Origin of the sequence: Mesorhizobium sp. WSM3224, assembly GCF_000427725.1 — a bacterium.
Lineage (GTDB): Bacteria > Pseudomonadota > Alphaproteobacteria > Rhizobiales > Rhizobiaceae > Mesorhizobium.
The window spans coordinates 1-57,671 of the sequence record NZ_ATYO01000016.1 but is presented as its reverse complement, the minus strand read 5'-3'; the positions used below and the strand labels follow the sequence as shown (position 1 = coordinate 57,671).

Below are 57,671 nucleotides of genomic sequence, written 5' to 3'. Positions count from 1 at the left end.
TTCGCCGTAATTCATCAGCTCGAACAGCTCATCGAGCGTTGCGATTTCGTCTTCGATACCGGCGATGCTCTCTTCCTGCATGATGCGGGCGCACACCTGGCGCATCGCTGAGATCGCGGCGCGCATGTTATGGTTGGCCCAGATGACCGTGGAAATGCCGGCCGCCCGGTAGTCGGCCACGGGCGTGCGGTAGTATTTGGTCGGTACGATCATGACCGGCAGCTTGTTTTTCCATTCTTTGGTGAAAGCGAGGATTTCGTCCGGAACGCCCTTACGGGAATGGATAAGGATCGCGTCGGCGCCGGCTCTCGCATATGCGTGCGCCCGCACCAGCGCCTCATCGAGACCGCGGCCAGCGATCAAGGCTTCAATGCGGGCGACCAAGACGAAATCGGGACCGGTGGTGTCCTTGACTGCCTTAAGGCGACCGGCGAATTCGTCGATATCAGCCAGCGGCTGCTTGTCGCCAACGAACGAGTTCATTTTCGGGAAACCCTTGTCCTCCAGGCAGATGCCGGAGGCTCCACGCTGCTTCAACTTCCTCGCGATGATGCGGGCATTGTTGAAGTTGCCGAAGCCGCCGTCGCCGTCTACGAGGACGGGAACGTTCGTGGCTTCGACTATTCGCTCGACGACATCGCCGACTTGCGTCCAGCTTGCCTCATTGGCATCGCGGTAGCCGAGCGCAGAGGAGATCGAAAGACCTGACGCCCAAAGTGCCTTGAAGCCTGCCCGCGAGGCGATAGCGGCCGAAAGGCCGTCATGCGCTTCCATTAAAAATGTCAGATCATTGGAAATAATGAGCTCGCGAAGGGTCGTCGATGATGTCGTCACCGGCAAGACTTCGGCGCTCATCGGAAATGAAATCGCCTTGTTCATTGTCATGCGTCCTTAACAACATCATGTCCGATGGCCTCGCCAGGTGCGAGCGCACTTTGGGAGGTGGTGGACTTGCCGACTCCGCCTGCCCATTCGAGTGCCATCTGATGCAGATCTGACATGTCGTTTGGTTCCTTTGTTTCATCCGTCGCTGCTAACCGCGCCATCAATGCCGGTCGATAGTTGCTGCCGCCATCCAACGAAGGGAACAAAACTCGTGCCAATTTGGCTGGTCGAGCTGAAGAACGGACTTTGTGATTGCCTCTCAGCTATTTAGCCGGGGAAAAAAAGAGCTGCTAAAAACAAAGGATGTGTCACGGACCCCACAAAGTCGACAGAATGCGTATCTAGGAAACGGCCGAACTGACAAAACGTCCGTCCGGACGCTCGAGATCATCGACCTGCACGATTTCCGTGCGTCATCCTGCATGATGCGTTCCGGACAGTTCTCCGGGAAGCCGAGATGTCGCCTGGGTCTCGGTCAGATGCTCGACCTGAACTGCGGCCGTTTCGACGCCTTCAATACTGATGCCCTCGCGAGATACGATGGCAAGTCTGCCGCCATTCGTCATGCCCTGTGGAAGACGAAACGGACCCTTCCGCCGCCTCGTGCTGCAGCCTAATCCAAGGTCCAACACCCGAAGCCTTCCAGCGACGCGTTCTTGCCAGGGCGCCTGCGCGGATGGGCAACCTGGGGGCGTTTAGCTGGCACGCTCGATCCCGACCTTGCCCTGTCCTCTGGAGAGCCGATGGATAACAAAAGGTGCGCACGTCCTGTTTAATGAGGCGACGAGAAAACAGCCAAAAGGTGGTATGGCGCTCGTCGCCTATCTGCAACTCCTTTGTCCCAAAGAAGCCATGAAGGCGTCGTCCGACGAGAAAGGCCAAGCCTTCGCGCAGGCATCCCTTGCAACAAGCATGAAACAGACCGGTCCAAAAGTCACCGCTTTACAACGTGCGCTACCAGATTTGCTATTGCCTCATGTCGACTGACTGAATGGGCAACAACAAATCTGAGATAAGCTTCGGCCAGCTCTGGGTCGAGACCTGCGCTAAGAGCGAGGTCCCGCAAACGCGTGGTCTGCGCGGTCTCACGCGTCTTGTCTTGGGGCAAGTATCCATATTGGGCTTTGAGGAAGCCGACCTCCTCCGTACAGCGAAATCGCTCAGCGAGCATGTGGATGATCGCGGCATCGATATTGTCGATTGTGTTCCGATGCTCTGCCAAGCGAACTTCCTGCTTAAGATCTTTCTTCATCCATTCTCCTGAGCTGACAGCAAAAAGCCATGGATAACCCTGCGCGAGAACTCGGGCTTTCAGCAGATTTCCCACCGCCATCGCCGCCGGATTCTGGCAATGACGAACGTCCGCTGCGGCACTAGCTCGATCCCGCGTGTTCAGCCAGGCGCAACGTCTATTGTCGGTGACGATACCCTCGCAATCTGTCCATATCCTGTCGGAACGCGCAATCGGAATATGTCTGCGCGCGAGCTTCCGGAGGCGGGTTTGAGGCTGCACAACTTGTGTGCGCAGCCGCTGCGATTAGCGGGGGGACTCTTCATCCATTGTCCAAACCGAAGGCACTCACGGCTATCAGCGAGAGGGCCGCAATAGCCTTTGTCTCTAGGTCATGAAAGGGCGCGGTTCCGAAATGAGGTCTGGTCGGTGCTACCTGTAATGAAATACCGGCCACCGGTATCGGCCCCGACCGCCGCGGCCACATCAGGCCACGACGGGCTCGAAATTTCATGCCGAATTGGATCGGCGCTGCGAACATGAGCCCGTATCGATGCTAATGACGAATTTCATTGCGCCTATCGCCGGGAGCTGGAATTTCGAGCTGGCGATCCTCTGCCTAAGACATCGCCCACCGTTATTCTTGTGCGATTCGGTCATCGAGCCTCTCCCTGACTCTGATCGCACGTTTGCGCACTCGGTCGCTTCAATCGCCAGAAACGCGGCAAGCCCCTTCGTCGCCTGCCGGTAGGGGCATCATGCCTCCCAGTCGCACGTCAGACCAAGCAGTTTAGCTATGCCCAAGACAACAGCCCCGAAAGCAATTAGATGCCTGAACGCGGTTCACGCCTCGCCCGGCGTCGGGTTCACTTACGGCGGTTTTTCCGCGCGTTGTCTCCATGACGGACGGCAGCGGCACGACGCAGTACACCTGTGCTCCCTTCAACCAGGGGCGCTCCAACTGTAGCAGGAAGGCGGCCCGCTTGCCAGCAGCGTCGGGAGGAGCGTTCAACAAGACCGGTTATTTAATGATCTCAATCCATGGTCGCCGGCTTGTTCGGCTGCACGACTATCCCGCTTTCGTTGGGCTGTTCTGGGCTCCCGTCATTCGTCACGATTGATGAGCTGGAGCGGCGCTTTTCCGACCAGTCCGCGACTCCAATGAGAAGCCATCCAGAAGATACGCGACTACCAGCTGGGTGTCGTCCAGGCGCAGTAGATCCCTCACCTCAGTCGAGGTCAGGTTCATCCCGAAATCTCAAGCTATTTTGGAACTTTGCAGTCGGGTCGTCGGAATCCCATCATCGGCTGATATCGCCAGCCACCGGGCCGGAACCGGCCGGATGGGCATTGACGTAGATGGCGTACAGCGAGGTCTGCGCGGTGATGTAGAGGCGGTTGCGCTTGGGACCGCCGAAACAAACATTCGAGACGAGCTCAGGAACCAGCACTCGGCCGATCAGTGCCCCGTCGGGCGCGTAAACCCGCACTGAATCCGCGCTCGATGCCCAGATGTTGCCGTCGCGATCGACACGAAAACCATCGAACATGCCGGCCGCGCATTCGGCAAAGACGCCGCGCGCCCGCACCGAGGAGCCACTATCGGCGAGTTCATACGCATGGATCGCGCACGGCAGGCCCGGCACATGGCTGGCGCCGGTGTCCGAGACATAGAGGATTGTCTCGTCTGGTGAGAAGGCGAGGCCGTTCGGCTGCACCCTGTCAGTGATGATAGTGCTCACCTCACCGGAGGCTTCGTCGAACCGGTACACGTGGGAGCCGTCGACCTCCGACCTGGCGATCTTGCCCTCATAATGGCTTTCGATGCCGTAGGTCGGGTCGCTAAACCAGACCGTGCCGTCGGACTTGACCACCACATCGTTGGGTGAGTTGAACCGCTTGCCACCAATGTTTTCGACAAGGGCCTGCCAGCCCCCGTCATGCTCGAGCCGGGAGATGCGGCGCCCGCCATGCTCACAGGCGACGACGCGACCTTCACGATCGAGCGCGTGGCCATTGTGGTTGTTACACGGCGTCTCGAAGACACCGACCGAACCGTCGGTTTCGTCGTAGCGCAGCAATCGGTCGTTAGGGATGTCCGACCACAGCAAATGCTTTGCCGAGGGAACGTAGACGGGACCTTCCGCCCAGCGGCTCCCGGTCCATAGCCGTTCGAGCTTGGCGTGTCCGATGATCAGCTTGCCGAAACGGTCGTCCAGGATCTCGTAGTCATTCATGCTGTCATTCCGAATTCGCGGCACCAAAGCTTCATCTGTCCGTGTGGCAGCGGACATCATTTTGAGACGAACGAACCCTTCCGCCACTCGTTTACTGCAGCCTGATCCAAGGTCCAACACCCGAAGGCTTCCTTGCCAGGACGCTCCTCCTATGTGGTCCGATGGAACCGCGGACACCACTCGACGACGAACAAGCGGCGATCCTTGCGACCACGCATCGATCTGTGGCGCACTGATCGACCATCTCAACCAAAGATCTTCAGTCGCCGGCGCGAGAGGGCCCGTCACATCTAACCCCATTACAGAGTCAGCACGATGCCCGAAAGCCGTCCGAGTTCAACGAGGCGATCGAGCAGATCTGGCGCGCTGGCGAAATCATCAGAACTAAGGACGTCGATTGAGGCCTCATCGACGCGTGTCCCGAATAAAATCAGGCATTTTTCCTCGTCGAAGCGTCGCGATGTCCAAATCATGCCGTCAAGCGCCGGATCGGCATCGTGGATCGCTTGTGCCCAGGCCCTGGTCGAGAGGTATGACGAGGGCGGGGTATCGATCAAAGACTGGCGCGTGATGCCCCATTTGTTGAGATCGGGTTCGAAGAGGCGCGCCAGCTTCAAGTCGCGGTCGATCGCGATGCGCGAGCCAGTGAGTTCCCCGACCTTGCTCATTGGGACGGTCTTGAAGGCTGCGGAAGGGTCGATATCGTGGAAAACCGACTCATAGGCGGCGCATCCGAAAGCAGTCGCGGCATACATTGTGGGAACCTGTTGGCCCGCACTCGTGAAGGGAGCGAACCTTGAGGAGCCGAAGCCAGGATTGAACTCGTGCGCACGCCGGCCTTTGGAGTGCACACGATGCAACTCTGTCCCGGCGGGAAGCATAACGACGTTGCAATCCGGGGATGGGAGCGGGGCCGGGACGAAGGTCAATCCGCCGCTTCCTCCCCCAGCTTACGCGCGGCATCGACGATCAAGGCCACCCGGTCGAGATTTTCTGAAGGAACTTTTCCGTCTAACCACGGGTTCGACGAAACGAACCAGAAGGCGATCTGCCATCGACTCATTTGTGGCAGAGCCCGCAGCACCTGCGCGACCGCGGGGTCAGGCTTGCCCTCCCTGAACTGGAAGGCAGGAAACAATTCGCGGCCCCCCAACTGCACGGAGAATACCTTCTTCTCTACCTTCCATCTTGATCCTGTCGCGCTCTTGTTGCGGGCGCTATGGCCCGCAAGTTCAGCCAAGTCGGCGCTCGTGAAGCAAGGGATGTTTTCCACGAAGCTCACGCGCGCCCGGGCATTGTCAGCCTCGATCTTCGAGCGGACTGCCGACATCGGATCGTTGGCGGGAAGCATGGCTTCCACCAAGAGTTCCATGTTTCGCTCTGACAGCTCGGTTCTCTTTGTGGCAACGATCACGCTAAGTGGCTCGAGCAACCGCATGGCAGCGGGATCCAGGTTTCCGGTATGCGCCACGCCGTCGAAGACATCTCGCACAGCCTTTCTCACTATGGCCTTGAATTTAGCAGTGTTGAACTTCCGGCTTCGGAGTACTTTCTTCCCAGCAATGTCTTTCTGTCCCGACGCACCATGCGGGCCCAGCCTTTCCATCAGCGTGTCCGCCATCAGCCGTTCGACGTCGGCCTCCTTGAACATGTTCGACAGTGCATTCGGCATTGGAATCTCCAATAGGTGAGATCAGTGATGATCCACGCAACTTACTTATATCACGTACTGGCATTCTTCAACAGGAGGCTGGCGATGACCATTCCAGCGCAACCTCACTAGACCGGCCGCGGGGACCGGAGCGCTTACGCCACGGGGTATGATCGACGGCACAAGGCACTCAATAAGTCTGCCGTGCATTCCACATTTCGGTTGAGGGCTGGTGTACGTGTGCGGCCTTTTTCCAATCAGTCCATCTGCGTTGGTAGAGAGCCCGTTTCTAAAAAAGGCTATAAAAACCGATCCATTGTCGGCCGCGCAACGCCGAATGTCGGACAGTTGCGCGAGGCTCAGCAGCAATCATTGACCGGTGCAATTCATCGCAGCCCTTCAACGAGGGCCGGCCGTCGACTTTTAATGCAAGCCTTCAGGACCCTATCTCCACGTTGCGACCGAGTTGCAAACGTCCCCATGCGCGATACGGTGCGGACATCATCGTGATGCGCAGCCGGCCAGTCACCTGATCCCTTGTAGCCAATTTGCCATTTCTGTGACTGAGAGGGGCCTTCACCGTCGTTACCGTCAGCGTTTCGTCGGACAACCCATAGCAGTGCGCGTGGATCAGCAGCGAGTGAACCTCGCCCATTCTATGAAATAGGAGCAACCGCCAGCTTAGACGCGGACATCAGGCGCCTTCTCAAAGCCGGCAACCAGAGTCTTGTTAATCACGCCGCTGTCGAGTTTACCAATGCGGCGGTGCCGAGCCAGGCGGTATTGTCGCTCGTGGAACGCAATGACCGTACCACAACAAAAACCGAGAAAAAGAATTTCCGACCGAACTCAAACATGAAATCATCTTTCTCTATAGATTTTGTATAATTACCTAGTCTGATCCTGTCTCGAGAAAGCAGCCCGCATTCAACAGAGAAGGGCCGGACCATGACCACCGCCGCAATTGTCGGATTTTCCGGCAGCTACAACGCTCGCTCCCGCACCCGCATTCTGGTCGAAGAGATCGTCAGGCGAACCGCGCTCCGATATGACAAGACCTCCGAAGTCCTAGACATCGGCCAGTTCATTCCTAATCTGGGCGCCGCAGTCCGTCTTTCCGACCTCAATCAGACCGCAAGGAGGCTCGTTGACCGCCTGCTTCAAGCCGACGCATTGGTTGTCGCCAGTCCGGTCTACAAAGGCAGTTACACCGGGCTCTTCAAGCACCTGATCGATCTGCTGGAGCCGACTGCGTTCAGTGGCAAGCCAGTCCTGCTCGCCGCGACCGGCGGCGGCGATCGCCATGCGCTGGTGATCGAGCATCAGTTGCGGCCACTCTTCGGTTTCTTCGAGGCGCGAACGCTTGCGACCGGGATCTATGCCTCGGAGCGGGATTTTGCCGATCCGACATCCATTTCCCCTGCCTTGGCAGAGCGACTCGATCGCGCGATCGAACAGTTCGCGCCTTATCTCGAACCGCGGATTCCAAATGAATTGTCCATGCAGGCCAGTGTGCTCCGAGCGAACGGTGCGACGAGCCAAGCGCATGGGCGCTCCTTGAGCCGAGTTCCTCTCGCCAGCTTGGAGTGAGGAATGGTTCACGCCCCCTCGAAGGCTGGAGAACCTCAGATTTCTCCCATCCAGCAGTTCACTTAACGACGGAGACCATCATGACCAAGCCAGTTCTCGTTGACGCTTCGATCCCGGAAACCGACGTCGCCCCGCTTACAATGCGTGTTGGTGCGGAAATTCGCAACGTCCGCCTCTCCGGCGATCTGCCGCACCCGGTTGTGGCCGGCATCAACGACCTCCTGCTGCGCCACAAGGTGGTGTTCTTCCGCGACCAGGGCCACCTCGACGATGCCGAACAGGAGCGCTTTGCTCGCCGGCTCGGCGAGCTGGTGCCACATCCAACGCAAGGTCCCGTGGCCGGGACGGCCTCGATCCTCGAACTCGATTCGAGCCGCGGCGGCGGGCGAGCTGACCAGTGGCACACCGACGTCACGTTCGTCGATGCCTACCCAAAGTTCTCGGTTCTGCGCGGCGTCGTCATTCCGCCGGCGGGTGGCGACACGATCTGGGCCAACACCACCGCTGCCTATGAGAGCCTGCTGACGGCGCTAAAACTCCTCGCCGACAATCTTTGGGCGCTGCACTCCAATGCATACGACTACGCCGCCGTTCGACCGCGAGCGAGCAATGCGGAGAAAAAGCATTTCGAAGAGGTGTTCACCTCGACGATCTACGAAACCGAGCACCCGGTCGTGCGGGTTCATCCCGAAACTGGCGAACGCACCCTGCTTCTCGGCAACTTCGTGCAGCGCTTTGTTGGCCTCTCCAAGAACGAATCCCAAAAACTTTACGAGCTGTTCCAATCCTACGTCACGGCACCCGAAAACACCGTCCGCTGGCATTGGCGGGCCGGAGACGTGGCGATCTGGGACAACCGCGCCACCCAGCACTACGCCGTCAACGACTATGGAGACCGCCATCGGGTTGTCCGCCGCGCGACCGTCGATGGCGACGTGCCAGTTGGCATCGATGGACGTCGTAGCGCCACCAGGACCAAGATAGCCAAACCGGCGACGGCGAAAGCGGCCTGAATCCAGCCCATTTTCCTCGAGTCAGCCATATCCCTCAAGTCAGCAATGAGAGGAACCGAGATGTCCAGAAAGATCAGACTTGGCGCATTCCTGCCCGGCGGCGGACAGCATATCGCCGCTTGGCGTCATCCCGACGCGCCGGCCGACGGCGCGACAAATTTCGAGTTCCACAAGCAGCTCGCGCTGACCGCCGAGCGCGGCCTGTTCGACGCCTATTTCCTCGCCGACAATCTGACCGTCGGCCTAGGCGCGCGAGAAGGCGGCAACGCCAAGATCGCCGGCTTCGAGCCGGTGACGCTGTTTGCGGCACTGGCGCCACTGACCACGCATCTCGGCTTCATCGCCACGGCATCCACCACCTATGAGGAGCCCTATACGCTGGCCCGCAAGTTCGCCTCGCTCGACCTCTTGTCGAATGGTCGGGCCGGCTGGAATGTGGTGACCTCGGCCGGCGACGAGACCGCCAAGAATTTCAACCGCGACAAGCAGCCTGATCACGCCGATCGTTATGCAAGGGCGCACGAGCATGTCGAGACGGTCAAGGCGCTGTGGGACAGCTGGGAGGATGACGCCTTCATCCGCGACAAGCAGTCGGGCCGCTTCTACGACAAGGATAAACTGCACGACATCGACCACAAGGGCGCACATTTCAGCGTCAAGGGCCCGCTCAACGTGCCACGCCCGGTGCAGGGCCACCCGGTGGTCGTGCAGGCTGGCCAGTCAGAGGACGGCCGTGGGCTTGCCGCGCATTCGGCCGAGGTGATCTTCACCGCCCATCAGAAGCTTGAGACGGCGCAGGAATTCTATCGCGACATCAAGACGCGCGTCGCTGCCGCTGGCCGCGACCCCGACCAGGTGCTGATCATGCCGGGCGTCGCGCCCTTCGTCGGCCGCACCAAGGAAGAGGCTCAGGCCAAGTACCAGCAGCTCAACGATTTGATCCTGCCCGAGGATGGCGTCGCCCTGCTCAACGGCCTCGCCGGCCAGACCCTCGACATCAGAGGCTATCCGCTCGACGGACCGCTGCCGCCGAGTGAGGAAACCGAGGGCATGAAGAGCCGTCAGGCGCTGATCCGCCAGATCGCCGACGAGCACAAGTTTAACATCCGCCAGCTCTACCAATGGGTCGCGACAGCGCGTGGCCACCATACGGTGATCGGCAGCGCCACGGACGTCGCTGACCAACTGGAAGAGTGGTTCACCAGCGAGGCCGCCGACGGCTTCAACATCCTGCCGCCCTGGCTGCCCGGCGGGCTCGACGATTTCGTCGACCTGGTCATCCCGGAGCTGCAGCGACGCGGCCTGTTCCGCACCGCTTACGAAGGCAGGACCTTGCGCGAAAACCTCGGCCTTAGGCGGCCGGTGAACCCGTGGACCGCGACCCGCGCCGTCCGTTCCAGCGTGCTGGCCGCAGAGTAATCCACCACAGGAGGACGTTGTCATGAGCCTAGAGGCGATTGGGCGAGGGGTCATTGTCGGCCACGACAGTGACGGCTCGCGATCGGGCGCAGATGTCCTGCGCCGGGGCGCAAAGGCGCTAATCTGGTTCCTTTCGCGGTACGGTCTGCTGCTCGGGTTTCTTATCCTCTGGCAGGCAGCCAGCCGCGCGCGATGGCTGAACCCGGCCGTGTTTCCGCCACCAGACCTGATCCTTGCCGCACTGTGGAACGGCCTTTCCAGCGGCGCCTTGTTCGGTGATATCGCCATCAGCCTGCAACGCGCCGGTCTTGCCTTTGTCGCGGCCGTCGCCATCGCCATCCCCCTTGGCCTGTTCATGGGCCAGATACGGCCGGTCGAGCGGCTTCTCGATCCAATCCTTCAGCTCTTCCGGCAGACCTCGGCCCTTGCCCTCTACCCCGTCTTCATCCTGCTTCTGGGACTTGGTGAAGCCTCCAAGATTTTCGTCATCTTCTGGGCCACTCTCTTCCCGCTGCTCCTGAACACGATCAGCGGCGTCAAGGAACTTGATCCCAAGCTCATCGAGATGGCGCGTGTGTATGGCGCCGCAAGGCTCACCATCTTTCGCCGCGTGGTGCTGCCGGGAACCGTGCCTTCGATTTTCGTGGGGCTTCGGCTCTCGGCGACCACGGCACTGCTTCTTCTGATCGCCTCAGAGATGATCGGCGCCAACAGCGGCATCGGCTTCCAAGTGATGAATGCCCAATACAACTTCCAGATCCCGCTGATGTTCGCCGCGATCTTTATCCTGGCCGGGCTCGGGCTCGTATCCAACTACGCGCTCGTCCTACTCGAACGACGGCTCTGCCGCTGGAACGGCGCCGCCACCTGAACGTCCCCCGAACCGCACCGCTTCTCAATCAAGCCAACCCGCGAGGAACGACCATGAACGCTTTTTTCCAATACCTCGGCCTCAGCGGCATTGCCGCCGGTCTCTCGTTTGCCCTGATTGGCTTGGCTTCCGCGCAGGCTACTGATCCGGTGACGCTGCGCTATCTTGCCGGCCAGGGAAACATCTCCCCCCATGAGCTTGCCGAGGCACTCGGCTATTTCAAGAACACTCGCATCCAGCTCCAGAACGTCGGCTACGCGCCAGGAGGCCCGGCCTCGCTGTTCGCACTTGCTTCGGGAAGCGTGGATATCGGCTCGGCCGCGACTTCAGCCGTCATCAATTCGATCGCCAGCGGCAACGACTTCGTGGCCGCCTATCCGACCAATGGCATCAACCAACAGGTTCAGAGCGTTTTTTATGTACTGGACGACAGCCCGGTGCACTCGATTGCCGACATTTCCGGCAAGACGATCGCCGTCAATACGCTCGGCGCCCATCTCGACTATACCGTGCGCGAGGCGCTGCACGGCGCAGGGCTTGCCGAAAATGCCGCCAAGCTCGTGGTTGTTCCAGGGCCGCAGCTCGAACAGACCTTGCGCTCCCATCAGGTCGACATAGCCGCCGTCGGCTATTGGCAGGCGACGTTCAAGGGCGCCCTGCTCGCCAACGGCGGCGTGCGTGCGATATTCGGCGATTCCGATGTGCTCGGCGACATAGCGGGCGGCTTTGCCGTGCTGCGCCGCGATTTCGTCGGGGCGCATCCCGAAGCCGCGCGACAGTTCATCGAACAGTCGGCGCGCGCCGCCGATTGGGCGCGCGAGCATCCCGATGAGGCGCGTGCCGTCTTGGCCAAGATCCTTAATGAGCGTGGCGAGAACGGCGATCTCGCAAAATACTGGACGGGCTTCGGCCTGCGCCAAGGCGCGCGCGCGACGGATCGCGACATCGATTTCTGGACCGGCGTGCTGGAGCGCGACGGAGCCCTGCCCAAGGGGAAGTTCAGCGCCCGGAACATCCTGTTCCACCCGGACGTCGCGAGCTCGAACTGACGGTCATGAATGCGATGGAACCCCCCCGAGGCGGACGCGTCGTCATACGCGACCTTTCCAAGTCCTTTGCCATTAACGGGCGCGTGCTGCCCGTCCTGAGGGGCCTGCATCTCGACATCAGTCCCGGCGAATGCCTGGTCATTGTTGGCGCCAGCGGATCAGGCAAGACCACCTTGCTGCGCGTGCTCGCCGGATTGGAAAGCGCTGACAGCGGCAAGGTCCTGGTAGACGGCGAGCCCATCGGCGGGGTCGGAACGGAGCGCGCGGTGATCTTTCAGGAGCCGCGCCTGCTCCCTTGGCTCAACGTGCTGGGCAACGTCGCCTTCGGTCTGGAAGTACGCGGCGCATCCCGGGCTCAAGCCCGGGAGCACGCCCGCGAGTACATCGATCTGGTCGGCCTCGGCGAGTTCGCCGACGCTTACCCCAGGCAGATTTCCGGTGGCATGGCGCAGCGTGTCGGCATCGCCCGCGCCTTAACCGTGCAGCCTGAGATCCTGCTCCTTGACGAGCCGCTCGGCGCGCTCGACGCCATGACCAAACTCATCATGCAAGAGGAACTTACCCGTATCTGGCGTGAAGAGGGCGTCACCATGATCATGGTCACCCACGATCTGGAGGAGGCGGTCTATCTTGCGGATCGAGTACTGGTCCTGCCTAGGGAAAAGAGCGGCGCCGTGCGGCTGATCGACATCGATCTGCCACGCCCTCGCGACCGCAGCGAAAACCGCTTTGTCCGCTACCGCGAGGAGCTTCTGCGTGAGTTCGGTCTGAACTGAAGGCGAGAACAGAAGAGGGACCGGTGAATCCTATGCCCTGCTTGTACAGCCGCCCTCTTTCTATCCGGCTGATATCGGGACAAGAGGCGGCTCTCGAGCTGCTGGCGGCGCGGGCTAGGAAATCCACCGACGTGTTCTGCCTGTTGGTAAAAGCTGGCCCAAAACGTGGGCGATCGGCTCGGGACCTCCAACACGCCGCCGAGAAGTGGCCGCAAAGCGATGATCGGCGCCGATGCAATCGCAGCCGGCAAACCAAAAGCCCGGATAAGCGGGCGTAAGGTCGCATGTAGCTTCAGGCTCGAGACCCCGTTCCGCACGTGGCGTTCACGGTCAAGGTGGAGCTGATATTTGTCCTGCGGAAGGAGGTATGCATCACCAAACGTGCGTCGCTTGTTCCGGATCGTGCGGGCAATTTGTGGTGACCAAGGAAGTAGTCGCATCTTGGTCTGACTGCTGCCCCATGACGCGTTCACGCCGGCCGTTACGATTCGGACCGCCCTGCTGTACCGTGCCGTCGGCGGCGTTCGAGCCTCGCGATGCCGTCTTGCCCGGACGGCTTCCTTTACTGACAAGGGTGCAGCAGAATCCTGTTCAATCGGGGGAGAAAGAGGGTGGACGTCATCGACAAGCATGAGCCCTACGCAATCATGACCATTTGACACAAACGCGTCGTCCGACTGAGATTATCCTGGCGAATGCATAGTGCGTTCGCCAGGCTATCCGAGACGATCATGAGCAAATACAGAGACCATCGTAAGCAGCATCACCGTCGAGGTGATGACGAGCTCGCTTTTTCAGAACGTGCATCCGAGCCAAGCTATTTCCAGCGGCCGCAATCGGCGATCATGGGTCCCATGGCCGCCGAAGTGAAGTGGTTCGACGCCACCAAAGGATTTGGTTTCGTCAAACTCGCGGACGGCGCCGACGCCTATCTGCATATCCGAGTTTTAGAGGCAGCACGAGCCCACAGTGTCTCGGAGGGCGCGCGCCTCAAAGTCACCGTCGAAGAAGGGCCAAAGGGTCGTCAGGTCGGGCAAATCCTGGAGATCGGGGAGGAGCTCGCGAAAGCATCGGCACACACGCAAAAACCTGTCCCCGAACCGCATGAACACATCGCGAGCGCGGGCACGGTCAAGTGGTACAACCCTGAAAAGGGCTTCGGCTTCATTGCGCCTGAAAGCGGCGAGAAGGACGTCTTCGTTCACGTGTCCGCACTGGCCCGCTCTGGGCTCACCGTGTTGGTAGAGGGGCAAAAGGTGCTTGTCGAGTGCGGGCGAGGCAAGAAAGGCCTGGAAGTCCAGAGCATTCGCCTCGCATCAGACTCCAACAGCTGAGCTATGACGTCCCTCGAGCCAAGAACAGCCCGCTGCCAGAGGAGCGGCAGCGGGCCAAATCGAAGACAGCGCGGGAGGAGGTGCGCTGCATTCAACGCCGGCTCCGCATCCGGGAGGAGTAGATGGCCGGCAGCGCGACCATACCCACAGCTCGGCATATTGCAATGCACAAAATACATACCGCAACTGCGCAGGCTCGTTCAGATTCCCACTCCACGAGAAAAGCCGCGTGACATCAAGGGAGATCGCATCCCCGTATGTGGTGTAGCTCGGCGGCAGCAAAAGCTGCTCGCGAGCGCGCCCTCATCGGCGCCTTCCGAATAGGTCTAACTTAGACAACAAGCCATTGACCGCCACAGGCGATCACCCCGCCGGCAAAAATCGCCGCCGGCGCCAAGAATGTTCAGGCTAATTCGGAGGCCTATTGGCGACGACCTCTCGCATGTCGAGGACGCGACGGGTCGCGGCGGAAAACACCAAGGCCGATGGTCATCTCGGTCGCTGCTAGTTCGCACAGGAAATGACGCGGCCGTGGGCCACAGCTTCCGCCGCATCTCGGCCTTGCTCAGATATTTTAGTTGGCTCTTCCTCTGCTATGACGAACGCCCGCGCCAAGGCCAGATAGATCCGGCTTCCGAACGCGTACGCGGCTCAGTCCCGGCTGTTTTAGCATCCATCCGCTTTGTCGACCTCTGCCTTCAGAATGGCCGCGGGAGCTTCCGCGTCGCGCCTCGGCAGCAAGCGGAGCCATGCTGAGCACACCAAGCGCCGGTCCGCGCGGGATCCTTGAAGGCTGTAGTCGGGCAAAATGCCACGACCCGTTTCACGGGTGGGCGGCGCCCCCGGTCGGCCGTTCCGTCAGTTCAACGTCAGGTAAGACGAATATAAGCGGCCAATCGGCGCGTAGTCGAATTCCTGAGGGCCGGCGGCAATGTCGCCTCACATCGGAGTTGAACCGTGAGAAACGTTGACGACCGGGGAAAGCTGCCCATTTCTAAATCTGATGCCAGCGAGACGGAGGGCGTTGGCGGCTCTCGCGCTCAGGCTCCCAAGGCCGGCGAACAGGAACAATTGTTCGATTCGGCCGTAGATCGGATGCGCTCTGACTCTCAGGGTTCCGGCGCTTCTTCTTCCCCTATTCCCCCCCGCGCCAGCGGGGGCCCGCCGGATCGGATCGCCGGTCCTCGCGGTGGCGCAAATCGGCTCCTTGGCGCTGCGATGCAAGGCGCCGTTGGTGGGAATCGCCGTCGCTTCCGCCCCGGGCCGGGAACTAGCTCATCGCCTTCTGATGAAAATCTCTGGCCGGACGACTTTGAAAGCTCGAGAACCAGCGCGCACCCGGAGGTAGAATTCGAGCCCGGCCGCGGTGGCCGGCCGGGAAGGTGGCGTGATCATGATGGTTCTGAGCAATTCCAAGGCTCAGGCTCGCAGCGACCTTTTGGAGGTCAGGGCGGCGGACAAAATCGCGACGCGGGCTCACGTTCGGACGGCGTTTCGTGGCGCGCCGGTCGAACAGCTGGGGGCTTGGAAAGGGGCGCGCTCCCGCCCGATAGGTTGGCCGCATCCGAGCCGAGTGGAAGAGCAGGATGGCGCGCTGGCGACGTGCCTGCGCAACCACCTCGGCGTGAAAACCTGAACTGGCCTAATGAACCTTACCGTGGCTCAGCAACTCAGGAAGCAAGGCCGTCGCGTTCTGATGCCGAACGCTGGCGCGCCGATCCAAGGCTCGAAGGCATGCAAGCAGGCACGATCCCGCCGCGTGCGCAAACCGTGCCCGACTGGCGTGGCGCAGCAGGACGACCTCATATCGGCGATGCATCCACGTCGACCCAGCGTGAAAACGTACAACAGTCTCATAGACCGTACGGCGGTGCAGCAAATCAACCAACCGGCCTATCGCGTTCTCAGGGCGAACGCTGGCAAGCTCACCAAGCTGCCGAAAATCTGCAAAGACACGCACCTCCGCCACGTGGCCAATCGGTCTCCGGTCCAGGTGAGCGATTGGGACGGGTGCGTGTTGAAAATTCAGCCCCACAGAACCTCCAGGGTGTAGGTTCGGAACGATCTTCAATAGGCTCGGAAAGACTTAATGCAGCGCTAGCTGACATTTGCCGTGCTCGAGACGTCGCCGTTTTCTCCAGTGCAGTAGGGCGCAATGCCAAGCGGCTGCAGAGGCAGGATCTCTCAGGATTCCTGAATGCGGCAGCCGCCGAGTTCACGCACCGATTTCTCCCACATTTACAAGAAGACATTCTCGCAAGGCGATCATGGCCTTACGCTTTGGTTTGCAACGACCTGAGCCGGCAGGCCGGAGGGCAGGCTGGTGTGGAAGCCTGCAGGCGCTTGGCGGCTGGGGTTTCGCGGCTTGGAGACGCGGTTAGGAACAGAATCGAAGGCAAAGCCCTTTCGCTTTTAGCATCATCGTTCGGCCGGCATCCAAAGGAATGCCGTGATGGAATTGTCAGAGTCGCTGAGTTTTGCCGTGATGAAAGCGAAATACTTCAGGAACTGAGCGGTCAAAATCTCTCGTTGCTAATGAGCGGCTTGAGCAAGTGGCCTGAAGAGCAGGCTTGCGGCCAAGCCGCTGCAGCGATCTCTCATGCGGTGCTGGAGGGCGGACAAATCCATCGTTTCGATGCGCAGGCCTTGGCGATCCTGGTCAATGGATTCAGCAAGTGGCCGGAGCAAATGACTTGCCGCCACGCCGCAGTCGAAACAGCAGGGTTCATTGACGTCAACAGGCTCGGTGATTTTGAGCCACAGCACCTCGCGAATCTGGTCAACGGCTTCAGCAAATGGCCAGACCAGCCGGCCTGTCAGCAGGCGATCGTCAATGTCGCTCATGAGCTCGTGCGCTGCCGCGCCAGCAAGCTCTCTCACTTCAGTGAGCAGCACTTGGCTAATCTCATGAACGGTTTCAGCAAATGGCCGGATCTGGCAGTCCATCGCAACGCCGCAGTTTTGATCGCTGGTGAGCTCTGTAGCCGCGCTGCACGCCCGCCCGGGCTTGGTGGCTTTACTCCGCAGGGACTGGCAAACGTGATGAACGGCTTCACCAAGTTGTCTGACTCGCGAGCCGCGGTGGCGATAGCCGGAGATGTCTGTCGGCGCGGCAAGCGCCCAGCCCAGCTCGCCGATTTTATTCCGCAAGACCTGGCAAGCTTGGTCAACGGCATCAGCAAATGGCCTGGCGAGCCCAACTCAAGGGAAGCCGCAGAGACAATCGCACGGGAAGTCTTGGGTCGTGCTCATGACGCCCCACTCTCTGGGTTTTCGTCGCAAGACATGGCCAATCTGGTGAACGGTTTCAGCAAGTTTCCGCATTCGAACGACTGTTCCCGCGCGTCCATCGCCATAGCGCGCAATATCGACCCGGCGCGCGTGTTTAGTTTCGCTCCGCAGCACCTGACGAACTTGGTGAACGGATTCAGCAAGTGGCCGGGTGCGCCCGAGTGTCGCCAAGCATCCGTGGAAATCGGTCGTGAAGTCCGAGACCGCGCGACCTCTGGTCGGCTCTCCGAGTTCACTCGCGGGGAGCTGGCGAGCTTAGTGAATGGTCTCAGCAAGTGGCCTGGCGAAATCGCCTGTCGCCAAGCTGCCCTCGCGGTGGCAGCTAACATCGACCGATTCCCCCACTCTGGTCACGACTATCGAGACTTGGCAAACTTGGTGAACGGTTTCAGCAAATGGCCGCTAGAGCTGGATTCAGTCAAGGCGACACTTGCGATCGCTCGGGTCGTCGTTGATATCGCTGATGAGCTCCCTCGATTTGACCAGCAGCAGCTGGCGAATCTGATGAACGGTTTCAGCAAATGGCCGCTGGAGAATGATTGTCAGCACGCTGCGCGCTTGATCGCTGCGGAAGTCGGCGGTCGCGCTGATCGGGATGAGCACCTCGCTGATGTCACTCGGCAAGGGCTGGCGAATTTGGCGAACGCGTTCGGCAAATGGCCGCAGGAAGATTTCGGCAAAGCCATGGTTGCGGTCGCCCGGGCCCTCTGTAGCCGTGCCGATCAACTTTCTGTCTTTACTCGGCAGGAACTGGCGAATCTGGTGAACGGGTTCAGTAAGGTCCCGGAAGAGGAGAGCTGTCTGCAGGGCGCGCGCTTAATCGCCGCCGAACTCTGCCGGCGCGCCGCTCACGAAGGCGGCCTTCCCGATTTTGCTCCGCAGGGACTGGCGAGTCTGGCCAACGGCCTAAGCAAGTGGCCGCAGGAGGAGGCCGGTAGAAAGGCAACCGTCCAAGTCGCTGCGGAACTGTGCCACCGCGCCACGCTCGCAGACGGGCTCTCTCGTTTTACGTCGCAAGAGTTGGCGAACCTGGTGAACGGTTTCAGCAAGTGGCTGACAGGGGATGACACAGGTCGAGCCACAGAAGCGATCGCGCGCGAAGTCCATGAACGGTCACTCGCCAACTTTACCTCTCAGGAGTTGGCGAACCTGGTGAACGGTTTCAGCAAGTGCCTGGACCAGGAGGCATCTCGGCAGGCCGTGTTCTACATCGCGCGCGCCCTTGGCGCTGGAGCACATCGGTTCGGCGCTCTCACGATGCCTGAACTCAGCATGGTCGCCAATGCTCTTGGGCGATGCTTCACGGCGTCGGAGGACAGTGGAGAGATAACGCACACCACGCTGCTGACAGATCGGTTGAGCAAGCTCGCCCACCACCTGCACTATGCCAATGATCGCCTCATGCAGGCGGACGTCCGGAGCATCGCCAACATTTTCAAAGCCCTGGGCAAGGCTCGGCTGGTTGACGATCTCGGCTTGCTCGCACGAGCGGGGATGGATCGGATCGAGGAATTGCGTCAGGGGCCAGATTTTGCCGCCGCCAATGACCTGGAGACCATGGGTAATCTCAGTGTTGCCGTGCTGCCGCTGGCGCGCAGCTCGCAAAAACAGCTGCGCTGGCACCGAAGGCAGGCGCTCCATTTGCTGAACGACATCCAAAACGTCGTGAAAGACAAGATTACGGCGCATCTGGCCGCCCGCGACGCGGAGCGGATCCAAGGTCCACACGCCAGCCGTTGCCCGGCCTTGTCGATGTATCAGGTCCTCAAGGCCCGTGCAGTCCTCGAGACATTATACCGGCGCCCCTATATCGAGGGCAAGGTGACTGATCTCAGGGCGAGGCAGCAGGAGCTGCAGCGCGAGACCAGGGATATCCTGCACCGCACGCGGGAGCTGATCGAACGCGACCTGTCCAACATGAGTTGGAATCTGATCGCTGATATCGAGAGCGACAGGCCGCTCGAGGCGCTGGATTCGTTCCTGGCAGCAAATGCGGTATCGGTCCAGGCAAACCGTCCTGCCTCCCAGTTCAACGTGCATCAGGTGTTGCGGGAGATGGACCACGAGCCGAGACCGCCGCAAGGGGAGGCGGGACTGATGCGGCTTTCGGTCGTCGACCTGCAGGGGCGGCCCATCGCAACGGAGCCAGAGACACGATATTCGGTGTTCCATCGCATGACGCGGGGCCAGGTCCCTGTGGTCGCGGTGCAACTGCCGGCACGACCGAGTGCCTTCATGCTGGCGCGAACGCTCACCGTCGAGGGGGTACCCTACCGCATGGATCTGTTCGGCGGCAGCAAGTTGAAGCCGCCCAGATCGACGCTGGCGCAGATCGCCGCGCGGGTGCCCGGCGCGCCCAGCGTCGAGCCGCCCGGAGGAAAGCTTTTGGCCATTCCCTATGCCGAAACGGCCGGCGGAACCGACTTCGAGCGGCTGTCACGGGCCTGGGCTCCGTTCAAGGAGGCCTACTTCTATACGCAGCGCAGGGGCTTTGCAGCACCACCGGCGGTCAAAGGTCTTGGGCCCCAGGACTCTGCGCTTGAGGGCACGTTCAGACTGGCACTGCTGCCGGACCGCCCGGCCGGCGAGGCCCATCCTTTCAGGCTCGGCGGAGAGCACGGCGGCATCGCGCTGCGCCCGCATGACGGCTGCGGCTTCATCAAGACCTCGCTTGCTACGCGCATGCCGGCGGTTCGGCGCGCCGGCGACCAGGACGGTCCGGATAGGGTGCCGGCCTTTGGCGAGGGACGCCGAGCATCGCTGCCTGCCTCCGCCCTGCAACATTATCCGCGCAGTGAAGAGGTGGCCGCGGAGGCGCGCAAGATGGCCAGCAGCTGGCTCGAGGGCCGGGAAGGAGAGGAGCTGAACTCTGAAGACCTCTACCGCACAGTGACTGGTGGACACATCGATGGCCCCGGCGCGGTGGCAGTGCCCTCTAGCGACGGCCGCCTTCACGTGCCGACGCTCAAGAGCGAGTCCATGGCGGGGACGCAAGGCGTGCTGATCGGGCGCTCGCCATATGACAAGCCCAACCTGCGCCCCTTCGCGACCGCACAGGTCGGCTCGAGCACTGATCGTGACCCGACCGCAATGTTCCTCGATCAGTGCGTCGCCATACAGTACAGCTTCAATGTGGCCCAAAAATCCAGCGCCGAGCTGGCGGCTGACGATCCGATGTTGTTTGCCAAGGGCATTTTGATCGTGGTGCCCGACGAGATGTGGCCGGCTGCGTTCGCTGATCGAGGGTTGGTCCTGTCTGCCGAGGACGTCAAATGTCATTCGCATTGGGCGAGTGCCAAGGACCGCGCCAAGGCGGACACCTTGTTCGACTGCGTCGGCATCTTGCAGGCGACCGAGGTGTTCGCTCCGGGCTCGTTGGTTGCAGTCCCGCCGGTTGAGCAAAAAAAGCTCGATGGAGACTTCGACGGCGACGCCGTCATTATCGTCGCCGACCGGCCCCAGCTTTATGAGCATGTCAGGCAATTCGACCAGGCCGAGCAGGCGCGCGGCGTGCACTCGCTCAAACCGCCCAAATCGCACACCCCGGCGATCGAAGGCGAGTCCTACCAGTTCAGCCGCGCCAGCCAGATCCTGGCCGCGACGCAAAATGTCCTGGAGACCTACACGGGCCTGCAGCGAGACTTTCTGGCGCAATCTCAAGAGGCAAGGCGCTGGTTTGCCGAGCGCGCTATCTTCGGCATCTACGAGGGCATCCATCACGAACTCAGGCGCGAGCTTCAAGTGCTGCTGACCGAAGGCGAGGTGAGCCTGGAGCAGATCGAGCACGGGCTCGAGAAGGCGGGGCGCGAGTTCGAGGTCGCAGATCATCCGGTGGCCCGCGAGGTGGCCGAGCTGCTCATGGCCGATCTCGAGGCGTGGGCGGCGCAATCGCGCGGTCTACCCGCAACGGCCGAGGGCGGCAACGACGCGCGGCGGGCGGTGAGCGCAGATCTCTGCGAGCTGTTGCCGGACCTGGGGGAGGCCTATCCTGCCACGGCTCAGCCAAGAGAGCGCATCCAGCTGATTGTCGATAACTATCCAGCACGCATTCATCCGCGACCCGATGGTTACGTTGCCGATGACCACGTGCAAAGTGCCAATAACCTGCTGAGTCTCGGCATCAAGGTCGGAACGGACGCCTATAAATCTGATACGGGCGCCCGCTTGTTTGCGGCCAAGAGCCGTCAGCTTCTGAACTTGCTGCACAAGGCCCCGGGACTGAACCCGGTGCCTTACACGAAGGGTATTGCGGCGCGCCTGAAACAGGGCCGGCTTGATGTCGATGCGACACTGGCGGATCTGAAGGACAATCCGACACTGACGGCGTCGATCATGGAGGCTTCTATCAAGCTCGCGGCGGAACGAGGTATTCTGTCCGCACCGTCGGACTGGCGGGTTGCCAGCGCGGATACCGCCACGATGCTGACCGGCGAGCAAGCTATTGAGCGCGCCCACATCGAGGCTGAAAACGCCAAGGTCGAAGAGAAGGCTATCACAGCGACCTTGGGCGAGGTGGCCGAACGCCTGCGCACATTCAACATCGATGTGAGCTTGCCCCATCACGATCGCCGTTTGAGGTCAGAAGCTTCGATGCGAGACCAGCTGACGGGCATGAGGCTGCCGTCCGCTCAGGCGTCGCAGCTGATCAGCAACGCCGTCCGCCATGTCGTCGAAATCCCCGACAGGGACTTTACTGCCACCTTCAGGAAGGCCGTGCTGCTGTTCGAAGAGCACGGTTACACCGAGGTCAGCACAACCAACTGGTTCAAAAAGCTCAATCCAACCTTTACCGGCATCGCAACCGTCTTCGCCACGCCGCGAGGTTACCGCTTCGAAGTGGAGTTCCATACCCCCAGCAGCTATGAGGCCAAGATTGCCAATCATCATGTCTACAAGATGCTGCAGCGTGTCCCTACAGGGACCTCCGATCAATCGCAGGCCGAGCAACTCCTGCAACGCGCGCGCACGAACTGCAAGGACGTCGCAGTCCCCGATGGCGTCACAGATATCCCCAACTGGGACATTGAGGGGGGGAGCACGGCTGGCGGCATGGCCTCTGCCACCCGAGCTGCCTTGCCAAGAATGCCCAAACGGTCGCCGATGGTCGGACAAATTGTTGCCGCGCTGGGTGAGAAATCGGTCGTACTCGTCGGCATGATGGGTGCCGGGAAATCCCAGATTGGCAAGAAGCTCTCTAATCTTCTGGGCCTGAAGTTCTTCGACTCGGACCATGTGATCAAGGACAAGACAGGCGCAAAATCCATCAATGAAATCTGGGCGAATCATGGCGAGCGTTACTTCAGGGATCTTGAGGAGAAGGAGATCCCGCAACTGCTCGCGCAAGGCCCCATGGTGCTCGCAACCGGTGGTGGGTCCTTCATGAACGACAAGACCCGCAACTGCATCGCCCAGAACGCGATCTCGATCTGGGTTGATACCGATCTGGACATGATCATGAGGCACCTGGCGAACGATACGAGCCGTCCGCTGCTGCAAACTGAAGATCCAAAAGGAACGATAGAAAAACTGATGAACCAGCGCCAAGACATCTATGCGCAGGCCGAGCTCAGAATTTCCCCGACCAGGCGGGAAATCAATAAGAGCGCGGCCGAGTGCCTGAACAAGCTTCACGACAAGCTCTGCGCTGGCGTTAGCGAACCAGGCGCGCCTGGGGCCGAGGATCGGCACGAGGAAGCGCGCGTCGGCGCTTCGGGCAAGTGAAGTAGGCCCCGCGAGACGAGAAGTTTAGTTGGAGGAGACTGATCCTATAGAGCCCTCGCTGATTGGGGTCGTTGAGGTCAAGGTGCTGATGAACTTTTCCTCGGACCGTTCCGCGGGTCACTTGCTTCTCTTCGCGGTCGGGCCTTGGGCCGCCGTATGACGGGGCGAGGAGAGCGAGGCACCTCAATCTGTTTCAGGACCTTGCCGAGTTTTGGCGGTAGGTTCGGGACTGTTAACGAGATCGCCTTGCCCATCAATCCACGGAATGATCTGGGACGTCGCCCCCATTCAGGCGAAAGCCTTGCTTTTGCTGCTTCCGGGTTCGTCGCGGCTGACGCCGCCAGTGCGGTGGTTCCTTTCGAAAGCGGGAATCGGTCATGTCGCCCCACATGCGATCCAGGATAACCGCCAGCTTGCGGGCAACGGCCATGCCGCCGGGCGCCCAGGCTCGACTATTTCCTGCTTCGCGAGGCGGGCTAATGCCCTCAGCATGATGCTCAGATCGCGAGCAGTGGCTCGACATCGCCATCACCTGGCGTCGGCGCCGGCTGGCGAGCGCATGGGGCGGGCAAAGGGCGGTCCGCGATGGCGTGCCGAGTTCGGCGTCGGCCTCGGGCAGGATCGCACGCACCACATTCTTGATGCGGCGCCTCTCGTTCAGCACCGCACGACGGGCAACCAGCAGCGACCGCCACAGCCGGCATTGCCGGCTTTGACGTGCACCCGCCGATGCCAGCCGGTGCGTATGAGCTGCGCCAGCGCGCGGCTTCGTTGCGATCGATCTTGTTCGGCATCGTCTTGATCGCGCTTGGCAGCCCGCGTTTCGATACAGTTCGCACGGCCGACCTTCGGCGTGCAATCCGTCGTGAAGTCAGGTCGTCAGCGAGCGCTTTCCAAGGCTGATGCGCTCCAGCGGAAGCCGGCTTCGCGCAGGGTCTTGCTCAACGCCTCTGGCGCGCTCGCCGCGCGCGTTTCCCCGAGGACCCGGTTGGTCTTGTCGACCACGCAGATCGCGGTCTCCTCCAAAGACGCGTCCAGTCCGCAAGTCCTTCATGGCTGCTCCTGATGTTTGTGGCGACTCAAGATCGACCACGTACTCACATCCCGACAGAGCAGCCGCCCCTCTTTTGGGTTCGGCCAAGACCCCAATCACTCCAGCTGATTTGCGACCGCTTCCGACATGCGTCGCGTCTGGTACATTGCACAGCTATTGCGAAGGTCACAACGCGCTCGGTTCGGACTTCCCGCCAGAGGCCAGGGACAGGTCGAGATTGTGTTGCAACATCTGATTCCCTGGCTCGGCCTTGAGAGCTTTCAGATATAGCGCTTGTGCCGCCTCATGCTGCCCCTGACTGTCCAAGACAGCTCCTTTCGCATTCAATGCACGCAAATTATCCGGGTCCGCAACTAAGACTCTGTCGAGTACTTGGAGCGCCTCTTGTTGGCGTTTCTGCGCCAGCAAGAGTTTCGTAACACTGATTGCGGCATCGACATTAGCCGGATCCTGCTTCAAATCGCGCAAAGCACGCTCTTGAGAATCCTGACCGACTGCGCGCAAAATGCGTTCGCGCATGGCCGGATCGATGTGATCGGCGCCGAGCAACGCTGGAGGCGCCGTCTCCTTGACGGAAAGATCTGGCTTATTCCAGCTGGCGCAACCGCCCAGAGGCAGGATGGCGAGCGCGGCGAAGAGAACCGGGTTCAAACGGAATGAAAGCAATGGCGCAGCAATTGTATTTTCACGCAAATTCATGTTCGGTTCTCACCTTCATCAAGTGCTCTGGCTAACAGCTGGCGGCGACGCGGATATCGCGAGATTCTCCTGACGATCCCCTATTGGGTCCAGGCTGAGCTTGACGGATCCGGCCGGTTGTATCGTGAAGTCCGACGCGAGGTCCTGATAAGACAGCACAGCAAGATCAATCGCGTTTCGCGTTAGGAAACCGCGAACGAAGCGCCGGACATCCATCGACGTTAATACGACAGGGCGGGCCTGATCCGGCGCGGTACTGGAGGCGATGTGACGCATCTGGTTTACCAGCGCTTCGCTCTGCCTATCATTTAATGCGAGGTGGGGGCCCGCAGCCGAATCCCGAGCCGCACTGCGCAACACATCCTCGGTCTGACGTTCGATAATGAAGGCGGAAACGATTCCGTCTCCGTTCGCATAGCGGTGACAGATTTGCCGCTTCATACCGGAGCGAACGTGTTCGGTCAGAAGGGCGACATTTTGCTCACGTTCGCTCCATTCGGCCAATGCCTCAAAGACGAGGCGGGTGTTGCGGATCGGGATCCCTTCATCAAGCAGGCGGCGCAGGACATCGGCAATCCTGGGGATCGGCGTCGTGCGCAACACCTCTTTCACCAGGTCAGCATATTCCTGTTCCATCCGGCTCAACAATTGGCTGGTCTCCTGGATTCCGACCAAGCGCGGTGCATAGCGGGTCAGCGTCGTTTGGACACGCAACGCGACGCGTTCGCTGGGACGGTGATGCCCCACACCGGCGGCCTTGAGAGCCGGTGCGTGGCCTTGTCCGACCCAGACTGTGTTCGTTTCCGGATCGTGCCGGAATGGGATGCCGGTCGGTTCGATGCTTGCCAGACCGTCTTTTATCGCCAGTTGTGTCGGATCAAGCAGGTCCTGTGCAACCGGCACGCCCTCGATGTCTATCCTGAATTGCGATTCGGGCAGTTGCTGATCGACCGTGATAGGAATGCGGGGAACGATGAGGCCGAGATCGGCTGAGACCAGTTGCGAAACGCGCGAAAAGTGCTGTTGTAATTCGACCTGGTCGATCGCCTGCATCAGGTTGGGCGCTTGGAAGAAGGCAATCGGACACGCCTCTGCAGGCATGGTTTGGTTTTGCTCCACTGGGGCTGCGGCTGTAGCAGCGACATTGTCGGCGCCTAGTCCCTTGACAGTGCTTGCCGCCGCGAAGATCGCGGCCAAGATAAGAAAGACGGGCAGGGGGAAACCAGGAACGAACCCCATGGCAACCAAGACCGAGGCCGCCAGCCGCAATGCTCGCCTACTGGCCGTGAGTTGAGTGACTATGTCGGTCCCAAGATTGAGGCTCCCAGCCCCGGTCACACGAGTGACGATGGTCGCCGCGGTAATGGAGAGCAGCAGGGCCGGAATCTGCGAGATGAGCGCATCACCTATCGTAAGCAGGGTATAGTGACGCAGCACCTCGCCGATCGGCATACCTTTTGAAAGCAGGCCGATCGAAATCCCACCCAACATGTTGATGAAGATAACAAGCAGCCCGGCGATGGCGTCGCCCTTCACGAATTTCATTGCGCCATCCATAGCGCCGTAAAGTTGGCTTTCCTTCTCCAATGCGCCGCGCCGCCTGCGCGACTCGTCGGCGTCGATGTGGCCGTTCCGTAACTCTGCGTCGACCGCCATTTGCTTTCCCGGCAAAGCGTCGAGCGCGAAGCGCGCCGCCACTTCTGCTACGCGCTCGGCGCCCTTGGCGAGGACCATGAACTGCACCATGGTCACGACCAGAAATATGACGATCCCGACGGCGATATTGCCTGAGATCACGAATTCACCAAACGTGTGGATGATGCTACCTGCCTCCCCTTCGGCCAGGATCAGCCGCGTCGTTGCGATGGTGAGCGCCAGACGGAACACCGTGGAAATCAGGATGACGCCGGGCAAAGAGGAAAATTCAAGTGGCGTGCTGATATACAAAGCAACCATCAGCAGCAGTATGGCCAATCCCATGTTGAATCCGATTAGTGCGTCGATTACGACGACGGGCACCGGCATCACCATCATCGTTATGGCCAGAAGCAGCATAAGCGCGACCATCAGGTCCGGGTTGGCCGGCGCGCGCTCGATGAGATTACGCATGATGTTGGCCATTGAGACCCCCTTGTGATCGTCTGAGAAGAGCTCTGCTGCGATGCAGCTTTCGAAGGCTCGCCTGCGCCTGGCTTCGCTTGAGACTGAGAGGCCGCGAAAACGGCTGGTGACCGGGTGCATCCGGTCTGCCCAGGATCGTCAGGATCTTGCCGCCGAAGCCGTCCGAGATGAGCGCAGACGCTCGAAGCCGCGACAGTTCATCCCGAAACTCAGCGGTAGCGTTGCGCAGCAGGGGCAAGGTTCGGGCGCGCTGCGCGGATGCAAGGCGGACGCAGGTAAGGGCGCCGAGCAAACCGCGCTGCCGCTTGGGGCTAAGCACGACATCACCGGTTTGGTAAACGTGGTCGGTCACATGCGTGGTGCTGCGTCCTGTCCCGCCATCGGCTTGCCTTCGACCAAGCCGCTTTCGGTTCTGTCCGAGTAGAAGCACCCGCCGGAACTGATTCCGCAGGACGACAACACCTTCACGCACCGCCCAACAACCGAGGGCGACAGGGTAGGTGTGGCGGCTCCATCGGAGTTCTCCTTTGATCCGCCCTGCGAACCTGGAAGTTTCAATACGGGAGAGAAGCGAGACGGCCATTTCGATTCAGCAGCACGCGGCTGTCCTCTATCCGATCGACTGTCCATCCATCGTCCAAAAGGGCTCCAACGAAATACTTCTCGCCATTGATGACAACATAGGGGGAGGGCCCACGCCAAACCGCCTCAACCGCGATTGCGGATGGCGCCTTCTCGTCTTTGGTGATCACTCCATTGACCAGTGTTAGAGCGCCCTTCGTGTGATGATCGAACCACTGCTGGACCTGCTGCCAACTGGTGGCCGATGCAGACGTGACGGTGCCTTCAGCGGTAACAACACCCTTTGCGGAGCCGATCTTAATGTTGAGCAGGCCTGCTCTATCGACTTCCTGTTGCAGGTCTTCGGCCGCGGCCATGGTAGTCTCACTGTCAGCGAGGTTGTGGGTCGGTTTGGATGCAAGTTTGGCATCAGGTGAATTGGCGCTCGATGCACCGGCGCTGTCGTAGTAGGAGAAAATCGCTGAGAGCGCGCCGATCCCGACCGAGCCCAGCAACAGGAAGGCTAGTACAGGGGCCGAGAGGCGTGGGGTACTGCTTGACCCAGCTGGCGCTGCACCCGGTGCCGACCAGAGAATGGACATGGCGCCTAGGTCAATGACGACCGGAAGAGGAACAACAATACGCTCGCCTACGGGAACATTCCCGCTGCCCTTCACGTTGAGGTCGGCGGCAAGGGCCTCGACCTCCATCGAATTGGCAAGAAGAGTGATACGAAGATGATACGGCGCGAGTCCCTGCTCGACGAAGATGACATCGGCATCGAGCCCACTACCGATCACGTTCGCTTCCGCAGCCAGCTTACCGGTCAGTCCGCAATACAGGCCCGATAGAACTTCGAAATGAAGGCAACCCGTGTCATCCAAGGATAATCGTCCAAACAAGGAGAGAAGCCGCACGGCAATTGCCGTGCGGCTCATTTCAGTTCCACATCGCACCACCAAAGGGCGCGAACGAGGGGTATCTGAGCCCCACCTCAGGCATTACTGAACGCGTTCGTCGGCCACCTTCTTGACTGACGTGAGCTGCGTCGAAATAGTGCGCAGCTCCATACTCCTAGCCGTCGCCTCCGCGGTAACGGCTGCAAGCTCCGCGATTTGAGCCTGGAACGCAGCACCTCCAGCGGCTTTGGCCGCTACGTTTCCAGCAGTCGCAGCTGCGGTACCAGCGCCGCTAGCAATGGGACCCAATTTCGACATAAAATTTCCCTTTCGTTGAATTGTGCCGTTATCAGCGGCCACTATTCCCTGACGAGGACCATCCAGCGTCAGGTATCCTCTTCAGTGTCTGCCATGGCTTCCTCGTTATCGGCCATCACATCGTTCATCATAGTGAAAGCAACGGCACTGAGAGCCATTTGGAAAGCTTCTTGGTCAGACGCACCTTGCGAGCCGTCGCCAGAACTGGGCGGCATGTCCGGCCGATCGCGCCCCCTGACCGGCCTGTTAGGATCAGCCGGCTTATTAGGATCAGCCGGCTTTTTAGGATCAGAAGACCCGTGAGATGCGTGCGGCGGTTGTCCCTTCGAAGGTCCATGCCCCCCTGCACGGACCAAGGAAGAACCGAAGCTGCCAAAACTTCCAATTGCTGCGACCATCAGGTACTCCGGCGTTTATCTTCATTCGTCGACGGGCGGCGATGCCGTGTAGGCATCCACCTTCTCAAGCTAAAGACGCCAGCTTTCGACAAGCTGACGAGCGTTGAAAAAAACAGCGCTGCCCAAATCACATCTACGGGTGATATGGCCCGGGTGTTGAGGCAGATTCTATCCAGCATTCTCACGGCGCGCGGTGCTTCTACTGCAGGCACCGGGTCTACGTGTCCTGATAGGAAAGCTCCGAAAGACGGCCGACTCAAATCGGATTCGATGCCGGCCCATCGGATCAAATCTATGAGGCACATGCTGCAAACGGGACTGGCAGTGCGCCTGCTGAAGACGCGGCATGCGCGATGCTTTCAAGGGAGGGCGGTGGAGGCGGATCGCAATGGCGCGTGTATGATCGCGCAACTGAGGCGACTTGGCTGGTTCCTGCCGGTGCATTGCAAGTCGTTGGCCGCGCAAGCGGCGCGCGGCGCTGACGGCGCGCAAGCTCATGAAGCACGAAGCCGCAAACATGAGCGAATTGTCCGACTCAGGGAATCGAACGCGCCTCCCCAATTTTAGAACCGGGTTTCCAATGGCGAGTTCGCTACCCCTCATTGTGGGGGGCAAGTCCGGGCCACTGGATAGGGTCTGGCGGGCTGCTTTGCCAGGCTTTCCTATCGAGGCCATTTTGGGGCTCTTGTCCCTGGACGAGTTCCTGCCGGCGGCGGTCATCTGGCGGCGTTCAAAGTCACTGATCCTGATTGCCCGCCACCGCTGGGCAAATCGGATCATAGCGCCGGACATGAGCTTGAGAACGGGCCTCTCGCTGCAGGCATTGGGAATGATCTCTTAGAGAGCTGCAAACCCGGTACCGTCATCGATGCTGCTGCGGTGCGATCACCCGGATACACATCGACGGGGCCGCGCCCGCAGCGAATGACCTCGGCCTGACCAACGCGGTGCCAGCCCGCATCGCCGTTCACGCCGACGCGCGCTTCGCGCAGGGCGACTCGGCATCCCTTGTGGCCCACGCCGGCCGGCCAGGGCTGCGAATCCAGGTTAACGGGGAAGTTGACCGAGGATTGAGGCGAGGTAGTCGGGGCTCCATCCGGCCTTTTTGCGCCTCAGTTTGATCGACTGCCTGTCGTTGATTGCCCGGACGAGGTTGAGGGCAAAATGGCGGACGATGGCCATGTTGTGGGCGCCATGGCCCTTTCTGAGCCGCGACTGGTCGTCCTTGAAGACGACATCAAGGGTCCAGTGCAGGGCATTCTCGATCAGCCAGTGGCCGCGCACGGCGTGGGCGGCCCGTTCGGCGGTGAGGTCGGCGGAGGCGATGAAGTAGCGGGTATCGAAGCGGCTCCTGTCCTTCAGTCCGGTGCGTGAAGTGACGCGGACGATGGCCTTGACCTCAGGCAGGCGCAGTTCGCCGGGGAAACGGCGCTGGCCTGCGAGCCATCCAGTCTCGCGGCTGACGGTGACGACGCGTTCCTCGATGCGGCCATGGCCCTTGTCGAGGTCGGTGAAGCTGTCGAGGCTGTCTTGCGGCGCGTCGTCGAAGTAGCGCTCGATCTCGGCGCGCAATGTCGGCTGATTGGCCTTGACTGCGAGCAGATAGTCGGCGCCGTGAGCGCGGATTGCGGTTGCGATGGCGGCATTTGTGGCAATGGCGTCAATGGAGACGAGCGCGCCCAGGAGGCCGCCATTGGCGCCGAGGCGCTCCAGAAGCACGGGAATGGCCGTTGTCTCGTTGCTCTTGTCGGCCACGGCCTCCTGGCCGAGCACCAGCCGTGCGGTGGTGGCGAAGGCGGAAACCAGATGCAGCGGCGCCTTGCCTGCGCTCTTGTCGTGGCTGCGCCGCGAGGTCTTGCCGTCGATGGCAACGAAGTCGGGCTTGTCCGGCCACGTCTCGCGCACCCACGCGGTGAAGGCGCCGGCAAACAGCGCCGGATCGATGCGGTTCATGAGCAAAGTCAGCCAGCGGCCGCCCGGCACGCCGTGATGGTAGGGCAGATAGCGGCGCAGGAAGTCAAGATGGGCATTTCCCCACGCTGCTATCAGGTCGTAATCCTCGCAGTCGCAGATCGTGCCGCAGACGACCAGAAGCAGCACCTCGGGCAGCGGATGGGCAACCCGCCACGGCTCACGCGGGTCTTCGATCTCGCCAAAATGCTCGAGAAGCGACCTCAGGCGCGACTTTTCGAATCCTTCAAGGGCGACAGTGGTCATGGCCAGGCTCCGAATCATGGGACCCCCATGGAATCAGATCAGCCGCAATCCCCAAAGCGCGTTAACCCGAGTTCGCAGCCCTGGCCGGCCGGCAGACTCTATCGTGTACGCCCGGCTATCTATTCATCGCCCGCGCTCTGTATGGATTTGCCTCGCTGGCTGTCCGGTAGTCCTCCAAATTGCCACCCAGAAACAAGCGCTCGGTCTCTCGGGTCGGCGTTCTACCCAGCGAGCACATCAGATCCACATCCGCATCGATGTTGTCCTGATCTTCGACATTCATTCCGAGCCCAATACTGCGCAGCACGTCGTCTGGCGTCCAGACTGCAGACTTCGGGATCATGTAGGAATGCAGGGTGTTCGTATTGTTGCCGATCGCTCTCGCCCAAGGGTCGAGCGAAACGGCCAGTTTTGAGGGGTCCTCTACCAACGACACGAAAGGAGAGACTGCTGTCTTACCGCGCATATGCCAACCAGCCTGGCGCGCCCGATCCATGGGATATCGCTCCAGAGGATCTCCTACAGAAGAATGATCCCGCGCCGTGTTGCGGGCATGGGATATTGCGGTCGTGTTGGCTTCCGTACGCGGCTTGCAATCGGCGTCCTGGTTCTGAAAGCGATGCAGCTTTACGTATGACGACCCCGCAACGTCGTCGAAAATGCGATCCCGGTCGACAGGGCCCTCGGGAGCTGCAATGGCTGGTGACCACCGCGTTGTTTGCTGCGCGGCCAGATCAATCTCGTTTTTGAGCGCCCCCAGAGTTGCACCCGTCAACGTTGCGGCAAGCTGGGCGCGTGCTCTCGCAAATGATGCGGCCGGGTAGCGTTCGGTTTCCCATGGCGCCTCGTTCAGCGCAGCCGATGACGTGCGAATTTCGGAATCTGCGGGAGCAGGAGCAGAATCCGAAGTTCGCTTGGCCGACTGCAAGTCCTGTAGCTGCCGTTCGAAATTCGCTTGATCCGCGGACAGGTGTTCCGATGAGGTCGTTCGTGTGCTCATCTCAACCGGCCGTTTGTCCGCCCGGTGCGTCTGCGGTGCGAGTTCGCGTGCTGTCGTCGACGTTTCCGCGGCATTCCGTGCAGCGATATTCATTCTTTTCCTCCTCGAGATCCTGATGTGTGTACACTTTTGCAGAGGCAGCTTTCGAGAAGCTGACGAACCAAAAAGAGGGCGTTTTGGTTCGCTGGGGGCCGGCCTGCCCTTGTTGCAGCGGCTCGCGGCTGGACCGAGGACATCACGAGACGCTGGAGATGTCGCGCCGCTTCAAGAGGATCGAAGCGATGCGAGAGAAATTTACCTGCTTGCCAAGCGATCAGCCAGGCGTCTGGCGCAATGAATTGTTCCACGACCGCTCCTCCGTCGCAAAGTTATCGTTTACGTTCGGAGAGCCACGGCGCCGGGTTGGCTGAGGAGCACCATCCGTCCCCCGCATTTGGAGGCAAATTAATCCCTGGCGAAGACGAGGCAAGCTCATCAGACATGTAGCCGAAGTTCCCCTGGCATCTTTGGTGGGGAGGCCTCTTCGTCACCGACGATCAGCCGGGGCTTCCTCGTGCGGCGGTCGCTTCGCTTAGTCGGTTTTGCAGCGCCTGCCGATCGGCGATGAGGCCGTCGAGGTGCAGCGGCTCGTGGTCCGGGCGTTGCCCATCCACCAATTGTTTAACCAGCGCCCGCGTGCCGTCCACCACAAAGACGCCGCAATCATAATCGTTCGGCTGTCGAGGTATGCGGGCCGGCGCCAAGGTGGCACCAAGCCGTCGTGCCAACTGTGTTGCAGGCGCGTTGTTGTATTGCCCCCGCTGGAGGGAATCGTAGTGATAGGCGACCGGTCTTTCCGGGTTGCGGCGATCGACCAGCAGCAGCGACCAATGGGTGCCGGCGTGAGTAGGTGTGCCATTGTTCACGGGCAGGAACAGGAAGTCGGCTGGGGCGTCGTTTCGATTACAGATGGACTGCAACGTGTCTCGCGCGTCTTGCAGCTCCATGTGGCGCAGGAGATGGGATACCGACGGTTCCACCAGCCGTGTCCCGGCGGCGAGCGTTGGATCGATCCCCCGCAGTTGCTCCTCCAGGAGACCGTAATCCCTCAAGATATGGCCGTCGCTCAGCCACTCGGTGGCCCCGAGCACCGACCCCACCGGGACATTGGACGAGGCGGACCTGCCGATCTGAGCATCGGAGGAGCTGGTCGTAAAAGTCGGCACAGAATGGCTATTGTCGCCCAGTGGGGCGTCCGACCGGCCGCGGTCCGTATCGGCCAGGCACAGGTACGCGTGCAGCGCCTTCAAACATGGATCTGCGTTTCTTCGATCGTTTTTGTGGGGTGGGACAAACCTGAGGTTCGCTTGTTGATAGAGCGGCCCGCGCTCACTCATCAGCTGGGCGAGTTTGCGATCCGGATCGGAGACTTGCAGCAACGGGCGCTTGGCGTCTCTCTTCGTTCGAGCTTTGATCACGTCGAGGTCGGTATCAAACCAGATCGAGACCCCTTTGTTGCCGATCAGGTGGCGAGTCTGCTCGTCTAAAACCGCGCCGCCGCCTGTCGCGACCACCTTGGGGCCGGTCTCAAGGAAGTGAGCGATTTCGCGTGCCTCGAGCCTTCTGAAATGATGCTCGCCGTGATCTTTGAAAATCTCCGATATCGATGTGCCGACTTTCTGCTCGATTATTTTGTCCGTATCGACGAAGCGCAGCCCCAGCCGACGCGCCAGAAGTGGGCCAATGGTGGATTTCCCAGCGCCCGGCATGCCGACGAGCACGATCGGGCGATCGCCGAGGGCACCGACAATCTCCTTTGCCTCGGGTGACCTGGCGATCTCCGGCTGTGTCGACCGCCCGACAGCTCGCAATCCAGGTGCCGGGGCGGTGCTACGCTTACCATCTCTCCAGGGTGCTATGCTCAGCACGTCATCGGGTCTGTCGACCGCATTGCAGCGTTCTCTTACCTTCTGCTCAAGGTTCTCCACCGCCTTCAGGGCATCCAAGCCCTTCAGCTCCTGGAGCTCTTTATAAGCCTTATGATTGTCAATTTTGGCGCTGTAGCTGGCTGGCGTATGGAATTCCACCTGGAAGCGATAGCCTCCTGCTGTGGCGAGCACCGCGTGGATGCCTAGATAAGTCGGACGCTCGAATTTGAACCAGTTGGTCACATCCATCTCGGTGTAGTCCTGCTCCTCGAAAGCCAGGATTGCTGCCTTGAAGGCACGTGTAAAATTCTTGTCGTCAATTTCGAACACGTGGCGTACGGCGCTGCTGATCAACTGTCCGGTTGTGCCGGATGAGATGCTCGCGCCGGTAAGCTGCTCTGTTATGGAGCCTTCCGACCTCAGCCGGCGCTCCAGATGAGGCATTTTCACCTGAATGCCCATGTTCCTGAGGCTTGCGGCAACGCTGAGTGCCGCCGCAGTGATTTTCCCTTCTTCTTTTGCAGCGCGGCCAATCTCAATCTGGGCGCGCTCCGAGGCTTGCTCGCGACTGAGCGTGATCGACTCGTCCGAGGCCGCTGAGGCGGGCCCCCCGGGCTCAGGCAAAATGCGCTGCTCCACAGCGAGCCCGATCGCGCTTTGCATGACTGATGCCGTCAGCGTGGGGTTGTCCTCCAGGTCCTTCATCGCTGCGCTGGGGTCAAACGTCCCATGGTTGAGAGACGCTGCCAGGCCCTTGACGTAAGGCACGGACCTCAAGCCAGGCGTGGTATGCAGCAGCCGCTGAAGGTTCTGGCTCTTCCTCAAATAGAGCCGAGTGCCAGTGTCGGATTTGTAGGCGTCCGTGCCGACCTTGATGCCGAGGCTCAGCAGGTTGTTTGTGCTCTGTACGAGGTCGTCTGGATTGTAACCGTCAGGGCGAGGATCGATCCGCGCAGGATAGTTGTCGATCAGAGCCCGGATTCGCGCTCGTGCCTGAGAAGTTGACGGATACGCCTCAGCCAGATCCGGCAAAAGCTCTGAGACTGCCGCACTCAGCGTTGCGCTTTTTGCGTCGTTCGCGTTTTCTGTTTCGGGCTGGTCTTCCACATCAGGCCTCTGTGCCCATGCCTCAAGGTCAGTAACGAGCAACTCGGCCATTTCGCGAGCAACCGGATGTTCGGCGACCTCGATCTCGCGCCTCGCTCTCGCAAACATCGTCTGGATATCCTGTCCACTCACCTCATCCCGGGCCAACAACTGACCGATGTCTCGCCTAAGCTCGTGGGAAATGCCCTCGTAGGTGCCAAAGACGGCACGCGCGGCGAACCAGCGTCGTGCTTCACGGGATTGAGCCAGAAAGTTTCGCTGCAGACCGCTATAGGTCTCCAGGACATTTTGCGTCGCGGCCAGAATCTGGCGGGCGCGACCAAACTGGTAGTTGTCACCATCAAGTGCCGGGGTATGCGACTTTGGGGGCTTCAGCGACGGAAGTCCGAGAGCTTGTTCCTTTTCGTCGAACTCGCGCACATGCTCATAAAGTTGCGGCCTGTCGCCGATGATGATGACATTGTCGCCGTCGAAGTCACCATCAAGCTTTTTCTGTTCACCGGTCGGGACGGCAACCAGCGAACCGGGCGCAAACACCTCGGTGGCCTGCAGGATGCCCAGACAGTCGAGCGTCGTGTCTTCTTTGACGCGGTCCTTGACTGTGGTCCAGTGTGAATGGGACTTGACGTCCTCGGCAGACAAAACCAGCCCACGGTCGGCGCAGGCGGCCGGCCACATCTCATCGGGCACGACGATTAGAATGCCTTTGGCAAAGAAAGTCGGATCGTCGGCAGCGAGTTCTTCCCCCGACTTCTGGGCGACATTAAAGCTGTATTGCATAGCCACACACGTGTCCAGGAACGCTGCCGTCGGGTCTCCACCAATCGCTGACCTGACCAGGTCAGCGGGGAATGGGCGCAGATTGGGCTTGTCGTACGGCGAGCGGCCGACCAGCACGCCTCTCGTCCCCGCCAAAGTCTCGCTCTTGAGCGTCGGCACATGGAGACACTCATCACCGGCAGGTACCGCGATTGCGCCAGGACCGTCGATATGTCCCCCAGTCACCGTCCGAAATAGCTCCTCGATCGTCAGCGTTTGCCCCGGTCGCTTCTCAAGCCAGGTCTTGGCTTTCTCCTGCGCCTCATCCGCCACCGCCTGGCTGCGGGGATAATGTTGCAGCGCCGTGGCAGGCAGGGACGATCTCCTTCCCTCACCAAAAGCAGGCACCCGATCAGGACCTTCCTGCACGCCGGCCCGGCGAACGGCTGTCATACGCTTGGCCAGCGAAGCTTTGATGAAGCCGCAGCCGTCATGCGGTCGCAAGGCAATCGGGCCTTCCGGCCCAGTCAGCTCGAAGGGATGTTTCTCGCCAACAGGGCGGTCCGGCAACAGCGACAATTTGAAGGCGCCTTCCAGCGCATAGTCGTGAGGACCTAGGTCCTCGAGAGCCGGCGGCGCGGCAAAACCCCGGCGCTGCGTATAGTAATATGCCTCTTTGAACGGTGCCCAAGCGCGCGACAGCCTTTCAAAGGCGGTGCCCGGTGCGGTTTCGGCATAGGGAATCGCCAGCAGCTTCCCGCCGGAAGTCTCTGCTTCTGCCCGACCTGGAACGCGGGCGGCCATCTGGGAAAGGGTCTTTTGCGGCGCCTTCAACTTGCTTCCGCCGAACAGATCCATGCGGTACGGCACGCCCTCGACGGTCAACGTGCGCGCCAGCATGAACGGGCTCGGCTTTCCTGGCAGCTGCACCGCGACCATCTTCACTGACCCCGAGGTCAGGCGATGAAAGATCGAATAGCGCGTCTCGGCCTCCGTGGCCAGTTGCCGGCCCTGCATGTCGACCACCGGCAACCGCATCAATCCCGCCTCACCCTGCGGGGGTCTGGGCTCGTGGTCCATAGCTCGCAAAATCTGGTGGACGTCGAAGACGGACGCAGGATGTTGGGCCTGAACTGTCGCAGTATTCTGCGCCATGAAGGTGTCCAGCGCATCGGTCGGAGCCTCTGCCTCGATCTGCGCGATCAGGTTCCAGCTCATATTCGAAAGGTCGCTCTCGATGAGCTCGCGCGTGCTGTACAGGATTTCCCTGGTTTTGGATTGCAGGTCGTCGCGCCTCGCCCGCAAATCGGACTTGTTGCCCTCGACATACGGCCGCCGCAGCAACGCCGCCAGGTTCGCACGGGCCTTGAGCACGTTGTAAATCGACAGGGCCGGACGGCGGGTCGAGTTCGGCCCACGGCTCCGCTCAGCATCGCTTGCCTTGAGATGGGCCTCGATCTTATGCTCCACGATCGGTTGGATATCGTTCAGCAGGTTTAGAGCCTGCCGCCGGTGCCAAAGCATCTGCTTGCGGGGGCTGCGAGCCAGCGGCAGCAGGGCAGCGCACAGATTGCCCATGGTTTCGAGATTGTGCTCAAGCGCAAAGCTAGGGGCACGATGCAATTGCGCCAGCCGATTTATTCCAGCGGCAGCAAGTAAATTGAGATCGTCATGCAACTGAGCCTTGGCCAACGCCTTCAAGATGCTCGCCACTGCCACCGCGTCGGCCCCCTCCAGACGATCACTGGCATAATGAAGATAATGAGCGAGTTTCTGGAGCCGATCCCTCAGCAGAGCTGCCTCTGCAATGTCGCCGTCGTCCTCGCTCCTCACAGCCCCTCGCGCCAAACTATTGGCGATACTGGAGAGCCCGGGCGTCGTAAAATGACGGAATGGTTGACCCGCCGGGCCGAGTCTGCGCGCGATCTCCAAAACCGCTTGGCTGCACGCCTGTTCTTGCGGCCATCTGCCGAACCCGTTGATCAGATTTGCCAGGTCCTGCGGACTAAACGCGGAAAGCCGCTCGGCACTGCGAAGCACTGAGTCGGCGATCACAGCGGTAGCCTGACGCGCTTTCTCCTCCTGCGGCCACTTGCTGAAGCCGTTCACCAGGTTCGCGAGATGCTGCGATGAAAAATCGGCGAGGCGGTTAGCGCTGCGAATCACCTCACCAGCAATCACAACGGTGGCCTGACGTGATTTCTCCTCTTTCGGCCACTTGCTCAGGCCGTTCACCAGGTTCGCCAGGGCCTGCGGGGCGAAACCAGGGAGCGGCTCGCCGGGGTTCCCGCGGCCAGCCACCTCCCCAGCGATGGCAACGATGGCCTCGCCGCAACCCGCTTCGCCAGGACACTTGCTTAAACCGTTGGCCAGGATCGCCAGGGCCTGCCCATTGAATCCCGACAGCCGGCCGGCGCGGCGAGGGATCTCATGGGCGATCGCAACGATAGCCTCGCGACAATCCTCGGGACACTTGCTAAAACCGTTCACCAGGTTTGCCAAGTGCTGCGGATCGAAACCAGAAAGCCCGGCCTTGGGGTGGCCGGCGCGATGATCAATTTCACCGGCGATCGCAACGATAGCCGCGCGGCAGTCCTCAGGCCACTTGCTGAAACCGTTCACCATTGTGGCAAGCTCTTGCGGCTCAAAGCCATGGAGCTGCCCGGCGCGGCTAAGTACCTCGCCGGCAATCGCAAACGTGGCTTGGCGTGAGTTTTCCCATCGCGGCCACCTGCTGAAGCCGTTCACAAGCATCGCCAGGTGCTGCCGATCAAACCCAGGCAGCTGGTCGGCGCGGCGCAGCACTTCGCCGGCAACCACATTGGCGGCCTGACCCAAATTCTCGTCTTGCGGCCATTTGCTGAAGCCGTTCACCAGGTTCGACAAGTGCTGCGCATCAAAATCAGAAAGCCAGACGTTCCGACGGCTGGCGCGGTGACAGACCTCACCGGCGATTGCAACGGTCGCGCGTGAGCACTCCGCCGCCTGCAATTTGCTGAAGCCGTTCACCAGATTTGCCAAGTGCTGTGGATCGAAACCAGTAAGCCCGGCCTTGGGGCGGCCGGCGCGATGATCGACTTCACCGGCGATCGCAATTATAGCGCTGCGGCAGTCTTCGGGCCACTTGCTGAACCCGTTCACCAGGTTGGCCAACGTCTGCGGATTAAACACAGGCAGCTGGTCGGCCCAGCCAGCGACCCGGCGCGCGATCGCAACGGCGGCTGCGCGGCAGTCCTCAGGCCACTTGCTGAACCCGTTCACCAAGTTCGCCAAAGCCTGTGGATGAAACCCAGACAGGCCGGTTGTTTCATCGGCGAGGCGACAGACCTCATCGGCTATGACAATGGTTGCGTGACGCGAGTTGCCCAGTTCCGGCGCTTTGCTGAAGCCGTTCACCAAGTTTGCCAAGGCCTGCGCATTAAAGCCAGACAGGCCGGCTCCTTCAATGGCGCGCTCACAGACCTCACGGGCGATTGCCTCAACAACGCCGTAACACTCCTCCTCATCCGGCCATTTGCTCAACCCATTGACAACGTTAGCCAGGTTCTGCGGGCCAAAATCAGAGAGATCGGCCGGGCGGCTGCGAATCTCGGCGGCAACTGCTATTATGGCCTGACGAGAGTTCTCCTGTTGCGGCCACTTGCTGAAGCCGTTCACCAGCAGCGCCAGACCTTGACCATTGAGCTCCGAAAGCCCTCCGCGTTGCTCACAAAAGACCTTGGCGATTCGGATCATGCCATCGCGACATTCCGCTACTCGAGGGTGTCGACTGAACGACAACACCAACAGAGAAAGGGTTTTGCTTTCAACGTCGTTCAGCGCCTTGCCGAGCCTCGACACCTGAGCTGCCATGGCCCTGCAAGCGTCCACGCCTGCCTGACCTCCGGGCTCCCGGCTCATCGCGTTGCATGAGGTGGCGTACCCCCAGGTATTACGGGCGCGGACATCTTCCTCCCACCTAGGAACAAATTGATGAATGAACTCGGAAGCGGCCTTCTGTAGGAATGTTGCCTGGTGCGGCTGGCCTTGCAGCCGCTTGTCGTGAGCCACCACAGCGCGCGAGAATTCAGCGATGTCGTGAGCGAAGGAAATGTCACGTAATGCGTCATTAAGGGGTACGTCGTTGAGGCTCTGTGCGGTTACATGTTCAGAACGCCGCCGCCCCGCTCCGGCACCCGGTCTGGACGCGCCTTGCTCATGAGGTCGCAGCGTGTCGGGTTGCGCGCTGCTCGGTTCTTGATCGCCGAGCCAGGACCTCTCATCAAGACGCAATGAGCCTTCTTCCCTAGCCATGGCTTCGCCATGCCGACCTTGGCCTTGGCGCGGCCTACCGGCTGCACGCTGCCAAGCCCTGAGGCCTCGCCGGGGCTCCATGGAGGGACCGCCAAATCCGCCGTCTAGGGCTCCGTCGGCACTTGACCCGATGCGAGCGGAGGACATCCTTCTATCTTGAGGCCCAGAGTGCAACTGCTCCACGCCGGATTCGATCGGTTGGCCGCCATGCCCAGCCGAATGACTCGATTGTGGGCGCGAACTGCTCGATCCAGCCTCCCCAATTCCCACAATTTGCGCATAAGACGGGCGCGCGTCTGGTTGCGATGCACTGGCTCTCTGGTCAGCGGGCCGGAGTCCGGCTTCAGAACTCAGAGAGCTTTCTTCTCGAACTGGCGCTCCACCAGCTGGATGAAGACCGCGCTGCCCCGCAATCTCTCCATGTCGCGCGGCGGCTGCTCGTGTGGCAGCGTCCAACGTTCGATGTGATCCAACGGAGGGAGCCGACGACCTGTTGCCTGGGGAGAGCGTCTCGGCAGCCGTCGCCGTGTCGCCGTCGTCCGCAGCGACTTGCGGCGCCGGCCGGCCAGCCGCCGAACTCCCTGCGCCTGCGCCTGCGCCTGCGCCTGCGCCAGCGGCCGGCTTGCGCTTGCCTTTCCCTTTCCTTCGCGTTGTCGTATTTTCGGCCGCTGCGGCCGCTGCGGCCGCTTCGGTGGCAGCCTTCCCAGCAGCATCGGTAGCATTCGCAGCTGCGGCCGGCGGTTCGCTGACAGGTGGCATCCTCGGCTGCAGGTCCAAGAGGCGCAACACCTCGTCCGCAGTGATCCGCGCGCTCTCAGCTATCTGGCCGAACAATTCCAATTGGAGGTCAGCACCTGTTCGGTCGTCGCTTAGCCTGGCAAGAAAGTCGGGCAATGCCGACGAAAACTCCAAGAGCTTCCCCGTGACTCCTTCCAGAACGGAACGGTCCCCTGGGCCAAGTGGGCGCCCTGCCTTGTTTTGAAGAGCATCGCGCGTCCGGTGCAATGCCTCCAAAACCTCGGTGCTGAGGGCTTGCAGCAGACGCACCCGCCCATTCTCCCCGATAAGCCTGTCCCTCAGGGCTGCTGGGAAACTGCTCGCCCGCGGCTCAATCATCAACTGAGCCAGATCGATCTGTGATCGCAGAGCCATGAACCTCGAACTCAGAACCGAGCCAGTCTGCAGCCGCAAATTGGCCTCTTCGGCCTGCTGAATCTCGAGCTTTGTATTTGGTAGATTCGCAGCGACGGCACAGACCAATTGGATGCGTTCCCCGCGCCATATCTTCTGTTTCCAAAATTCAACGCAGGCCACATAGTGCCTTGCTACACTGGAAATTGCTTGGCTCAGCCGGGCGGGGTTGGGGTTGGATCGGAGGATCTGGTCGAGCACGCCGCGTGCCTTTCCACGCGTCTCTAGCAACAGCATGCCATCCGCAGCCAGTTGCATGCACTCGAATGCCGCATCGAGCACGAGATCGCAGGTTCGACGAGCCTGATCATTGGACAGAATGCCAGGCGTCCCTGGGACCAGACTCGCGTGGTATTCCAGGAGTGTTGAGCCCGCATCGAGGATTCGATCGAGCGCTTCTTGCTTCTCCCGCAGGGTAGGGCTTCGTGTGGCCGCTAGGCTAGCCTCAAGGCGGTGAGATTCAAATTCGTCGAGCAGGCCTTTTGTCTGTTGATCTGTTGCCTTGGTTTGTCCGCCTGTCAGACAAAGCGGCGCTGCCGCGCCCGAAGTTAGGGGCTGGTCAGCAACCGGAGCAGGGGCTTCGCCGTCCGGGACGGCGGGAAGACGACGCCGCCGCGCGGTGCCTGCTCGTTTCAAGGCGGCTGCTCGTACAACGGCGTCCAGCACTCGCCGTGTGCCCACAGAAGGGCCGGACGACCTCTCGCGAAGGGCTTCGTCGTCACCGGTCCCAGAGGGTGCGCTGGGCATCATTGTGTCTTGAGGCCCAGAGTGCATCCGCTCCACGACTGAAACGAACGATTGGCTACCCGCTAGGGCCGGGCTTGTTTGCGAGCGCGAACTGTTTGATCCTGGCCTGTCGCCGGCCCCAGCATTCCCAGTGCACGAGTTCCCAAGTCGGCCAAAGCCCGTCATATTCCATCTCCGATATAGCTAAAATGCGGTGCCTATCGTGTTGCGAGCTGAGGTCGCCCAGTCGACAAGGCTGTGGCTAATATGTGCAATTGCCTGGGTGGCCCCCGGCAACTCATCGCCAATGTCCTCACGATCCCACCTGAGCCGCCGCAGGCCACACGCCTCATGAAACGAGTTCTGCCGCCGGCGCGGATCGAACACTTTCATCATGAAATGGAAGGCCTCACTCTACCGGATCACGATGATCAGACGTCCGGGGACGTCGAGTGAGCGCGACGATCCGCATCTTGACCCGGAACCTGCGGGAGACTTTCGGGCGAATGCGCTGAAGAAACATAGCTGAAATATCGCGCGTGCTCCGAATCTCGACGCAGTATTGACGCAACGTCCGCAGTGCGTCTGGCTCGTGCGGATGCGAATTCCGGATTCTCTTGCGGATTCTCGCCATGCGCTTCATCGCCATGAAACTGCCTCGTCTTCCTCCTGAAAGTTGACCTGTCGATCTGCACCACTGGAGGCCTCTCGCGGAGGCAACAGGCTTGGGTCGCCGGCGCAGATGAGCTGCCGCTGGAATTCAATCCGGCTACGTGCTTGCGGGCAAACGTGTTCGCGAACCCTTGGCTTCCTGCATCCATTTGCCCGCTCCCACTGCGCGCGTGCTGAATATTGGACGAGCCGCCAAATCGACCATACATGACGGTTCGCTCCTATGTTTGCAGTGACTTCAGGCTGATGGCTGCAGGCCTGGATAGACCACTTGGCTGACGAATAGCTGACGGAGGCATTGTCGCGGATGCACAAACGACATCCGAACTATGTTGAGTGTTTAACCGATGAATGAAATGAGGCTGCGGCCTACAGGGCCGGCCAAGGCCGTGGTCACATCTATACCAAGCCTGCGGCATAGAGCGCTTTCGCGACAGGTGCGAAATATTGCGCAGGAACGGCATCGCCCAGCTTCGTTGTGCTGATGAGCTGATGCGCAAGCACGTCGTCACGGAGCATGTGGACACGTAGCGCCTGCGCTTCAATTAACATGTCTGAAGTTGCCGCACCCTCGGCGCGGCAAACCACGATCGGTACCCCGATCTCGCCTCGAACGTAACGCAGACCGACGAGTGCGGTCTTCCCTCTCACCAGCAATGTGGCCTGGTGCACCCCAAGGGGAGGCTCGTGTGCTGACTCGTCACGGAGCCGACGTCGCTCGCTCTTCAACTCCGGCGTGCCTTCCTGATCCTTGACCTCGCGTGTCACTTCGGTCCTGGTCATGCGCATTTCCCGCAAAAACAACCCACGCTGCACCAGGAGATCGATAATTCCGCCGACCACAAGGGCAGCGGCGCCGATTTCGCTCAGCAGCTTCGCTTGCATAAAGACAAGGCCGATACAGCCCATGCCGCAGATCGGAAGATAGACCGCGGTCTTCCACGTGCCGAGAAGGAATACGAGAAAGGCTACGCTGAGGACCATCACCTTGAACAGCGTCTTGCCAACCTCCACCATAGAACGCGCAGACGCCATGCGCTTCAACCCTTGAAACGGGTCGATTTTCTCGAAATTGAGCTTCATCGGCTCCAGCGAGAAGACAAATCCACCGTTGGCTATCAATCCGGCCAAAATCACCGCGGCGATGAGTGTTCCAAGCAGCGGGCCAACAGTTTCCAGTGTGAGTTCGATCAGCAGGGTCAGTGCCTGCCGGACCGCTATATCGAAGGGCAGGGTCTGCAGATTGTCTGCCAATAGGAGCGCTTCGTGGCATTTGTCTTGGATCACGCTGCCTCTTAGCCAGATGTAGCCGAGCCCAGCGCATGTGGCGGCCGCGCGGACGAAATCGGAACTGCGCGCAATCTGCCCTTTTCTGCGCGCTTCGCTTAGCTTCTGCGGGGTGGCGGCGTGTGTCTTCTCTTCACTCGTCTCGCTCATTTCAGCAGCTTGCCCAGCCAGTCAAGCGCACCATCTGCTGGTTTGATTTCCAGTCTCATCCCCTCGATCAAATAGGCAGTGTAGCCAATCATAATGATCGGGAAGCCGATATTCTTGATCATTGGAGACAGTTGGCTGGATTTGAATTGCGGCGCAAAGCGCACCAGTAGCATAATCGACATGTCAACCAGCATCAGGAAGGACACCGCAGGCCCGGAGACCAGCAAGGTCGTGAGCATGATGTGGTCGAGGAGTCCTAACAACTCCATTGCCCCTTGCATGGTCAATGTGGGGTGAAACCGATACACGGGCCAGATTTGGAAGCTGCCGTAAAGGGCGCTGACCACAGCCTCCAAGCCTCCCGAAGCGACGAAGATCGTAATGGCCGCAATCCCTAGAAAAATCCCCATAGCGGAAGCCTGACTGTTCGTCGCGGGGTCGGACGAAGCGGACGGGCTGGTGATGCCGCGTTGGTTGTCGATAAACTCACCGGCTGCCTGAAGGCTCCACAATGGGATGCCTAGAAAAGTGCCGAGCAGCAAGCCGACAAAAACCTCCTTCAATCCGAGCAGAGTTGCCTGGATCAGACGTGTCTCAGGATCCAGCGCCTGCAACCCGTCACTGACGAGTGGCAAGCATGGGAGTGCGAAGCCAACAGCAAGGGAGCCGCGGATCAGCCCACCGATCTGAGCCCGTGTAAACACAGGAAGCACCACCATAATGCCTATGGCTCGGGCCGCGCCAAGGCCGGCTGCAGCGAGGAGTTCGATAGCCTCATGGATCAGGTTTTGAATCTCTGCCGCTGACGCATTCATGGGGGAGACTGGTAACTGGGAGTCATTGCAGGAAACTCCGTAAAGATCTGGTCGGCCAGGCCTATGAGCGGGGCACTCAGCACAGGGGCAAACAGGCCAATCACTGTCACAACAACCAGAAGCTTAACGGTGAGCGGCAAGCTTTCATCCTGGATTTGCGTTGCCGCCTGGATAATTCCAATGACGACGCCAACAATCACCGATGCAATGAGCGGTGGCAGAACCCAGATCATGAAAACCATCAACGACTGGTTCATAAGAGTAACGATGCTGGATTCAGTGATAATCAACCTCCAGGTGTGGCGTAACTTAATACAAGTCCATGCATCAATCTCGACCAGCCATCAATGGCGACAAACAAAAAGAGCTTGAAAGGGACAGAGATGACTGTAGGAGATACCATAGACATCCCCATCGCCATCAAGATTGTTGTCACAATAAGATCTATGACGATAAACGGAAGATAGAGCAGAAATCCTATTTCAAATGCGCGCTTCAGTTCTGAAATTAGAAACGAAGGCACGAGAATGGCAAAGTCGTCAGGCGTGGCGCTGGCGCGCATTTCCTCGGGCCAGAGTTTTTCTGTCGAAGATAAGAAAAAACGGCGCTGCTCTTCATTTGTGAATTTCTTGAGATAACTTTGCACTGGCTCGCGCCCCTCTTTCGCGGCGCTTACCCAGTCGTCCAATGTTTGGTAGCGGAGCTTCGGGTCGCTCATCCGATCGTAGGTCTGTTCAATAACAGGTGCACTAATGAAAATGGTGAGGATGAGCGCAGCGGCGTACAGCACTATGTTCGGTGGTATCGTCTGTGTCCCGAGCGCATTGCGGACGAGGAACAGAACAACCGACACCTTTATGAACGCCGTGGTTGTGACGACTGCTAGAACCAGCAGGCCGAGTCCTGCTGTAACCGCAAGAAGTGACAGAAATGGCGGCTGAATCTCAGTCACTGCATGCCAACCTGCTACGGAGTCTGATGCCCAGCTCATCTCCGATCCGCACGATGTCGCCACGCCCGATACGCCGACCATTGGCCAGTATGTCTACCGGACCATCGATCGACCGGCCAAGTTCGAAAACATGCCCTTCGCCCGCGCCCCTTAAATCCCCTAGAGGCATAGGCCAGCGGCCGCATTCAAAGACAAGCTCGATTTCGACATCGTCGAGATCGGCTTCGGATTGTTCTTGCTGCGATTCAGGCTGTGTCGTCATATGCACATTCTCCAAGCGAATTGATCGCGGGCGGAAGGGTCCCCGCAGGATGAGGTCGTCGCCTTCAATATCTGCCCCGGCCCATAACCGACCCATCGACAGCATGATCTGGCCGCGGCCAAACGGGGACAAGTCTGGCAACAGAGCATCACCGATACATGCTTTGCGAAGAAGCGCTGCCGGAACGCAAAGCGTGCCGATTACTCCTGCAACTATGGCCGGCAGCTCCGGGGAAAGCTCACGCGGCTGTCGCGGCAACTGGCTAAGGAGGGCGCCGAACGCGCGGAAGGCAGACGGCACCAAACCATCAAGAGGAGAGAACAGGAGCAGACAGCCCCTGCCACTGACTGCGCCGAAGACGATGTCAAGCTCCAGACAAGGGGCCAGTGTCATGGCTTCGCGCACGCCCACAAGCTGCACGTTCAACTGCGTCTGATCCTCCAGTTGAGCCACAAGCGGCTCGAGTGCAAGTTCGAGAATGAGCGAAGCAGTTGGGTCGGAAGGTAAAGCAAGGCCGCTCTGCACTGACGAGACGAGCGCCTCTACAAGCCGTCGTGACAGGGACAAGACGATCGTTTCATTGCCCACGCGCCAAACGCAGTCAAGCATCGGAATGACAGAGGGTTTCTGCTGCCAGACAAGCCCTTGCATCCGCACCGACAGCGGCTCGCCACTGATCCGGCTCTGAAACGGCCGACGGGAAGACACTACATCATTGAGCCACGAGACGACCTCGTGCGACAGTGTTAGCGCCGGTTCGAAGATAGCGGGTCTGACCGAAGCGTTCACCAAAGCGGCTCCAAGCTGCACGATCGCATCATTCAGGGAACCTTGGGCTTATCGGATCCGGTCGCGGGACAACTGGGCGAGCAAAACCTTCCGGACCGAAGCGATATCTCATCGTCGGCCTCTATCTCGCCTGCCGCCTCCGCATGACTATCGACGGCGCGTCGCACGTCGACCTCAATTTGTTTCCATTTGTGCCTTGCGGTCGAACGTTTGGCCCACACGTCCCTCATCTCACACGCCGCTGCCTCGGCCTTTTCTTGCGCAATGCGCGCATCATCGAGCATCTGACATCTGGAAGTGACCTCAGCCGAAAGCCGCTCCATACGAAGGTGGTGGTGGTCGAGTGCCGCGCTGGACAAGGTGTCCAGCGACATCAGCTCTTGATAGAGCCCCGCTTCGGCTCGCGCGCACTGTTGCCGTGCGATTGCAAGTCCTTGGGAGGCATTCTGTACGGCTAAGGTGGCCAAATGGCGTTCGGCCTCCTTCTTGGAAAGCTCACTAAGGGCAAGACGCTCTTGCATATCCTTCAAAAGCCGTAACCTCGAAACGTGAACGCGATTCACGCGGTCAGACGCGACATCCATGCAACCGTTTCCTCAAAATCCGATGCCTCGCCTTCGCTTTGGCGCAAAAATTCCCTCAGGTCGCCAATCGAGGCGACAGCCCGGTCCGTCAGCGGATCGCCGCCTTGCTTGTATTCGCCGACGTTGATCAAGAACTCGGACTCGGCATAGCGCGAGAGCAGATCACGGAAGAACGATGCTGCCTTGCGATGAGTCCCGGAAACGACGGCTTCCATTACGCGGCTGCGGCTCTGCAGCACATCGATAGCGGGGAAATGCGATCGCGCCGCGATCGCGCGTGAGAGGACGACATGGCCGTCAAGAATGCCGCGCGATTCCTCCGCGATTGGATCGCCTGTGCCATCACCTTCGACAAGCACCGTGTAGAACGCCGTGATTGAGCCGTGCTCACCCATGCCGGCACGCTCCAGCAGGCCTGGCAGCATGGCAAACACGGAAGGAGGAAAACCCCGCCGGGTCGGTGGCTCACCCGCAGCAAGGCCTATCTCGCGCATGGCGCGGCAGAAGCGCGTCAGGGAGTCCAACATCAGCGCTACGCGTAGCCCTTGTTCGCGAAAGTATTCCGCCAGCGCGGTCGCCATAGGGGCACATTGCGCCCGCTCCACGGCCGAGCGGTCGGAGGTTTCAACGACCACGACCGTACGGCGGAGGCCTTCCTCGCCAAGATGCCGCTCGATGAACTCACGGACTTCACGTCCACGCTCGCCTATGAGCGCGACTATGAAGACGTCGGCGACGGCACCTTTTACGATCTGCGACAACAACGTCGATTTGCCACAACCAGGCTCGCCATAAATCCCGATCCGCTGGCCCTCACCACATGTGAGCAGACCATCAAGGACCCGAACCCCGAGCGGGAATGGCTGCTCAACGAGGCGCCTTTTCATTGGATTGGGCGCCTTGCCGTGCAGCGGACGAGTTTCGCCAGTTTTGACTTCGCCTTTGCCGTCGAGGGGACGGCAACGGCTGTCAATCACACGGCCAAGCAAATCGGGGCCGACTGGCACTTCACGCATTCGTCCGGTGGACACGACCTCTGCGCGGCTGGACAGACCCACCAAGTCACCGATCGGCGTGAGCAACACCCCATTATCCAACAAGCCGATCACCTCGGCTTCGAGCGACAGGCCGGTTCGCGTATCCTGCAGCAGACAAAGTTCCCCAATCCGAGCATCTGGCAAGACGGCATGGACAAGTGTGCCGACGGCGCGCGTGATTCGGCCGCGCACGACACGCGTGTCGATTCGCTTTGCTGTAGACCTCAACGACGAGATCGACGGATCGGGAGCCCGGCTACCACCGAGATTGGTATGCTGTGGTACGGGCGCGATCACAGTTCGCCTTCTTCAGGACGGGACCGAAAGCCGAGGCGCAGCGCGCGCATCTGTGCATCAAGTCCAAGGTCGACATTGCCGTACTCGCTCCAAAGCACGCACTGGTGCGGAGACAACGTCGGATCCGGATCAACCCGAACCCTCGGCCGCCCCTCCCGTCCGTCGCATCCGGCAAACGCGCGCGCGAGCATGTCGATTTGCGTGGGATGCACATGAAGGCAAACTTCCGCGCCATTATACTTGCGTTCAATGGCGTGACGGACAGCCTTCAGCAACAGCTCTCCCGGATCGAAGGCGCCTAGAAGATCGCTTAGAATCTCTATCACCAGCTGTGGCAATTCCTGCTCCAGAACCGCCTTTCGTCGCCCCACTTCGGAAACTGCCCGCGCGATCAGCCGGGCCATTTCCTCGGCGCCTGCGTTCAAGCCCTCCGCATGGCCGCGCGCCCGCTCACGCTGATAAGCGGAGCGTGCCCATCTGCGAACTCGCTGCTGATGCCGTTCTGCTGCGTCACGCGCTTTCGCGGCGCAGTGCCAGATCTCGAGCTCATTCGCTGGTATCAGTGGTCCCAATGGGAGCATCTGCGGCGCGACGGGAGCTTCGGAAACATCGGCTGTCATATCGCCAGGTTCTCCGTCTCAAGATGGGCTAGGACAAGCCAGAGCAGCTGGCCCGAGGCCTTACTGTGTTCGGGCGCGGGATTCTCGGCGGCGGTCCCCACCGGCAACCGTAGAAGCACGCGGGTACGCTCAAGCGCTGTACTGTCGTTGAGCCAAGCACCAAGGCAGGCATGTCCATCGTGGTCGATTTGCTGCGCCAGTTCTTTCGGATCAGCGATCAAGCTGTTTGCGATCGCTTGCGCCAGATGTCGGATGCCGAACGCATGGGCATCAGCGCCAATGTGATCAACAAGCGAAGTGAGGTGAGACTTTGAAACGAGCTTCAGCAACGAACGGGCATGCCAGACACTGCCGGCGAACAGAGCAACCCGACGCGGATCACGTCCCCCCAGAAGATCCGGCTCCATGCAGCTTCCGTTCGCATGCATTTCACTGCCAAGCAGCAGTTCTGCCAGTTTTGGCTGCAGCCTGGGACGCTTCTGCAACTGCACCAAAGTCGCGGCGGACAACGCCGGATCAAGACATGCCGCAAGACGGGACGGATGGGCCAAAGCGGCAACGTCGCTCAGGCTCACGGAGCGCAATTGGAGCGATGGATCGCGTCCGGCAGTCGGTTTCGGTCTCGGCATTGGCACTATTGGCTCCGCGCTGGCACCGACGAATTTTTTGCGGATGGGCTCGACAACCGAAACATGGAGCGGCTCTTGAGTTTGGAACCTGCGCCCGATGAATGCCTGCGCCGATGTCTTAGAACGATGAGTAATAAATAGCACGCGGCTGCGAATACAGCTGCGGCAATACCCATCACGATCTCTAGAAGTGGCGTCGGAACGAACCCAGATGCTGCGGCTGAAGCAGTCGCCGGAACAGATGGTTGCTCATGTCCGGACGGTTCCACTGCTACCAAAACCACTTCGACTTTGTCGTAGGACAAGCCTTCGATGCTGTCGGCGACGAGCATCTTTATCTTCGGCAGCAGAACCGAGAGATTTGCTTTTGCGTCGTGCCGGATAAAAACTGCCGCGGAGGATGGCGTACCGCCTGATCGCAAAAGGTCGTTATTCGGCAGAACGACATGGACACGTACCGAGAAGACGCCATCGATATCGTTGATGGTACGCGACAACTCTTCGCTCAGGGCATACACGTAACGAGCACGCTCCTCGGTCGGTGAGGCAATCAGGCCCGATCCACTGAAAATTTCGCCGAGGTTCTTGAAAGACTGGCGCGGTAGCCCCTTGGCATTCAGGAGGTTGATTGACAGCGCAAGCTGCTTTTCGTCGACCTGGAGCGTGCTGGTCCCATCCTTAGCGGCAACTCGGACCGCATCCACCCCGCCGTCCATCAGAAGCGCGAGCATCTCATTCGCCTCCCGCTCCTGCAATTGCGTGTACAGGTCCACCTTGCAAGCACTCAGAGCGAACAAAAGTGGCAGCACGACGAGATGCCGAGCTCGCCAATCTAACGGGCGGAAATTCATGATTTTGTCATGAGCCAAGCCAATCATGCGCGCCGTTTATCCTTGTTTTATGAGCGTATTCACAGACGAGGTGATGCCGCTGACACCTTTGGAAACCAGAGAAACCTGGGTGACGCCGTTGTAGAGGTCCCGCAGACCAGCAATCATCGAGCCGAAATCAGGCCCTGTTGGCGTTCCCGCCGCGCCACCTTCGACAGGGAACTGCTGCGCGGGCCCAGGCAGAGCGCTCTTCTCAAGGCCTACGTGATGATCAGGCGCAGCTGCGGTAACTGTATTGTCCCGGTACAGGGAGGACATCATCTGGAACACGCGGTCGCTCCGGGGGCTTGTCTGCGCAGTCGTGCGTTGAACATCCAAATGCGCAGGAACCGGCGCCATCCCTGCTGGCCCCGATGCGGTGTCGTTCTTCGTAGAGGCGGCCGCCTGAGCTAGTGCGCGCTCAAATTGGGCCTGCTCCCCCAATGACGGTGAAGCGACCGTGGGAAAAAGGTTGGTCGGACTGGCGGAGATCGACGGGACAGGCAGCATCATGCAAGGACTCGATCGGTTTGTCTTTCGCGTGAAATGAGTCCAGCCGGTTATCACCCGCTGTTGGGTCAATACCTAGGGAGGCGAGCTGACGACAAGCTGACGAGAGGGCGTTAATCATTTAAAGAGGCAGCTTGGCGACTTTGTGCTTGTGAGAGTTTCAGCCTTTGGTTTATCAGGACGGGATGCCAAGAGCGCTGATCCGATCCACCATTCTGCACAACCTGAAGAGACTTCTCGGTGTCGGTTTTATTCTCTCCATTGGAATCCACCCAACTCTCGGCGTCCCTCTGTCGCTGCCCTCGACACCTTATAGGTATACGGTTCTGGATCAGGATCTCTCTGCCGCATTGCAGGAGTTCGGAAACAACCTGAAAATCAGCGTCAACATAAGCGCCGAGGTGAAGGGACGGATTCGCGGGCGTATGCCGGAGTTGCCGCCGCGCGAGTTCCTCGACCGCTTGACTGAGCTGTACGATCTCCAATGGTACTTTGATGGGATTGTGCTCTATGTGTCTGCTGCGAAGGAAGCAGACACCCGGATGCTTGTGCTGGCCCCGATTCGCTTCGACGCGTTCAAGGCAGCTCTCGACCAGTTTGACATCTCCGATGACCGTTATGTCGTAAGGCCCGCGCCGGGGAATGGCCTCGTCTTGGTTTCCGGTCCACCTCGCTTCATCGCGCTCGTGGAGCAAACGTTCAACGGCCTCGTGGCGGAGGCGCGGGCGCAGCCTCAAGCAGCGGCGCCGGCGAAGCAATCCGTGCTGATCTTGTTTCGGGGCTCCTCCACCATGGTCGTGCGCGATGGACGACCGGAAGCCTCTTATATTTCGGACATGCCGGCACCGGATGGCGGGAAGCCTGAGCCGAGTCAGAAATGACCGGATACCCGCGGCAGTAGAAATATTTCTGGCAGCCGCCTCCTGGGATGAAATTCTTTTGAGTTCGTCAGCTTCTCGAAAGCCGAACCGGTCACGATGAGAGTCAGGATCCAACGCCGGCCGTTGTACGCTGGAAGTGGACCTTGGAGCCGTTAAGGAGCGGAGCAATCGGAGCGCAACCACGGGGCAGAATTGGCCTGCTGGTGCTCATAACCGTCAACGTTGAATACCTTTGGAGTCGCCCTTGTGGCGGATGCCACTTCACGTCTGAGGAGCCACAATGCCAATCAATACCGCCAGCAACGTATTCTCGCAGCCCACGTGGTCGGGGCCGATATCTGCGTTCGACAAAAGTCAGCAAAGCGCCCCCCCCTTTGAAGCAATGCTACCTATTTACCTGCTCGAAGATAAGGCTGGGTCCTTAGGTCCCCGGGACCCGCTGTCGCAGGATATCGCATCGACGATTGCAGCATTGGTTCGGCAGCCTTCGGAAGCGGCGTCGGATGTCGGGTCGACATTGGAGGAATTGGCCCAGCACCCGTTGGACCTACTGCCGCCACATATGAGAGCAGCAATCGAATCAATGGATCGGGCCCCGCAGCCGTCTGCGATCGCCGACCCTTCGGTTGCGCCGGCGCCCATAAGAAGCGAGAGAATCACGTGGAATGGCGGCTCGCTGACACCAGCCGAGTTGCAGATCGTAGCAGTGCTGAACCGCCACAAGGACCAATGCCCGCTTAGTTGGGAATCATTGGCTGACAAAGCCAATGATCCCTCTACGCCACCGGATTTGAAAGCGGCGATTATGGCATTGCAGGAGGATCCAGAGCTGTTTTATGCGATCGGCTCGCAGGGCGATGGCCGCTGCGGCGGCAAGATCACCGCGAAGGATTTGTCCGAATTCTCCGGCCATCACTCACAAGTTGCCGCATTTCAGGAGACGCAGGCGCAAAGCTACGCGCAGAACTACATTCCATCCGACAGCACTGGAAATCCGCAGCCGTCGGTCATGACCCGGAACGATGCATTACGCGAGCTTTACAGGTACTCCGAAAATCTGCCCAAGAACCTTAGTGTAGCTGATCTTAAGCAGATCGTAGATGGCGAAGCGAAAACCGGCAAGTGTCCGCCCCAGGTTATAGCGGCGGCTCAGTACTTCGTCAGTCACCCGAATGAATGGAAGCAGTTGTTTGGTGGTGCGATCGACAAGGTCCACAAAGAGGACTTTCTTCAAGTCGCCTCTTCCGCGATGAGCCTCACGCGCACCGAGCTGGACACAATCGAAACGATCAAGAGCAATCAGGACACCTTCTTTGGCAGCGGTGATCTGACTCGTGAGAAGCTCGCGAGTATGGCAAAGGACAAGAGCCTCGAGTCGAGAGTGCAGAAAGCGGCCTCTCAGCTGCTGTCAGACCCTCTATTGTTCAGCATGCTAAACAATTCAATTACGGGCTATAAGACCCATAATAAGTTCTTCGACTTCGGCGGCGGACACACGGTCGATTCGGGCGACGTCAGCAGAAATGACTTTTCTCACTTCTGCGACAGCATGTCGTCTGCAAACCGCACCGTTCAGCAGCCAAAGACCCACGTCTCCAAAACCGCTGCGGAACAGAACGCCGTCTCGGACATGATGATTGGCCGGACGGACCAGCCTGACACCAAGTCACCGAAGAAAAACGGTGGGGCCTTCATCCACGCCGTCGGCGACGTGCTCAAGCTGGTCTCGCCAGTGCTTGATTGGGCTGCGACGGCGGTGGGTTTGTTGGGCTTCATTCCAGGTCTGGGCCAAGTGGCCGATGCCGTTTCAATGGTGCTTTCGTGCGAGGCGCAGGCGGCGAATCTTGTCCGCACAGCCATTACCGGAGGCAATATGAAGCAGGCGCTGGAACAAGCTGGCATCAGTATCGGAGGGCAAGCGCTCAGCCTTGTCGCGGGGCCCGAGGTCAAGCTGGCAATCCGCAACGGGCTCGTCAGGAAGGCGATGGAGGAGGCGGCCACGGCTGGGATCAATCTGCCGATTTCCATGGCGCAAACCTATGCAGAAGACTATTTGAACAACCTCCAAGCACGTCTTGCGGCCTGAACCGGCTGTCCTGTGCGCCGGCAAGATTGTCTACGGGAACGAATCCATCCAGCTTCAGGATCGGGACGAGGAACTGCTCGATCAAGATGGAAGCGGACAACGTACGCAGCATTGTTGGGCAGCCCGGTGATGCCAATCGCGAAGTCGCCGCCTCCTCCCGCGCGCGTCGCTTCGCCGCCCGTGCGCGGCGCTCCGCGCCGCGCACGGGCCTTTCCCATAGGCCGTCGGGACGATCTCCAAACCATGGCAGCCGAGCGGGCGTGTTAGAAAACAGCGGCCGGTGGACGCGCTTTTTTCCTGTCAGCTTCTCGACAGCTAGTGGCAATAGCTTTCGTTGGCGTCCGAGCTCGCAATCCTCCGCCATTGAGACTTGGATCTGAGCCTGTCTGCGCAGATTTGCCAGCAGCCTATATTTTCGAATGGAGAATGATATGGATGGTTCTCGGTTCAATCCTCGGCAGTTGAACCCGTTTGCGCCAGGCTCCGCGCGGCAGAATACCGGCACGAACGTAGCGCAACAGGCGGACGCCGCGAGTCCACAAGCGGACTTTGAGCAGCAGTTGAACCAATTGCAGCCTGGTGCGTCTGGGGAGAGCGCTGGAGGGCGCCCAAGCACATTGCTCGGCGTTTCACGGCCGGTGCCGTCGTTGCCCGATCCGCGTGACGACTTCATCCCTTGCCACCAAACGTCGGAGGCGGGGGCACATGGACCCGGCCCAGGTCCGAATAGCCAACCGGAGTTTGCGGTGAACAAAGAGGTCCGCGCGGGCGCAAAGCGTGACCGTTCCGAGCCCTTTCCCGAGGACAAGGAACTCGTCTCCACCTTCAAGAAAGTGGCCCTCGAAGCGAAGACGCACGAGAGAACAGTCAAAAGACTGGTGGGTGATCTGCACCATCTTAGCCGCTGGCTGCGCCAGGAAAATCGGAGGCCCATTTTCGACCGGTTTAACCGCGATTCACCTGGCCATGCTTCTTTTGTAGCTGATGTGCAGGACTATCTGAAGAACGGTGGCCGCTCTGCTATTGTTGCGCACCTTGACAGGGTCGCGCCAGGGAGCCTCCCGTCGCGAGACCTTCTAACTGCGGAGCTCCCTGCCGAAGACGTGAATCTTTTGACAAGGTTCCGGCTCGACGCCGAGCAGCGCAACATCGCCACCGAAGGGGCGGTCAGCAACATCCTTTCCGGATTTAGGCTGTTTGCTCGGTGGCTCCAAGACAACAACAAGGCCCCTCTAGCTTCTCAGTTGCAAGGCGGTTCACTGGACAAGGAACTTTCGGAGTATCGGGCGGTGGGGAGGGACCCTCAGAACCGCCTTAAATCGGCTCTGGCTGATCTCCGGCGGTTCTTGTCTGGCCCTGAAGAGGCCGAAGGGCCCGAACCCCGTGGCATTGGGCGCCCCCGTCACTTGGCTGCTCATCCTGAAGACGCCACCTCGGTCGATGGCGCGCTCGGCCAAACATTGAGAGATCTTAAAGCTCCTACCGCGGAGCAGAGGAAATCTGCGCAAGCGCGGGCTACACGTCTTCGTGGACTGAGTGATTGGCTTCGAAACCAGGGCAAGGGGAGCATAGCTGGCCGACTAAACGGCTCCAAGCAGGAGCAGTTAAGGCTCGAGAGCGATGTGGTGGCGTTCCAACGGAGTGGAAAACGAGTCTACTTCTCCGATTTGTCGCATCTTCGAAACTACTTAGTATTAGTCGAGGCGAATCGAAATCTGTGGCTGCAAGCACGTGAGCCGCCGGCTTTGCCAGGAGTGCTGGACGCTGGGCGGCCCAGCCCTTCGCAGGAGCCCCCCGCGACCGCTCCGACCGAGGGTGCCGAGGCTCGCTCAGGCACGTTCGGCGGCCTTCAGCCTTTTGTGGACCTGAATGCGCCCACACCGTCCGATTTGCGTGATGATGCGCACTTTGCACCAGCACACTCCACCGGGGCTCGCTCAGACACCTTCGGCGGCCTTCAGCCGTTTATGGACCTGAATGCGCCCACTCCGTCCGATTTGCGCGACGACGCTCACTTTGCACCAGAGCACTCCGCCGGGGCTCGCTCAGACACCTTCGGCGGCCTTCGGTCTTTTGTCGACCTGAATGCGCCCACGCCGTCCGACTTGCACGACGACGCTCACTTTGCACCAGAGCACTCAGCCGTGGTTCGCTCAGACACCTTCGGCGGCCTTCAGTCTTTTGTCGACCTGAATGCGCCCACGCCGTCCGAATTGCGCGACGACGCGCACTTTGCACCAGAGCACTCCGCCGGGGCTCGCTCTGGCACGTTCGGCGGCCTTCAGCCTTTCATGGACCTGGATGCGCCCACACCGTCCGATTTGCGCGACGACGCTCACTTTGCGCCGGCCCACTCTGCCGTGGTNTTCGGCGGCCTTCAGCCTTTCATGGACCTGGATGCGCCCACACCGTCCGATTTGCGCGACGACGCTCACTTTGCGCCGGCCCACTCTGCCGTGGTTCGCTCAGACACCTTCGGCGGCCTTCAGCCTTTCATGGACCTGGATGCGCCCACACCGTCCGACTTGCGTGATGATGCGCACTTTGCACCAGAGCACTCCACCGGGGCTCGCTCAGACACCTTCGGCGGCCTTCAGTCTTTTGTCGACCTGAATGCGCCCACGCCGTCCGAATTGCGCGACGACGCCCACTTTGCACCAGAGCACTCAGCCGGGGCTCGCTCGGGCACCTTCGGCGGTCTTCAGCCTTTTGTGGACCTGAATGCGCCCACGCCGTCCGATTTGCGCGACGACGCCCACTTTGCACCAGAGCACTCAGCCGGGGCTCGCTCAGGCACCTTCGGCGGCCTTCAGCCTTTCGTGGACCTGGATGCGCCCACACCGTCCGACTTGCGTGATGATGCGCACTTTGCACCGGCACACTCCACCGGGGCTCGCTCAGACACCTTCGGCG

At 60.2% G+C, this 57,671-nt stretch carries 35 protein-coding genes and 2 pseudogenes (1 of these 37 running past the window's edge); 13 read left to right on the top strand and 24 right to left on the bottom strand.

Features of this window, described 5'->3' with window-relative positions; all coding sequences use genetic code 11:
* The 5 genes from aepX to YU3_RS38740 form a co-directional block, all read right to left on the bottom strand.
* Positions 1-855, bottom strand: the 5' portion of a protein-coding gene (aepX, locus tag YU3_RS0122200; RefSeq protein WP_051334043.1) for a phosphoenolpyruvate mutase. Its footprint begins 54 nt before the window's first position; only the first 855 of its 909 coding nucleotides appear in the window; the start codon lies at positions 853-855; its stop codon lies off the left edge, out of view.
* 964 nt (positions 856-1,819) lie between these two features.
* Entirely contained in the window at positions 1,820-2,137 is a 318-nt protein-coding gene (locus YU3_RS39520; RefSeq protein WP_027168302.1) for a chorismate mutase, read from the bottom strand.
* A 1,280-nt stretch (positions 2,138-3,417) separates the two neighbouring features.
* Positions 3,418-4,353: an SMP-30/gluconolactonase/LRE family protein gene (locus tag YU3_RS0122190; protein WP_027168301.1), complete on the bottom strand. Its 936-nt coding sequence runs from the start codon at positions 4,351-4,353 to the stop codon at positions 3,418-3,420.
* A gap of 299 nt (positions 4,354-4,652) precedes the next feature.
* A complete protein-coding gene (locus YU3_RS0122185; protein WP_051334034.1) occupies positions 4,653-5,234 on the bottom strand; it encodes an RES family NAD+ phosphorylase in 582 nt (193 codons plus the stop codon).
* 44 nt (positions 5,235-5,278) lie between these two features.
* Positions 5,279-6,025, bottom strand: coding sequence for a hypothetical protein (locus tag YU3_RS38740; RefSeq protein WP_051334033.1), 747 nt, complete (start codon positions 6,023-6,025; stop codon positions 5,279-5,281).
* A 927-nt stretch (positions 6,026-6,952) separates the two neighbouring features.
* Between YU3_RS38740 and msuE the strand changes: the two genes are divergently transcribed.
* From msuE to YU3_RS37120, 9 genes are all read left to right on the top strand, one after another.
* The gene (gene msuE / locus YU3_RS37130) at positions 6,953-7,594 is read left to right on the top strand and encodes an FMN reductase (protein WP_051334032.1); all 642 of its coding nucleotides are present in this window, start codon (positions 6,953-6,955) and stop codon (positions 7,592-7,594) included.
* A gap of 80 nt (positions 7,595-7,674) precedes the next feature.
* The gene (locus YU3_RS0122165) at positions 7,675-8,607 is read left to right on the top strand and encodes a TauD/TfdA family dioxygenase (RefSeq protein WP_027168298.1); all 933 of its coding nucleotides are present in this window, start codon (positions 7,675-7,677) and stop codon (positions 8,605-8,607) included.
* 60 nt (positions 8,608-8,667) lie between these two features.
* The gene (locus YU3_RS0122160; RefSeq protein WP_027168297.1) at positions 8,668-10,026 is read left to right on the top strand and encodes an LLM class flavin-dependent oxidoreductase; all 1,359 of its coding nucleotides are present in this window, start codon (positions 8,668-8,670) and stop codon (positions 10,024-10,026) included.
* A 22-nt stretch (positions 10,027-10,048) separates the two neighbouring features.
* Complete coding sequence (locus YU3_RS0122155) at positions 10,049-10,897, top strand: ABC transporter permease (protein ID WP_027168296.1); 849 nt, start codon at positions 10,049-10,051, stop codon at positions 10,895-10,897.
* Between the two features lie 53 nt (positions 10,898-10,950).
* Entirely contained in the window at positions 10,951-11,946 is a 996-nt protein-coding gene (locus tag YU3_RS0122150; RefSeq protein ID WP_084508210.1) for an ABC transporter substrate-binding protein, read from the top strand.
* A gap of 5 nt (positions 11,947-11,951) precedes the next feature.
* Positions 11,952-12,722 carry an ABC transporter ATP-binding protein gene (locus YU3_RS0122145; RefSeq protein WP_027168294.1) on the top strand — a complete coding sequence of 257 codons (771 nt, stop codon included), beginning with the start codon at positions 11,952-11,954 and terminating at the stop codon, positions 12,720-12,722.
* Between the two features lie 731 nt (positions 12,723-13,453).
* A complete protein-coding gene (locus YU3_RS42160; RefSeq protein ID WP_084508230.1) occupies positions 13,454-14,056 on the top strand; it encodes a cold-shock protein in 603 nt (200 codons plus the stop codon).
* 1,393 nt (positions 14,057-15,449) lie between these two features.
* Entirely contained in the window at positions 15,450-15,692 is a 243-nt protein-coding gene (locus YU3_RS0122135; RefSeq protein ID WP_210163530.1) for a hypothetical protein, read from the top strand.
* 374 nt (positions 15,693-16,066) lie between these two features.
* Positions 16,067-23,068 carry a shikimate kinase gene (locus YU3_RS37120; RefSeq protein ID WP_280797487.1) on the top strand — a complete coding sequence of 2,334 codons (7,002 nt, stop codon included), beginning with the start codon at positions 16,067-16,069 and terminating at the stop codon, positions 23,066-23,068.
* A gap of 574 nt (positions 23,069-23,642) precedes the next feature.
* Here YU3_RS37120 and YU3_RS41765 read toward each other — a convergent pair.
* The 3 genes and pseudogenes from YU3_RS41765 to sctV all read right to left on the bottom strand — a co-directional run.
* Positions 23,643-24,106 (bottom strand): annotated as a pseudogene (locus tag YU3_RS41765) (IS110 family transposase); the annotation flags it as partial.
* A 181-nt stretch (positions 24,107-24,287) separates the two neighbouring features.
* Positions 24,288-24,821 (bottom strand): tetratricopeptide repeat protein, encoded by a 534-nt coding sequence (locus YU3_RS0122110; RefSeq protein ID WP_027168290.1) that lies wholly within the window; start codon positions 24,819-24,821, stop codon positions 24,288-24,290.
* Positions 24,822-24,839: 18 nt separating this feature from the next.
* On the bottom strand, positions 24,840-26,942 hold the full coding sequence (gene sctV, locus YU3_RS37110; RefSeq protein WP_036259195.1) for a type III secretion system export apparatus subunit SctV: 2,103 nt from the start codon (positions 26,940-26,942) through the stop codon (positions 24,840-24,842).
* A gap of 40 nt (positions 26,943-26,982) precedes the next feature.
* Here sctV and YU3_RS0122100 point away from each other — a divergent pair, with 40 nt between their 5' ends.
* Positions 26,983-27,366, top strand: coding sequence for a hypothetical protein (locus YU3_RS0122100; protein WP_027168289.1), 384 nt, complete (start codon positions 26,983-26,985; stop codon positions 27,364-27,366).
* A 130-nt stretch (positions 27,367-27,496) separates the two neighbouring features.
* On the opposite strand, the gene YU3_RS0122095 is transcribed toward YU3_RS0122100, so the two are convergent.
* The 16 genes from YU3_RS0122095 to YU3_RS0122010 all read right to left on the bottom strand — a co-directional run bounded on the left by YU3_RS0122095 (position 27,497) and on the right by YU3_RS0122010 (position 51,794).
* Positions 27,497-28,387 (bottom strand): hypothetical protein, encoded by an 891-nt coding sequence (locus YU3_RS0122095; protein WP_027168288.1) that lies wholly within the window; start codon positions 28,385-28,387, stop codon positions 27,497-27,499.
* Between the two features lie 1,778 nt (positions 28,388-30,165).
* Entirely contained in the window at positions 30,166-31,335 is a 1,170-nt protein-coding gene (locus YU3_RS0122075) for an ISAs1 family transposase (RefSeq protein ID WP_027168284.1), read from the bottom strand.
* A gap of 115 nt (positions 31,336-31,450) precedes the next feature.
* The gene (locus tag YU3_RS0122070) at positions 31,451-32,428 is read right to left on the bottom strand and encodes a hypothetical protein (RefSeq protein WP_027168283.1); all 978 of its coding nucleotides are present in this window, start codon (positions 32,426-32,428) and stop codon (positions 31,451-31,453) included.
* Positions 32,429-32,871: 443 nt separating this feature from the next.
* Positions 32,872-40,401, bottom strand: coding sequence for a shikimate kinase (locus YU3_RS39505; protein ID WP_245273603.1), 7,530 nt, complete (start codon positions 40,399-40,401; stop codon positions 32,872-32,874).
* Between the two features lie 350 nt (positions 40,402-40,751).
* A complete protein-coding gene (locus YU3_RS42155; protein ID WP_280797440.1) occupies positions 40,752-40,874 on the bottom strand; it encodes a hypothetical protein in 123 nt (40 codons plus the stop codon).
* 2,515 nt (positions 40,875-43,389) lie between these two features.
* Positions 43,390-44,427: an EscU/YscU/HrcU family type III secretion system export apparatus switch protein gene (locus tag YU3_RS0122060; RefSeq protein ID WP_027168282.1), complete on the bottom strand. Its 1,038-nt coding sequence runs from the start codon at positions 44,425-44,427 to the stop codon at positions 43,390-43,392.
* Positions 44,424-45,242: a type III secretion system export apparatus subunit SctT gene (gene sctT, locus YU3_RS0122055; RefSeq protein WP_027168281.1), complete on the bottom strand. Its 819-nt coding sequence runs from the start codon at positions 45,240-45,242 to the stop codon at positions 44,424-44,426. The genes YU3_RS0122060 and sctT overlap by 4 nt, the downstream gene beginning before the upstream one ends.
* A complete protein-coding gene (locus YU3_RS0122050; protein ID WP_027168280.1) occupies positions 45,239-45,526 on the bottom strand; it encodes a flagellar biosynthetic protein FliQ in 288 nt (95 codons plus the stop codon). Before YU3_RS0122050 ends, sctT begins: the two co-directional genes overlap by 4 nt.
* Before the next feature lie 2 nt (positions 45,527-45,528).
* Positions 45,529-46,194, bottom strand: coding sequence for a type III secretion system export apparatus subunit SctR (gene sctR / locus YU3_RS0122045; RefSeq protein ID WP_027168279.1), 666 nt, complete (start codon positions 46,192-46,194; stop codon positions 45,529-45,531).
* On the bottom strand, positions 46,187-47,248 hold the full coding sequence (gene sctQ / locus YU3_RS0122040) for a type III secretion system cytoplasmic ring protein SctQ (protein WP_245273610.1): 1,062 nt from the start codon (positions 47,246-47,248) through the stop codon (positions 46,187-46,189). The genes sctR and sctQ overlap by 8 nt, the downstream gene beginning before the upstream one ends.
* A gap of 29 nt (positions 47,249-47,277) precedes the next feature.
* On the bottom strand, positions 47,278-47,829 hold the full coding sequence (locus YU3_RS37090; RefSeq protein WP_051334031.1) for a hypothetical protein: 552 nt from the start codon (positions 47,827-47,829) through the stop codon (positions 47,278-47,280).
* Positions 47,805-49,163 carry a type III secretion system ATPase SctN gene (gene sctN / locus YU3_RS0122030; protein ID WP_027168277.1) on the bottom strand — a complete coding sequence of 453 codons (1,359 nt, stop codon included), beginning with the start codon at positions 49,161-49,163 and terminating at the stop codon, positions 47,805-47,807. Before sctN ends, YU3_RS37090 begins: the two co-directional genes overlap by 25 nt.
* Positions 49,160-49,783: a type III secretion system stator protein SctL gene (gene sctL / locus YU3_RS0122025; RefSeq protein ID WP_027168276.1), complete on the bottom strand. Its 624-nt coding sequence runs from the start codon at positions 49,781-49,783 to the stop codon at positions 49,160-49,162. The genes sctN and sctL overlap by 4 nt, the downstream gene beginning before the upstream one ends.
* On the bottom strand, positions 49,780-50,358 hold the full coding sequence (locus tag YU3_RS0122020; RefSeq protein ID WP_348631180.1) for a nodulation protein NolU: 579 nt from the start codon (positions 50,356-50,358) through the stop codon (positions 49,780-49,782). Before YU3_RS0122020 ends, sctL begins: the two co-directional genes overlap by 4 nt.
* Positions 50,359-50,417: 59 nt before the next feature.
* Positions 50,418-51,290 carry a type III secretion inner membrane ring lipoprotein SctJ gene (gene sctJ / locus YU3_RS37085; RefSeq protein WP_036259190.1) on the bottom strand — a complete coding sequence of 291 codons (873 nt, stop codon included), beginning with the start codon at positions 51,288-51,290 and terminating at the stop codon, positions 50,418-50,420.
* Positions 51,291-51,299: 9 nt separating this feature from the next.
* Positions 51,300-51,794 (bottom strand): nodulation protein NolB, encoded by a 495-nt coding sequence (locus YU3_RS0122010; RefSeq protein ID WP_027168275.1) that lies wholly within the window; start codon positions 51,792-51,794, stop codon positions 51,300-51,302.
* Between the two features lie 182 nt (positions 51,795-51,976).
* Between YU3_RS0122010 and YU3_RS0122005 the strand changes: the two genes are divergently transcribed.
* The 3 genes and pseudogenes from YU3_RS0122005 to YU3_RS41760 all read left to right on the top strand — a co-directional run.
* Positions 51,977-52,672 carry a secretin N-terminal domain-containing protein gene (locus YU3_RS0122005; protein WP_027168274.1) on the top strand — a complete coding sequence of 232 codons (696 nt, stop codon included), beginning with the start codon at positions 51,977-51,979 and terminating at the stop codon, positions 52,670-52,672.
* 280 nt (positions 52,673-52,952) lie between these two features.
* Positions 52,953-54,758, top strand: a complete 1,806-nt coding sequence (locus tag YU3_RS0122000; protein WP_027168273.1) for an HrpF/NolX family T3SS translocon protein — start codon at positions 52,953-52,955, stop codon at positions 54,756-54,758.
* Between the two features lie 746 nt (positions 54,759-55,504).
* Positions 55,505-57,671, top strand: a pseudogene (locus YU3_RS41760) (hypothetical protein); the annotation flags it as partial.

Excerpts from the sequence above, each read along its gene's own strand:
- YU3_RS39505 (WP_245273603.1), bottom strand. The coding sequence starts at position 40,401 with ATGGCTAGGGAAGAAGGCTCATTGCGTCTTGATGAGAGGTCCTGGCTC.
- YU3_RS42160 (WP_084508230.1), top strand. The coding sequence starts at position 13,454 with ATGAGCAAATACAGAGACCATCGTAAGCAGCATCACCGTCGAGGTGAT.
- YU3_RS0122070 (WP_027168283.1), bottom strand. The coding sequence starts at position 32,428 with ATGAATATCGCTGCACGGAATGCCGCGGAAACGTCGACGACAGCACGC.
- YU3_RS0122000 (WP_027168273.1), top strand. The coding sequence starts at position 52,953 with ATGCCAATCAATACCGCCAGCAACGTATTCTCGCAGCCCACGTGGTCG.
- YU3_RS0122185 (WP_051334034.1), bottom strand. The coding sequence starts at position 5,234 with ATGCTTCCCGCCGGGACAGAGTTGCATCGTGTGCACTCCAAAGGCCGG.
- YU3_RS0122075 (WP_027168284.1), bottom strand. The coding sequence starts at position 31,335 with ATGACCACTGTCGCCCTTGAAGGATTCGAAAAGTCGCGCCTGAGGTCG.
- YU3_RS0122160 (WP_027168297.1), top strand. The coding sequence starts at position 8,668 with ATGTCCAGAAAGATCAGACTTGGCGCATTCCTGCCCGGCGGCGGACAG.
- msuE (WP_051334032.1), top strand. The coding sequence starts at position 6,953 with ATGACCACCGCCGCAATTGTCGGATTTTCCGGCAGCTACAACGCTCGC.
- YU3_RS39520 (WP_027168302.1), bottom strand. The coding sequence starts at position 2,137 with ATGAAGAAAGATCTTAAGCAGGAAGTTCGCTTGGCAGAGCATCGGAAC.
- YU3_RS0122190 (WP_027168301.1), bottom strand. The coding sequence starts at position 4,353 with ATGAATGACTACGAGATCCTGGACGACCGTTTCGGCAAGCTGATCATC.
- YU3_RS0122145 (WP_027168294.1), top strand. The coding sequence starts at position 11,952 with ATGAATGCGATGGAACCCCCCCGAGGCGGACGCGTCGTCATACGCGAC.
- sctJ (WP_036259190.1), bottom strand. The coding sequence starts at position 51,290 with ATGATTGGCTTGGCTCATGACAAAATCATGAATTTCCGCCCGTTAGAT.
- sctT (WP_027168281.1), bottom strand. The coding sequence starts at position 45,242 with ATGAATGCGTCAGCGGCAGAGATTCAAAACCTGATCCATGAGGCTATC.
- YU3_RS0122165 (WP_027168298.1), top strand. The coding sequence starts at position 7,675 with ATGACCAAGCCAGTTCTCGTTGACGCTTCGATCCCGGAAACCGACGTC.
- YU3_RS0122010 (WP_027168275.1), bottom strand. The coding sequence starts at position 51,794 with ATGATGCTGCCTGTCCCGTCGATCTCCGCCAGTCCGACCAACCTTTTT.
- YU3_RS0122100 (WP_027168289.1), top strand. The coding sequence starts at position 26,983 with ATGCAGCTTTCGAAGGCTCGCCTGCGCCTGGCTTCGCTTGAGACTGAG.
- YU3_RS38740 (WP_051334033.1), bottom strand. The coding sequence starts at position 6,025 with ATGCCGAATGCACTGTCGAACATGTTCAAGGAGGCCGACGTCGAACGG.
- YU3_RS0122135 (WP_210163530.1), top strand. The coding sequence starts at position 15,450 with ATGATGGTTCTGAGCAATTCCAAGGCTCAGGCTCGCAGCGACCTTTTG.
- YU3_RS0122150 (WP_084508210.1), top strand. The coding sequence starts at position 10,951 with ATGAACGCTTTTTTCCAATACCTCGGCCTCAGCGGCATTGCCGCCGGT.
- sctV (WP_036259195.1), bottom strand. The coding sequence starts at position 26,942 with ATGGCCAACATCATGCGTAATCTCATCGAGCGCGCGCCGGCCAACCCG.
- YU3_RS0122060 (WP_027168282.1), bottom strand. The coding sequence starts at position 44,427 with ATGAGCGAGACGAGTGAAGAGAAGACACACGCCGCCACCCCGCAGAAG.
- sctL (WP_027168276.1), bottom strand. The coding sequence starts at position 49,783 with ATGACAGCCGATGTTTCCGAAGCTCCCGTCGCGCCGCAGATGCTCCCA.
- YU3_RS0122155 (WP_027168296.1), top strand. The coding sequence starts at position 10,049 with ATGAGCCTAGAGGCGATTGGGCGAGGGGTCATTGTCGGCCACGACAGT.
- YU3_RS0122110 (WP_027168290.1), bottom strand. The coding sequence starts at position 24,821 with ATGAATTTGCGTGAAAATACAATTGCTGCGCCATTGCTTTCATTCCGT.
- YU3_RS37090 (WP_051334031.1), bottom strand. The coding sequence starts at position 47,829 with ATGGATGTCGCGTCTGACCGCGTGAATCGCGTTCACGTTTCGAGGTTA.
- YU3_RS0122005 (WP_027168274.1), top strand. The coding sequence starts at position 51,977 with ATGCCAAGAGCGCTGATCCGATCCACCATTCTGCACAACCTGAAGAGA.